The organism is Galbibacter kalidii (genome assembly GCF_026241135.1).
Classification (GTDB): domain Bacteria; phylum Bacteroidota; class Bacteroidia; order Flavobacteriales; family Flavobacteriaceae; genus Galbibacter.
On the sequence record NZ_JAPFGA010000022.1, the window covers coordinates 1 to 57,671 of the forward strand.

49 protein-coding genes (1 of these 49 running past the window's edge) are annotated in these 57,671 nt (G+C 38.9%); 9 read left to right on the forward strand and 40 right to left on the reverse strand.

The window, feature by feature from the left end:
• Positions 1–898 precede the first annotated feature (898 nt).
• Both OOZ15_RS17615 and OOZ15_RS17620 read left to right on the forward strand, forming a co-directional pair.
• A complete protein-coding gene (locus tag OOZ15_RS17615) occupies positions 899–1,564 on the forward strand; it encodes a hypothetical protein (RefSeq protein WP_265957764.1) in 666 nt (221 codons plus the stop codon).
• Between the two features lie 139 nt (positions 1,565–1,703).
• Complete coding sequence (locus OOZ15_RS17620; protein ID WP_265957765.1) at positions 1,704–2,417, forward strand: pirin family protein; 714 nt, start codon at positions 1,704–1,706, stop codon at positions 2,415–2,417.
• Positions 2,418–2,555: 138 nt separating this feature from the next.
• Here the strand turns inward: OOZ15_RS17620 and OOZ15_RS17625 are convergent, their stop codons facing one another.
• Entirely contained in the window at positions 2,556–3,095 is a 540-nt protein-coding gene (locus OOZ15_RS17625) for a gamma carbonic anhydrase family protein (RefSeq protein ID WP_265957766.1), read from the reverse strand.
• A 221-nt stretch (positions 3,096–3,316) separates the two neighbouring features.
• The gene (locus OOZ15_RS17630) at positions 3,317–4,324 is read right to left on the reverse strand and encodes a type IX secretion system membrane protein PorP/SprF (protein WP_323053940.1); all 1,008 of its coding nucleotides are present in this window, start codon (positions 4,322–4,324) and stop codon (positions 3,317–3,319) included.
• 268 nt (positions 4,325–4,592) lie between these two features.
• Between OOZ15_RS17630 and OOZ15_RS17635 the strand changes: the two genes are divergently transcribed.
• The gene (locus tag OOZ15_RS17635) at positions 4,593–5,507 is read left to right on the forward strand and encodes a NifU family protein (protein ID WP_265957767.1); all 915 of its coding nucleotides are present in this window, start codon (positions 4,593–4,595) and stop codon (positions 5,505–5,507) included.
• A 114-nt stretch (positions 5,508–5,621) separates the two neighbouring features.
• On the opposite strand, the gene OOZ15_RS17640 is transcribed toward OOZ15_RS17635, so the two are convergent.
• The gene (locus OOZ15_RS17640) at positions 5,622–7,889 is read right to left on the reverse strand and encodes an inorganic phosphate transporter (RefSeq protein ID WP_265957768.1); all 2,268 of its coding nucleotides are present in this window, start codon (positions 7,887–7,889) and stop codon (positions 5,622–5,624) included.
• Between the two features lie 192 nt (positions 7,890–8,081).
• On the opposite strand from OOZ15_RS17640, the gene OOZ15_RS17645 reads away from it, so the two are divergent.
• Positions 8,082–8,282 (forward strand): dodecin family protein, encoded by a 201-nt coding sequence (locus OOZ15_RS17645; protein ID WP_265957769.1) that lies wholly within the window; start codon positions 8,082–8,084, stop codon positions 8,280–8,282.
• Positions 8,283–8,467: 185 nt separating this feature from the next.
• The gene (locus OOZ15_RS17650) at positions 8,468–9,280 is read left to right on the forward strand and encodes a mechanosensitive ion channel family protein (RefSeq protein WP_265957770.1); all 813 of its coding nucleotides are present in this window, start codon (positions 8,468–8,470) and stop codon (positions 9,278–9,280) included.
• Here the strand turns inward: OOZ15_RS17650 and tsaB are convergent.
• From tsaB to ruvB, 24 genes are all read right to left on the reverse strand, one after another.
• Complete coding sequence (gene tsaB, locus OOZ15_RS17655; protein WP_265957771.1) at positions 9,277–9,957, reverse strand: tRNA (adenosine(37)-N6)-threonylcarbamoyltransferase complex dimerization subunit type 1 TsaB; 681 nt, start codon at positions 9,955–9,957, stop codon at positions 9,277–9,279. The genes OOZ15_RS17650 and tsaB overlap by 4 nt on opposite strands.
• 174 nt (positions 9,958–10,131) lie before the next feature.
• The gene (locus tag OOZ15_RS17660) at positions 10,132–11,448 is read right to left on the reverse strand and encodes a TolC family protein (RefSeq protein WP_265957772.1); all 1,317 of its coding nucleotides are present in this window, start codon (positions 11,446–11,448) and stop codon (positions 10,132–10,134) included.
• 15 nt (positions 11,449–11,463) lie between these two features.
• Entirely contained in the window at positions 11,464–12,585 is a 1,122-nt protein-coding gene (locus tag OOZ15_RS17665) for an efflux RND transporter periplasmic adaptor subunit (RefSeq protein WP_265957773.1), read from the reverse strand.
• 11 nt (positions 12,586–12,596) lie between these two features.
• Positions 12,597–13,841 (reverse strand): ABC transporter permease, encoded by a 1,245-nt coding sequence (locus OOZ15_RS17670; RefSeq protein WP_265957774.1) that lies wholly within the window; start codon positions 13,839–13,841, stop codon positions 12,597–12,599.
• 2 nt (positions 13,842–13,843) lie between these two features.
• Positions 13,844–15,073, reverse strand: coding sequence for an ABC transporter permease (locus OOZ15_RS17675; RefSeq protein WP_265957775.1), 1,230 nt, complete (start codon positions 15,071–15,073; stop codon positions 13,844–13,846).
• Positions 15,063–15,767 carry an ABC transporter ATP-binding protein gene (locus OOZ15_RS17680; protein WP_265957776.1) on the reverse strand — a complete coding sequence of 235 codons (705 nt, stop codon included), beginning with the start codon at positions 15,765–15,767 and terminating at the stop codon, positions 15,063–15,065. Before OOZ15_RS17680 ends, OOZ15_RS17675 begins: the two co-directional genes overlap by 11 nt.
• Before the next feature lie 207 nt (positions 15,768–15,974).
• Positions 15,975–16,184, reverse strand: a complete 210-nt coding sequence (locus OOZ15_RS17685) for a hypothetical protein (protein WP_265957777.1) — start codon at positions 16,182–16,184, stop codon at positions 15,975–15,977.
• A gap of 3 nt (positions 16,185–16,187) precedes the next feature.
• Complete coding sequence (locus OOZ15_RS17690; RefSeq protein ID WP_265957778.1) at positions 16,188–16,718, reverse strand: DUF420 domain-containing protein; 531 nt, start codon at positions 16,716–16,718, stop codon at positions 16,188–16,190.
• Complete coding sequence (locus tag OOZ15_RS17695) at positions 16,718–17,401, reverse strand: SCO family protein (RefSeq protein WP_265957779.1); 684 nt, start codon at positions 17,399–17,401, stop codon at positions 16,718–16,720. Before OOZ15_RS17695 ends, OOZ15_RS17690 begins: the two co-directional genes overlap by 1 nt.
• Positions 17,398–18,063: a hypothetical protein gene (locus OOZ15_RS17700; protein ID WP_265957780.1), complete on the reverse strand. Its 666-nt coding sequence runs from the start codon at positions 18,061–18,063 to the stop codon at positions 17,398–17,400. Before OOZ15_RS17700 ends, OOZ15_RS17695 begins: the two co-directional genes overlap by 4 nt.
• A gap of 73 nt (positions 18,064–18,136) precedes the next feature.
• Entirely contained in the window at positions 18,137–18,484 is a 348-nt protein-coding gene (locus OOZ15_RS17705; RefSeq protein ID WP_265957781.1) for a cytochrome C oxidase subunit IV family protein, read from the reverse strand.
• An 18-nt stretch (positions 18,485–18,502) separates the two neighbouring features.
• Positions 18,503–19,483, reverse strand: a complete 981-nt coding sequence (locus tag OOZ15_RS17710; RefSeq protein WP_265957782.1) for a cytochrome c oxidase subunit 3 — start codon at positions 19,481–19,483, stop codon at positions 18,503–18,505.
• Between the two features lie 53 nt (positions 19,484–19,536).
• Positions 19,537–20,118: a cytochrome c oxidase subunit 3 gene (locus tag OOZ15_RS17715; protein ID WP_265957783.1), complete on the reverse strand. Its 582-nt coding sequence runs from the start codon at positions 20,116–20,118 to the stop codon at positions 19,537–19,539.
• Positions 20,118–21,023, reverse strand: coding sequence for a heme o synthase (gene cyoE, locus OOZ15_RS17720; RefSeq protein ID WP_265957784.1), 906 nt, complete (start codon positions 21,021–21,023; stop codon positions 20,118–20,120). The genes OOZ15_RS17715 and cyoE overlap by 1 nt, the downstream gene beginning before the upstream one ends.
• A 226-nt stretch (positions 21,024–21,249) precedes the next feature.
• Positions 21,250–22,035, reverse strand: coding sequence for an energy transducer TonB (locus OOZ15_RS17725; protein ID WP_265957785.1), 786 nt, complete (start codon positions 22,033–22,035; stop codon positions 21,250–21,252).
• 117 nt (positions 22,036–22,152) lie between these two features.
• Entirely contained in the window at positions 22,153–22,863 is a 711-nt protein-coding gene (locus OOZ15_RS17730; protein WP_265957786.1) for an energy transducer TonB, read from the reverse strand.
• 66 nt (positions 22,864–22,929) lie between these two features.
• Positions 22,930–23,304, reverse strand: coding sequence for a VanZ family protein (locus OOZ15_RS17735; protein ID WP_265957787.1), 375 nt, complete (start codon positions 23,302–23,304; stop codon positions 22,930–22,932).
• Complete coding sequence (gene gcvH, locus OOZ15_RS17740; protein ID WP_265957788.1) at positions 23,294–23,674, reverse strand: glycine cleavage system protein GcvH; 381 nt, start codon at positions 23,672–23,674, stop codon at positions 23,294–23,296. The genes OOZ15_RS17735 and gcvH overlap by 11 nt, the downstream gene beginning before the upstream one ends.
• A 102-nt stretch (positions 23,675–23,776) precedes the next feature.
• The gene (gene sov / locus OOZ15_RS17745; RefSeq protein WP_265957789.1) at positions 23,777–30,880 is read right to left on the reverse strand and encodes a T9SS outer membrane translocon Sov/SprA; all 7,104 of its coding nucleotides are present in this window, start codon (positions 30,878–30,880) and stop codon (positions 23,777–23,779) included.
• Positions 30,881–30,885: 5 nt separating this feature from the next.
• Entirely contained in the window at positions 30,886–31,467 is a 582-nt protein-coding gene (gene ruvA, locus OOZ15_RS17750) for a Holliday junction branch migration protein RuvA (protein WP_265957790.1), read from the reverse strand.
• 71 nt (positions 31,468–31,538) lie between these two features.
• Positions 31,539–33,824: an NADP-dependent malic enzyme gene (locus tag OOZ15_RS17755; protein ID WP_265957791.1), complete on the reverse strand. Its 2,286-nt coding sequence runs from the start codon at positions 33,822–33,824 to the stop codon at positions 31,539–31,541.
• A 99-nt stretch (positions 33,825–33,923) separates the two neighbouring features.
• On the reverse strand, positions 33,924–34,853 hold the full coding sequence (gene queG, locus OOZ15_RS17760; protein ID WP_265957792.1) for a tRNA epoxyqueuosine(34) reductase QueG: 930 nt from the start codon (positions 34,851–34,853) through the stop codon (positions 33,924–33,926).
• Positions 34,853–36,178: a cytochrome P450 gene (locus OOZ15_RS17765; RefSeq protein ID WP_265957793.1), complete on the reverse strand. Its 1,326-nt coding sequence runs from the start codon at positions 36,176–36,178 to the stop codon at positions 34,853–34,855. Before OOZ15_RS17765 ends, queG begins: the two co-directional genes overlap by 1 nt.
• A 60-nt stretch (positions 36,179–36,238) precedes the next feature.
• The gene (ruvB, locus tag OOZ15_RS17770; RefSeq protein ID WP_265957794.1) at positions 36,239–37,261 is read right to left on the reverse strand and encodes a Holliday junction branch migration DNA helicase RuvB; all 1,023 of its coding nucleotides are present in this window, start codon (positions 37,259–37,261) and stop codon (positions 36,239–36,241) included.
• Between the two features lie 332 nt (positions 37,262–37,593).
• Here ruvB and OOZ15_RS17775 point away from each other — a divergent pair, with 332 nt between their 5' ends.
• Positions 37,594–39,864: an acyl-CoA dehydrogenase family protein gene (locus tag OOZ15_RS17775; protein ID WP_265957795.1), complete on the forward strand. Its 2,271-nt coding sequence runs from the start codon at positions 37,594–37,596 to the stop codon at positions 39,862–39,864.
• Positions 39,865–39,933: 69 nt separating this feature from the next.
• On the opposite strand, the gene OOZ15_RS17780 is transcribed toward OOZ15_RS17775, so the two are convergent.
• From OOZ15_RS17780 to OOZ15_RS17810, 7 genes are all read right to left on the reverse strand, one after another.
• Positions 39,934–40,959, reverse strand: a complete 1,026-nt coding sequence (locus tag OOZ15_RS17780; RefSeq protein WP_265957796.1) for a phytase — start codon at positions 40,957–40,959, stop codon at positions 39,934–39,936.
• A gap of 180 nt (positions 40,960–41,139) precedes the next feature.
• Positions 41,140–43,983 carry a TonB-dependent receptor gene (locus tag OOZ15_RS17785; protein WP_265957797.1) on the reverse strand — a complete coding sequence of 948 codons (2,844 nt, stop codon included), beginning with the start codon at positions 43,981–43,983 and terminating at the stop codon, positions 41,140–41,142.
• Between the two features lie 165 nt (positions 43,984–44,148).
• Positions 44,149–45,750 carry a tetratricopeptide repeat protein gene (locus OOZ15_RS17790; protein WP_265957798.1) on the reverse strand — a complete coding sequence of 534 codons (1,602 nt, stop codon included), beginning with the start codon at positions 45,748–45,750 and terminating at the stop codon, positions 44,149–44,151.
• Between the two features lie 176 nt (positions 45,751–45,926).
• Complete coding sequence (rpmA, locus tag OOZ15_RS17795; protein WP_265957799.1) at positions 45,927–46,187, reverse strand: 50S ribosomal protein L27; 261 nt, start codon at positions 46,185–46,187, stop codon at positions 45,927–45,929.
• A gap of 70 nt (positions 46,188–46,257) precedes the next feature.
• Positions 46,258–47,019, reverse strand: a complete 762-nt coding sequence (gene rplU, locus OOZ15_RS17800) for a 50S ribosomal protein L21 (RefSeq protein WP_265957800.1) — start codon at positions 47,017–47,019, stop codon at positions 46,258–46,260.
• Positions 47,020–47,135: 116 nt separating this feature from the next.
• Positions 47,136–47,597, reverse strand: a complete 462-nt coding sequence (locus OOZ15_RS17805) for a DUF4199 domain-containing protein (protein WP_265957801.1) — start codon at positions 47,595–47,597, stop codon at positions 47,136–47,138.
• A gap of 134 nt (positions 47,598–47,731) precedes the next feature.
• Complete coding sequence (locus OOZ15_RS17810) at positions 47,732–48,616, reverse strand: DMT family transporter (protein WP_265957802.1); 885 nt, start codon at positions 48,614–48,616, stop codon at positions 47,732–47,734.
• Positions 48,617–48,707: 91 nt separating this feature from the next.
• On the opposite strand from OOZ15_RS17810, the gene OOZ15_RS17815 reads away from it, so the two are divergent.
• Positions 48,708–49,130, forward strand: a complete 423-nt coding sequence (locus tag OOZ15_RS17815; RefSeq protein WP_265957803.1) for a hypothetical protein — start codon at positions 48,708–48,710, stop codon at positions 49,128–49,130.
• A gap of 19 nt (positions 49,131–49,149) precedes the next feature.
• Here the strand turns inward: OOZ15_RS17815 and gldD are convergent, their stop codons facing one another.
• From gldD to mutY, 4 genes are all read right to left on the reverse strand, one after another.
• Complete coding sequence (gene gldD / locus OOZ15_RS17820; protein WP_265957804.1) at positions 49,150–49,707, reverse strand: gliding motility lipoprotein GldD; 558 nt, start codon at positions 49,705–49,707, stop codon at positions 49,150–49,152.
• Positions 49,704–51,023, reverse strand: coding sequence for a gliding motility-associated protein GldE (locus tag OOZ15_RS17825; RefSeq protein ID WP_265957805.1), 1,320 nt, complete (start codon positions 51,021–51,023; stop codon positions 49,704–49,706). Before OOZ15_RS17825 ends, gldD begins: the two co-directional genes overlap by 4 nt.
• Before the next feature lie 25 nt (positions 51,024–51,048).
• Positions 51,049–51,516: a single-stranded DNA-binding protein gene (locus tag OOZ15_RS17830; protein WP_265957806.1), complete on the reverse strand. Its 468-nt coding sequence runs from the start codon at positions 51,514–51,516 to the stop codon at positions 51,049–51,051.
• Positions 51,517–51,631: 115 nt separating this feature from the next.
• Positions 51,632–52,669: an A/G-specific adenine glycosylase gene (mutY, locus tag OOZ15_RS17835; protein WP_265957812.1), complete on the reverse strand. Its 1,038-nt coding sequence runs from the start codon at positions 52,667–52,669 to the stop codon at positions 51,632–51,634.
• 103 nt (positions 52,670–52,772) lie between these two features.
• On the opposite strand from mutY, the gene OOZ15_RS17840 reads away from it, so the two are divergent.
• Positions 52,773–53,093 carry an HU family DNA-binding protein gene (locus OOZ15_RS17840; protein WP_265957813.1) on the forward strand — a complete coding sequence of 107 codons (321 nt, stop codon included), beginning with the start codon at positions 52,773–52,775 and terminating at the stop codon, positions 53,091–53,093.
• A 355-nt stretch (positions 53,094–53,448) separates the two neighbouring features.
• Complete coding sequence (locus tag OOZ15_RS17845; RefSeq protein ID WP_265957807.1) at positions 53,449–54,996, forward strand: ribonuclease E/G; 1,548 nt, start codon at positions 53,449–53,451, stop codon at positions 54,994–54,996.
• 83 nt (positions 54,997–55,079) lie between these two features.
• Here OOZ15_RS17845 and OOZ15_RS17850 read toward each other — a convergent pair whose 3' ends face one another.
• Entirely contained in the window at positions 55,080–55,718 is a 639-nt protein-coding gene (locus OOZ15_RS17850) for a tetratricopeptide repeat protein (RefSeq protein WP_265957808.1), read from the reverse strand.
• Between the two features lie 120 nt (positions 55,719–55,838).
• Positions 55,839–57,671, reverse strand: partial view of a TonB-dependent receptor gene (locus OOZ15_RS17855; protein ID WP_265957809.1) — the 3' portion only. Its footprint extends 327 nt past the window's final position; 1,833 of the gene's 2,160 nt are visible here — the last part of the coding sequence; the start codon falls outside the window, past its right edge; the stop codon is at positions 55,839–55,841.

The following is a 57,671-nucleotide window of genomic DNA, read 5'->3' on the forward strand; positions in this document are numbered from 1 at the left end:
TCTTTCTTCATACTGTGTAAAATTTAAAATTAATAAAAAAATATCGGGGGTCATGACCCCCGATATTTTCTATTTACACAGTTTATGAGATGCTACCCTAAAAAGATTGTTTTTGTCAGTTCGAGCATTATCGAGATTCAAAATATATTTTGAATTGAAGATACCAAACGAAGTTTATCGAGAACTAAAGGACTTTTAAGAATCAAGTAGGTTTCGACTGCGCTCAACCTGACATATCAAATTCATCAAGGGCATTTTAGACAGCCTCTATTTTATTCTTCATCACCTCCTTTAACTTTTTTTAACAGCTTAAAACCATCCAATAGCACTTGTTTGAACGTATATATTACAAACAAGTGAAAATACCGCTTTAAGCGTCTATATATATTTCAATCAACCCTCATCAACTCGATGGGGGTTTTTGTTTGGAATAAAAAATTTCTTAAAACTGATTATCCTCTGGGTAGAGGCATAGAGGTATTTCGCCAGCTTCATTTTGACCATAAGCGGTCAAAAACCGAAATTCTTTATTCTACCTCACCCAGAACTGCCGAAAATGACGGTTCTGATCCGCCAAAGGCGGAAGGGGTAAATAAAAGCTCTAATATAAGCATGCGGGAAGTCGAGGATTAATTTTTCATCGGAAAATCAAAAAAATACACTTTTTAAAATATTGATTCTCATTATTTTAAAAATAAAATCAGATTTTTTTCAAAAAAAATTACTTTTTTAAAATCCAAAAGTAATTTCAATGCGTATATAAAGTAATCATTACATAGTAGTAGGTATTAGTTTAGGGAAAAAGCCCTTCGTTTTTATAACGAGGGGCTTTTTATTTGGTCGAATATTTTGCCCGTTTTTTCAAATTATAGTTACATTTATATAAATTTTATTAAAAATGAAACAACTAACCCTACTATGTTTGCTATTTTTTCTAATTGTTGGTTGTAAAAAGAAAGATCAACCAAAGGATTTGAATCCGTTGGAAAAAATCGCTTACGCACACGGCCTTGAACATTGGGATGATGTAGAGACCATCGAGTTTACTTTCAATGTCGATAGGGATACAGAGCATTTTGAAAGAAGTTGGTCATGGAAACCGAAAGAAAATGAGGTTTCGCATATCGATGGCGATAAGGTTTTCACCTACAACCGAAGCAATATTTTAAGCGACAAAGAACTTGCAGCCGATAAGAATTTCATCAACGACATGCATTGGTTGGTTGCTCCCTATAAATTGGTATGGGACAGAGGGATAGAATATGAGGGGCCATTTATGGAAGAAGCGCCCGTTAGTAAGGATTCTCTACAAAGAATTACCATCACTTATGATGATCAAGGCGGTTATACCCCGGGTGATGCCTACGATTTTTATGTAGATGAAAACAACGAGGTTAAAGAGTGGATCTACCGCGAAGACAATACCACTGCCCAATGTATGATCACCACTTGGGAAGACTACAAAGAGATTGAAGGCCTAAAAATAGCGACCATGCACCAAAATGAAAATGGGGTTTTTAAACTCTATTTTACGAATATCAATGTGGTTACTACTGAGAAGTAATTTTCAATTTTCCTCTGCCTGCCTATGCCACCCAGGCAAGCTTACGTACAATCAATGTATCTATTTTGCGCCCTGTCACCCAACTGTAAGAACTCCCCCATATTTCCGTCTAAAGGAGCATTAAATAAAGATTTTACAGATGAAGACAACAATACATAAAGCAAATACCCGTGGACATGCCAATCACGGTTGGTTAAACACCTACCACTCTTTCAGTTTTGCTAATTATTACGATCCACAACGAATGAATTTTGGGATTTTACGTGTTTTAAACGATGATACCATTGCTGCCGGAATGGGTTTTGGCAAACACCCTCATGACAATATGGAGATTGTATCCATTCCCCTTTCGGGAGATTTGGAGCATGAAGACAGCATGGGGAATAAAAAAGTGATCAAAGAAGGGGACGTACAGGCCATGACTGCCGGAACCGGAGTGGTACACAGTGAATACAACAAAAACAAAGATCAGGATGTAAAACTCCTACAGATATGGGTCTTGCCCAAAAAGAGAAATGTAACACCAAGTTATAGTCAGATCAGCATGAAATTGGAGGATCGGAAGAACAAATTGCAACAAATTGTTTCTCCAAATGACGATGAAGGGGTGACCATCAATCAAGATGCCTGGTTTAATATCACTGAAATGGACTCCGGAAAAGAGTTGACCTACAAACTCCACAACAATCAAAACGGGGTGTATGCCTTTGTTTTGGAAGGCAATGTCACCATCAATGATGAAAAACTGAACCAACGTGACGGCATCGGAATCTCTGAGGTAAACGCATTAAACATCAAAGCAGATTCAGCTACTAAAGTGCTTTTAATGGAAGTGCCTATGAGTTTGAATTAGGGAAATAGGTTATAGACAGGGAGTTGTTTAAAAAGATTGAATACTGTCAATTCGAGCGCAGTCGAGAACTAAAGAGTTTATAGGAATCAATAGGTTTCGACTGCGCTCAACCTGACAAAGCCTAACTCTCATTACTTTTTAAACATCATTTTTTATTTCACCCCCTCCTTCCCTAAACCACGAAGCATAAGTAATGTAATTGTTCGCAATACGTTCTATTTCATTTTTACTGAGGTCTTCACTGATGTTTTTGATCTTTTTTGCGGGCACTCCGGCATAGATGCTTCCGGATTCAACCCTTGTGTTCTGGGGAACCACTGCCCCAGCGGCAATAATGGAATTACTTTCCACTACACAATTGTCCATCACTATGCTTCCCATACCTATCAACACATTATCGTGGATCGTACATCCGTGTACAATGGCATTATGCCCTATAGAAACATTGTTTCCAATATTGGTGGGATGCTTTTTATAGGTGCAATGAATAACCGCTCCATCTTGTATATTAACCTTATCCCCCATCTTTATGTAGTGAACATCACCTCGCACCACTGTGTTGAACCAAATACTGCAATCATCCCCCATTTGCACATCGCCCACTACGGTAGCGTTTTCAGCAATAAAAACACGCTCGCCAAAAACCGGTTTCTTGCCATTTACCTCTTTTATGATCATTTGTTGTTTAACTTTTATTAGTAATGCAAATTAAGGGTTAAAAATAAGCCTTACGAATAGTAAGGTGAGGATGTCTAAAAAGACTGTTTCTACACAAATTGTCAGTCTGAGCCTGTCGAAGACAATTTTATTTCCATCACATTACACTTCGACAGGCTCAGTGTGACAAAGGTTTCTAAGTCTTTTTAGACATCCTCTACGCATTTGTTATTGTATTTTCTTTAGTAATTCACCGCCGGACATTTACAGTCATAACCTTGGTCTCGCTGTAAGAAATCGAAACCAATGGTAATTTGATGGAACCCGCCGTTGTCAAAACGAACATCTCCCCTTTGGTAGGAATAGTTATATGAAAACATAAATTTATTGAGGTTCACGCCTACAATCGGGGTAATCAGTTGTAATTTTTGTTCTCTTGTTCCGCTTGTTGTGTCATATTCAGCTCCATCAAAACTTCTTCTGTAGGATAAGCCTCCCCAGATAGTGCCAAAATCCATTTCCCTGTACACTTTTGCATTTACGTCGATAGACGACTCTTGGCTATATTCGGCATACTGAAACAGAAATGAAGGTTCGAGCTGCCACTCCGATTTTCCAAAAACATAACCGGCAGAGAACAAATAACGTCTTAAATTATCAATTTCTTCAACAGAATACAAATCCCGACCACTTCCTATCAAGTTCTTGATGGTGAAATGTGTATAAAACTCCAAAAAATTGTAGGACATCCCCAGATCCACATTAAAGTAGCTTGAGTTGGTTGCAGTGCCTGAAACTACCGGATCGGGTATGGTAGAAGCAAATTCTGATTCGTCCAGGCTGCTTTGAAGAAACCCTGCACTAAGTCCGAAGGACAATTGATTGGGTCCGTCACGAAATTCAGACAAGGTTAGATGATGGGCATAGGTGAGTTTCATTCCGGTTTGTGAGTGGTAACCGTTCTCATCATTAAAAACAATGGCTCCTATACCGCTCTTCCCTCCCACTCTTACATGGGCATTCAAAGTTTGCAAGGCCGGTGCTTTTTCAACATCAAACCATTGTTTACGGGCTGTAAGCCTGACTTTTCCTCCTTGACCTACACCTGCCATCGCAGGGTGGATGAGATAATAATTATCTGATAAATAATCAAAATAAACAGGTATTCCTTCCTGACCGGAACCTTTAAAAACAAGAAAAAACACAAACATGGTTAAGGCTTTCTTCAAAACAGCCGCAATTTCATTCATAGTAATGACAGGTTTCATGCCAAATATATTAAAGATCGCTTAGGTTTTTGTAATTTTGCACTAAATTCGATGAAATGTCGAGTATATAATTTATTTGCATTTCAATCAAATGCCTCGGGGAAAGCCTGTCTACCAACAAAGGCAGGTCCACAAGGCGTTAAAAACGAATAAATCTTAATTCATTTCTATGCCTGCCTACCGGATGGACAGGCAGAGTCCCGACGGTTCGGGAGGGAATAAAACCCACTTAGTGGGATAAAAAAAATATATGGAACCTTTCAAAATAAAAATACAGCCTACAAACAGGCCTTCAATCATAAAATTTGAAGCCAACAAGTTCTTGACCCGCAAGCAGAATTACGAATTCAAAAATGTGGATGAAGCCAAGGACTCTCCCCTAGCCAAACAATTGTTTTATCTACCGTTTACCAAAACGGTATATATCTCTGGCAATTTTGTAGCTGTAGAACGCTATGATATTGTGGAGTGGGCCGATGTACAGGACGAAGTAGCCGAACAAATAGAGAATTATTTGAATTCGGGCGAGCCTGTGATTCTTGATAGCGAAACAACGCCGTCTAAAATACCGGTAACTGTTTATGCTGAAAGTACGCCCAACCCGGCTGCCATGAAATTCGTTTCCAACAAGAAATTGGTCTTATCGGCATATGAATTTAAAAATATTGAAGATGCCAAAGATTCTCCAATAGCAACTGGTCTTTTCCATTTTCCGTTTGTAAAAGAAGTTTTTATTGACGAGAATTACATTTCCATTTTAAAATATGATGTGGCCGAATGGGACGATATCGTGCTTGAACTCAGGGAATACATTAGAAAACATATCGAGGAAGGGAAAGAAATTGTTTCCGACGCGGCAAAATCCATTCAGGAAACCGCTGCAAGCAATTCAGCAGACAACACAGTTGATATGGAGAACTTGGATGATATTTCCAAGGAAATCATCAATATCCTCGAAGAATATGTAAAACCGGCTGTGGCCAGTGATGGTGGGAATATCATGTTCCAGTCGTATGACGAAAGCAACAAAATCGTAAACGTTATCCTTCAAGGAGCTTGTAGTGGTTGTCCGTCATCGACCTTTACCTTGAAAAACGGTATTGAAAACATGCTGAAAAGTATGCTACACGATAAGGTAAATGAGGTTGTGGCTATTAATGGTTGATGGAAATAAAACAATTTATAGTTAAAAAAGTTGTTGTTAGTGTCAGTTCGAGCGCAATCGAGAACTAAATAGGTTTCGACTGCGCTCAACCTGACAGTATTCACGATATCAAGCTTACTTTTTAATCTTTTTAAAATCGTCGTGAAACTCTTTAAAGAGTGTCAGCAAGTTGATGGTTGCAGTGATCAGGTCTTTGGTTTCCAATAGCAAACTGAAGTATAGTTTTGTATTCTTCGGACTCGTCTCTGAACTTCTGATCCTGTCAATTTGCTTTTGGATAAGTCCGGAAACATAATCCAACAGTTCTTTTTTCTCTTCAATGATCCCCGCTATATGTTCGAAGGAGTCATTGTCAAAATCAACTTTGATCTTATCAAAAAGTGTTTGCAGTTTTTCGTCAATTCGCTTTAGATCACGGATCTGGTTAAATTTCAGGTTCTTATGGTTGTTGTTGACATGAGCGTAACTGTTCTTACTGATATAACCGATGGATTGTACCATATCCTGCAAATAATCCAAGATCAGAATATAAAACTTACTGGCCTCTACGGAATTTTCATCCAGCGATTTTATAAAATAGAAGATATCACTTTTCAGGGTGTCAACTTCATTTTCAAGCTTTTTGAGCTGTTTTTTGGATTTCTTAAGCTTATTGAGATCTTGCAGTCCGAGGTTGTCAATAACATCAGAATAAATACGGTTGATACGATTAATTACCTGTGATATATTGTCTGAACTCTCACTGATAATCTCATTGATCGTAATTAGGGAAGTCCGATCGATTTTTTTAATGGCACTTCGCTCTTTTTCAGCTTTTCTATAAGCTACAAAGCTTCTTGTCAAAAGTAAAACGGCAACGATAAGCAAGACCACCAAGGCTGCCCCTCTTCCAAAGTAAATAACCGTAGCAAATAATGAAGCGGCTATAAAGGCCACAATAGCTGTAACAAACCATCCACCAATAACATTAAAAACACCTGCTACCCTGTACACAGCACTTTCCCTGCCCCAGGCTTTATCAGACAATGATGTTCCCATAGCCACCATAAAGGAAACATAGGTGGTAGAAAGTGGTAACTTTAAAGAAGTCGCGATGGAAATCAGTATACTGGCAACCATCAGGTTTACTGAGGCCCTGACCATATCGAAGGCCGGCTCCTCATCAATGTTTTTTACCTTTTTTTCTATCGGTTGTGTGAACCGTTTGTCTATTTCGCTTTTTACTTTTTTCGGTAGGATGATATCCAATGCAGAATTCATATTCACTGAAGCCCTGACAATCAATCGCGATAAGAAATTCGGTTCAAATTTTTCAGACCCTTCCCCACTTCGTGCTAAATTGATCTCTGTGTACATCACCGAGCGTGCTTTTTTAGACAACCACAGGGTAATAACCATTACCAAACCTGCTGCGACAAGCATATAAGTTGGGGTTTGCACCTTACCGGAAAGACTCTCCATGGTAAATTCAGTAGGTAATACCCCACTGGCTTCGTATGCCCCTTGCCATAATTCGAATGATTGATAGGCTGCAATAGGTACTCCGATGAAGTTGACAAGGTCGTTTCCGGCAAAAGCAAGGGCTAAAGCGAATGTACCAATCAGAATAATAACTTTAAGAAGGTTGACCTTGGTAAAACTGATAATCGCTTGTGAAACTGCGGTAAAAAAGACCAAACACGCCACTACGATCAATATTCTGTTCTGATCTACAAATTGTAAAAAAGATTCCGGAATAAAACCGACTCCTTTTATTCCTTTGATCAATATAAAATAGATAATTGATGTGATGGCTATCCCTCCAAATATCCCTCCGACATATTGAATACGCTTTTGATAATGAAAAGAAAAAACAAAGCGGGAGATCCACTGCACGATAGCACCCACCGTAAAAGAAATCACTACGGACAGTAATATGCCCGAAATGATCATCATTGCTTTATCTCCGTTGATATAGGTTGAAAGTTCACCAAGAGGACTATCGGTATTGAAGATTTTTATCAAAGAGATGGCGACAGAAGCCCCCAACAATTCAAAAACAATGGAAACAGTGGTCGAGGTGGGCAAGGCCAAAGAGTTGAACAGATCCAGTAATAAAATATCAGTGATCATGACGGCCATAAAGATGATCATGATCTCGTCGAAATAGAATTGTCCCGGATTAAAAATCCCCTTTCTGGCAACCTCCATTAGCCCGGAGGAAAACACTGCCCCAACAGCCACTCCAATACTCGCAACAATAAGTATGGTTTTTAAAGAAGCTGCTTTAGAACCTACAGCAGAATTTAGGAAATTTACCGCATCATTACTTACACCAACCGTTAAATCTGTTATAGCCAACGCAAAAAGGGCTATCAACATAAAAATATAAAACTGCTCCATTTGTGAATTTAACTGACAGCAAAAATCCTTCAAGTAATTAAAACCTGAGTTAATTTAAGGTTACCAAAATATTACATTGAAATTAATAACCCTTTCTTAACCTTACTGTTATGCGTTCAAAATTTTCAATTATGAAAAAAATAAACTATCTTGTATGTATCAATATTATACTAATCATTTAAATTTAATTTTATGGCAGTTTTAAAAGTCGTTGAAATTCTTGCCGACTCAGATAAGAGTTGGGAAGATGCCACTAGAAAAGCGGTAAAAAAAGCTTCGGAGTCGGTGAAAAACATAAAATCAGCATTTGTAAATTCTCAAAGTGTAACCGTTAAAGACGGTGGTGTTTCCACTTTTAGGGTCAATGTTAAGATTACCTTTGAGGTTGATTAAACCCACTTAGTGGAATTAAAAAGAAACTCCTGTTTGATGATTCTCCACGGAATTATCAAACAGTTTTTTATATCATTTTTTTCTATTCCCTGTAAGATCATTCCATCAAAATAAACTCTCTTCAAACTTTTTAATTTCAATACTTAAATTCTAATTTTGGAAAAATTTAAAACTGAATAATTGATATGGAAACAGAGAAATGGATTGAAAAAGGATTCGAACTGATTTTGGACTATGCGCCCAAGGTTCTTCTCGCGATTTTAATATGGATTGTTGGTTCATGGATATTTGGCCGTCTGGTAAAATATGCCAAAAAAATAATGGTCAAGCGGGAATATGATGTCAGCTTGCAAGGTTTTCTTTCAGCTTTGCTTTATTGGGGACTGAAAGTACTTTTGATCGTTATCATTTTAGGCACCCTTGGAATCGAAACCACTTCTTTTGCTGCTATTATTGCTTCGGCAGGTTTGGCTATAGGCTTTGCCCTTCAAGGGTCATTGTCCAATTTTGCCGGTGGAGTTCTTATCCTCATCTTCAAACCATTCAAAGTTGGTGATTTTATTGAAGCACAAGGCGTTTCCGGTACGGTAAAAGAAATAGGTATTATCAATACCACCATGAATACTTTTGGAAATCAACTAGCGATTCTCCCCAACGGAAAACTTTCTAACGAAAACATTGTAAACTACAGCGCAGAAAGTATTCGAAGAGAAAACATCATATCGGGAATCAGTTATGATTCTGATATTAAAAAGGCTAAAAGCATCCTTCTTGATATCGTAACTTCAAACGAGAAAGTTCTTAAACACCCTGCACCGCAGGTTATGGTCGCTGAATTGGCCGACAGTTCCATCAACCTTTCTTTAAGGTATTGGGCTACAAACGAGAATTTCTGGGATTGCCGTTGGTATGTATTAGAAGAAATAAAGTATCGATTTGATGCTGAAGGCATTGAGATCCCTTTCCCACATCAAGTGGAAATCCAAAAACAAGGCTAATGCTTGCTTTTAGGTTTTGTAGTCACAAAATCTTTTAAATAATACGGTTCAAAATAAGCGACATCTTCAAAGTCGCTTATTTTGTATTTGGTCTCTGCCAAAGACACCATTTCCCTAGCCGAAGGAAAACTTGTCTCTTCCTGAAAAACAGTATTGGTATGCATTATAACATCCTTGCATTTATTGGCACCATTACCTATAAAATAGACTTTGCCTCGTTTTAAAAATTCTGAAAAGGATTCCGGTGTTATGATTTCAGCCTGCGTATCCCGAATTTGTATATGCTCATGGTCAAAGACTGCTGAATAAACCTCCATTCGTCTGGCGTCCAACAACGAAACAACAGTACCGTTTTCAATCTCCAGCTGTAAGGCCAAAGAAGAAAGTGTAGGGATAGAGATCAAAGGCTTTTCCAAAGAAAAACACAGTCCTTTTACTGTTGACACCCCTATCCGAAGCCCTGTATAAGAACCCGGTCCTTTACTAACGGCAATGGCATCAATATCGTTGAAAGACAAAGAAGCATCTTTCAATGCTTCTTTTATAAATACGTGAAGATTTTCCGCATGTGAGTACCCTCCATCGTTGATCTCCTTCAATGCGATTAATTTTCCGTCCTTGCCTATACTTACCGAACAATTGGTTGTTGCGGTCTCAATATTTAGAATAATTGCCATAGTGTGAACTCGTCTAAACTTTTTTCAATTGGCTAAATCCCGAAGCGTCAGGAGTTCTTTTTTTGTCCATGCGCCTTCTAGCTTTCTTGTTATAAGCCGATGGTTTCATTTGCCCGCACGCCTGCTGGCTCTATCGCTAAAAACATCCACCGGATGTTTTTTTAACGCTCGGTCCTACCATTGTTCCAAAGGAATTCCATAATAAAATTGAAGTACCTTCAAACGGAAAATATAATTGTATTTGGTTTGTATCAATGTGGCCTCGGCATCGTCTAATCTTGCTTGCGCCTGACTGAAATCAAAACCGTTCATCAAGCCTACGTTATAACGCTCTTTAGCATAATCGAAAGCCAAGCGCCTCGCCTCTATAGCTTTTCCTGCAGCTTCATAAGATTTGAAGGCTCCTTTAACATCGGCAAATGCCTGGTTCACGTCTGTTTCCAAGTTCAATTTATCTTGTTGAAGTTGCAGTTCTGCCCTGTTTACGCCAATCTTACTTCTTTTTATATTATTTTTTACACTGAAGTTATTCAGAATAGGAATATTTAATTGAACCCCGTATGAAAATCCGTCGAAAAACCATAACTGATCTGTAAATGATGCTGTATTCCCATCAGAATATCGGGTGTTATAATTGAAAAAAGCTCCCAATGAAGGATATCTGGCTCCTTTAGCGATATCCAAATCCTTTTCGGCCAATTCGACATTCATTTCTGAAGCTTTAATATCGTTTCTGAAGGACACCGCTTTTTCATAAATCTCTTTTGGAGCAACTTCCAATACACTATCATCCGGAATAACGTAACCTTCATCAACTACATCAAAATTTTCATAATCGGTAATCTGTAACAACTGTGCAAGTCCGATTCTGGAAATAATCACACTATTTTCAGCATTGACAATCTGTTGTTCCTGATTGGCGGCAGTCGCTTCTATCTCCAACAAATCCCCTCTTGGAAGCACCCCATTATCTACCAATTCCCGGGTTCGCTCCAAATCCTGTTGAGTCGCTTTGTATTGCGCTTTTAAAACATTGAGTGTTTCCCTATTGGACAGTATTTGAAGGTATGCATTGGCAACAGCCAGCCTTATATCGTCCTTTATATCTTCTACCTGATATTGTGTTGCCACAGCACTCAGGTTTGCCCTATTGAGTCTGTGAAAATTCCGCAAACCATCAAACAAAGTAACACTGGATGATATCGATGGAGACATAGAAAACACAGTTTGATTAATCAGACTGTTGGTCAACGGATCGATATTGGCTCCTGTACTCGAAGTCGCAGATACCTGCCCATTAATGGTCGGGATAAAATTCCCAATGGCATCCGATTTATCGATTTTTGCATTCTCTAAGTCCAGTTCGGCTTGTTGAATGGTCAAGTTGTTTTCTTCGGCATATCTTACACACTCTTCCAAGGTCCAATACTGCGTCTGTGCAGAAAGAAAAACTGAACAAAGCAATGTAACAACTAATAGTATTAACTTCATAAAACTCATTTTTTATTAGTTATTTCCTGATCCTTCTTCAACAACAGGTTCAATCTTGTTCCAAACCTTGATCTTATCTTCTTTCGTAATACCGGACAACACCTCTACATTGATTCCATCTGAAACACCCAATTCAAGGTCGTGACGTTCATATTCATTTTCGCCGGTGAGTACTTCAACATAAGGTTCTTCGGTTTTCTTATCAAATTGAAGCAATGCTTCCTTAACGGCTAGCACACTATCTTTTTTCTCCAAAATAATAGAAGCATTGGCACTGTAACCCGCTCTAATAAACACGTCTTCTTCTACCACCACATCGGCTTCAATGGTAAACTGAACAGCACCTTGATCTTCAACTCCTTTTGGAGCTACAAACTTTAGTTTTGCATCAAACTCCTTGTCTTGTACCGCCCCCAAATTGATCGTAAGCGGCATTCCTATTTTCAATTTATCTACTTCGGCTTCGTCCACTTTTCCTTCAAAAATCATTTTAGACATATCTGCAATGGTAGCAATAGAAGTTCCGTCATTGAAATTGTTGGCTTCAATCACCTGATCTCCTTCTTTTACGGGGATTTCCAAAACAGTTCCATTAACTGTAGCTCGGATATTGGTATTGGCCGTAGCCGAACCTCCCGCTGAACCCACTCGGATGATCTGATAATCATTTCGGGCGTTTTCAAGTTCCTGCTCGGCTTGGTTGTATTGTAGTTCTATGGAAAGAAAATCCTGATTCGAAACGACTCCTTTTTCAAAAAGTGTTTTGTTCCTTTCGTATTCTGTTTGTGCATTGCTGAGTGCCATCTGTGCATTTTTAACTCGTCCTCTTGCGCTTACCAGTGATTGCTCATTTGGAACTACTTTGATCTTTGCGATCAAGTCGCCGGATTTCAACTCGTCTCCTTCTTCGACAAAAATACCATCAATGATCCCTGAAATTTGTGGTTTTATGAGCACTTCGTCTTCCGGTATTACTTTTCCGGTTGCAACCACCTTGTTGATAATCGTTTCTTCGGTAGCTGTAGTAGTATCATAGGATACTGCCGGCTTACTGTTTGTTTTTAAAATCCTGGCAACCGCATACAGGAGCAACAACACTCCAACTGCAATTAAAACATACTTTAAAATTTTCTTCATAGTTATTTAGTTTATTCTTCTCTTAATGCTTCTATTGGTTTTATTTTTACTGCTCTGTTTGCAGGGATCAAGCCTATCAACACACTTAAGGTGACCATAAGGATGAAGGAGATCGTGATCTGCAATAAACTTACCGTCGGGTTTACAAAAGGAAAGTCTTCTGATGCTCCAAACTTATAATCCAAAAAGTGTAAAACAGCCACTGATATAACAAAGCCTATAAGTCCAGCAAAGGTGGTAAGCACAATAGATTCTAATATAATTTGGCGTTTAATGATCTTCGGCGTTGCTCCCAATGCACGTCTCACCCCTATTTCGTTAGTTCGTTCTTTTACTGTGATGAGTAGAATATTACTTACCGCAATCACCCCAGCTAACAAGGTGAAAATCCCGACAAAAAAGGAAAACCCTTGTAGCACCATCACAAAAGCACTTATTCCTGTAAAGACTTCCGACATGTCAAAAGAACCAAAGGCCCTCACATCGTTGGGGTGTACATTGTATTTTTCTTTCATCAAGGTCTTGATCTTGTTTTCTGCTACTTTAACCTGTTTACCGGGATGGATCAAAATAGCCATCCAGCCAATTTTATTTCCTGTATTGAATACTTTCTGAAAGGTGGTAAAAGGCACAAAAACTGCATTTTCTCCTTCAAAATTGATGTTGTCGTTTCTTTTGTACACACCAACCACCATAAAATAAATACCATTGACCTGAATAAACTTCCCGATGGCATTTTCTCCTTTGTCAAACAACAGTTTGTAGGCATCAAGACCTATAACACATACTTTTTTAGATTCGTCGATATCACTTTGATTGAGGAACCTCCCTTCAACAATTCGCTTTTTTGAAACGAGACTGATGCTTGGATAATCTCCATAAACACCAGATCCACTGGTCTTTCCTTCTCTAATAACCGTAGCAGAACCTGATTGAATACGCGGAGCAATAATGTCTACTTCACTTACCTGTCTTTTGATCAAGTCCACATCTTCCAACGTAAAATCGATACGCCTACCGCGTTCAAATCCGCCATAAGGCATAGAGGTGGTTTGCGTCCACATAAACATACTATTGCTTGCCGTTCCAGCAAAAATCTTATTAAATCCGTTGGACATTCCGGTGGTAGCTCCTAAAAGCAGGATAAGGATGATTATGGCAAAGATAACCCCCAAAGTCGTCAAGACCGTCCTTAACATATTTTTGCTAAGGGTGCTGAACACTTCATTCCATAGATCTCTGTCGAATATTCCCATAGTTAGTCGGCTCTTAATGCTACAATTGGTTTAACTCTTGCTGCTTTTATGGCTGGGATAAGTCCTGCCAACACTCCTGCTACGATCAACACTATTGTCGATGTGATTACGGTAACCCCATCTACCGACGGGTTGGCGAAAGCGGGTGTATCAAGAATCGGAGAAATCAACGCGACTATCGAGGTGGCAAAAATCATCCCTATAAATCCGGAAATGGATGTAATAAAAACAGATTCTAAAAGCACCAGTTTTATCACATCAAAAGGTTTGGCTCCCAAAGCCTTTCTTACCCCTATCTCTTTGGTTCTTTCTTTGATGATAAACACCAAAATATTTCCGATACCTACAATCCCTGCGATAAGAATTAGCATCCCCACACCAATACTAATCATAGAAAGTACCAGAGTGAAATTGTTCAGATCGGAAAAACCTTCAGCATAATTATTAATATAGATAGCCCCTTGATCATCCGGAGCGATGACCAATCGCCGTTTCAATGCCTTTTCTAAACTGTTTGAAAAGTTGATTGCTTCAGCAAAATTGAAATCTGGATTGTATGTTAGCGTAATTTGATCGATATGATCAGTATTTCCATACAAACGTTGAAAGGTGGAAATCGGTGCATACATATTGCGCTCTTCCCTTTCATTCCCATCATCAGAGAAAATCCCGATGACCTTGAACGACAATCCATTTAGAATAATGTCTTTCCCTATAGGGTCTTCATCTTTAAAAAGTTCTTCGGCAGCCACTTTACCCATCACAACCACTTTAAGGGTATTCTTTATATCATTTTGGTTGATATACCGCCCTTTGTCTATCTGAGTACGCTCGATAAACCAATGATCCGGGCTTATCGACCTAACCGAATAGGTTCCGGTTTCGTTTTTATAACTGATGGGAACACTTTTGCCATAACGCGGACTTATATACTCATAATACCCATCAAAACTCTTTTTAATAAAATCGAGATCGCTGTTGTCCAGTTGGATTCTCCTTCCTTTTTCAAAACCACCATAGGCTTTTGTGGTTTCCCAAGCACTAATAAAAATGGAATTACTCGCATCGTCACCAAACTGTTTGGTAAAGCCATTTTTCATCCCATCGACAGAAGCCAAAAGAAGGACAAGAATAAAGATACCCCATGCCACAGAAAATCCGGTCAAGAATGTTCTTAACTTATTGCTCTTTATACTGTGGAATATTTCAGACCAAAGATCCCTACTGAACATATTCTGAAGCTCTTACTTGATTCACATAGCTATCTTCTACAATAACACCGTCTTTTAAATGTACAATACGCTTGCACATATGTGCGATATCATCTTCGTGTGTTACTACCAAAATGGTTTTTCCTTGGTCATTGATTTTTTGAACAAGGTCCATGACCTCACGAGAAGTAGTACTGTCTAAAGCTCCTGTCGGCTCATCGGCCAACATTACTTTGGGTTCTGCCGCCAAAGCCCTGGCTATGGCCACCCTTTGTTTTTGCCCACCGGAAAGTTCGCTCGGCAAATGTTCAATCCACGGGCCTAAACCTACAGATTCCAAATGTTTTATAGCTCTTTCTTTTCGTTCTTTTCTGGGGACTCCTTGATAATACAAGGGTAAAGCAACATTTTCCCAGGCCGTTTTGTAGTTGATCAAGTTGAATGACTGAAAAATAAAACCGAGGAATTTATTCCTGTAGTTGGCTGCTTTGGTTTCGTTGAGGTTTTTGATCGGCACTTCATCCAAAATATATTCGCCTTCATCCAAATTGTCTAACATTCCCAAAATGTTCAAAAAAGTTGATTTTCCCGATCCGGATGACCCCATAATCGCCACCAACTCCCCTTCTTTAATAGATAAATTGATTCCTTTAAGAACGTGAAGGGAGTTACTCCCCATGTGATACGACTTATGAAGGTTTTTTATTTCAATCATGATGGCTAGTTTTATTAGGTATTGTTTTCAGTCAAAATGAAAACACAAAAAATACTATGCCAAAAGGCATGCATTCTATAAGACTTCTAAAGAATTAATTTGTTACCAAAAAAATGCAAATTAATTGTTAAAGTTTTGTTTTCTTCTGAAAATCAATCAGTAAAAGATCATCAAATAGACTTCACCCCACAAGAACTGATGTATAACTTATTTCATTTTTTTGAAGATATAATATCCTAAAACACCTATCAAAATGTAGGGTACGGCCATTAGGTAGATAATTCCGTTATTGATCCCTTGGGCCACTTCTTGTCCTTCACCACTTTCGAGCACAGCTCTACACATGGCACACTGTGCCTGTATCAGCCCGGGAAGGATGATTAAACAAAGGGATATGAATAATTTATTGTGCTGCATAAATCAACTGTAATATGGAGAAATCATAAAATATACGACCACCCCTGTTACTGCTACATATAACCACAACGGAAAAGTGATCTTCGCTATTTTTTTATGTTTGTCGAACCGTTCTGCCAAGGCTCTCACATAAGTGATCAACACCAAAGGGATAATCCCGATAGACAAGATGATGTGTGTGATCAAAATGAAATAATACACATATTTTATAACACCTTCACCGCCAAAAGGGGTAGAATTTGATGTCATGTGATAAGCCACATACATCACCAAGAAAGCAGCAGAAAGCAAAATACATGTTTTCATCAATTTTTCATGGAGCTCTCTTTTACCATTTTTAATCGCAATAACCGCAAAAACCAATAAGACAGCTGTTAGCCCATTAGTAGACGAATAAATAGCCGGAAGGAAAGTCAATGGTTTAGCATTTGGTATTTTCACTCCAAACAAAACAGCCACTGCCAAAGGGATCGCAATAGACAATACTATGATCCACTTATTATATTTTTTTTCTACTGAAGTTGTTTCCGCCATTATTTATCCTTTAAAAGTGTTTTTATATCCTGTGCTATCATTTGTACGCCCTTGTCTTCCGTTCCGTCGTAATACACGATTGGATTCCCAAAATCATCGTTTCTGGACCTTATATATCCGTCGCGGTCGATCAAAGCAAAGAATCCTGAATGTTCAAAACCTCCGTCTACATTTTCATTCACTCCGGCATAAAGGTTAAATCCGGTGTTTGACAAGGCGTATATATGCTGCATATCGCCTGTCATCATATGCCAATTTGGATTGGTCACTCCATATTTATCGGCATATTCTTTTAGCACCTCCGGAGTATCGTGTTCAGGATTGATCGTAAAAGATGCCACAGCAAAATCTTCTTCATCCTTAAACTGATTTTGAAGTTTTACCATATTCGTGTTCATGATCGGGCAGATAGACGGACAGGTAGTAAAGAAAAATTCAACTACATAAACCTTTCCTTCATAATCGGCATTGCTGATGGTATCCCCATGCTGATTGACGAACTCAAAGTCCGGTACTTTTCCCATTTTCGCCAGATCTTCGATCGTCACTTTTTTTGTCCCTACAGCGTGCCTATCGGAATCTACCACCTCATTGTTCTTGAACCTTTCGACAATTTTGGGCACAAAAATGATCCCAAAGACCAATACCACAAAGCCGATCAATATGTATGACTTATTCTTCATTTCTTATTTTTTTGAGGTTCAGCATCCGTTTTATTATTGCTTTTCTTTGCCAAACGATATTCTGCCAAAAGTACTTTGATATCGTCTATCATTTTATTGTTGATCACCGCTACCGAGGTAGCATCATAACCGTATAATTCCTTTTTCGTGTCATCATCCTTCTTTCTACCCCTCAAGTTTACTTCTCTGTCGATAATAAAAGTATAAGGGGTATAAAGTTCGTCACTTAACGAGTGAGACGTCTTCAAACTCTCGAAAACAGACTTTATCTTTTCTTCAGAAGCAAATACAAAATGCCAATTACTTACATCAGTCAACGGATTCAATTCATTTTTTATCTCGGTCGCTTGTTCTTCTGTACCTTCCGGTAAGAGCGAGACAAACTGAAAATCTTCAAAACCGTTAAAACGCTTGTATATTTTTTGATTGAGGTTGAAGGCGTTCAGTTTTTTAGAGCTGAGCTCACTTCCCAGAAATACCAGAATCGTAATTTTTTCTTTTAGATCGACATCCTTATTATCCAATTCGTGCAATCCCTCTATATTTTCCACCCCTTTTGTAAGAATGGGAAGTTTCCCAAAATTATTGACTCCGGAGGCAAAAAAAAGGTACACAACGATAGGGAGGACAAAAAGTACTCCTAGAACAATATATTTCCTCATTTAGATCGTGATTAAAACCAGTACAAAAATAAAAAAGACGGTTTAAAACCGTCTTATGAGTACTGTTAAAGTATTAAAAATCCCAGCTTATATAGCCTTCGCTATAGATGTCGTGGATATAATTCCCTTCAACCAAGAGAATAAATGCCAGATACGGAATTAATATCAGCAAGGGTAAAACTATAGACCATCTAAAACTTCCCTTTTCACCTTCAAGGTGCATAAAAGCCCAAGCAATGTAATATGCTTTTACCAAGGTTAGGATAATAAATATCCAGTTGAGGAGTTTCATCCCTAAAACAGATACCATTAAAGATTCCGGTTTGATAATACCCAATATAACTTCAACGATGGTAATTACTGAAAGTATTCCAAAAACTACCCAAATTCTTTTTATGTTTGATTCGTGTGCGTGTGCCATTTTCTACGGTAAATAAAATTATACAAGATAAAAGAAGGTAAATACAAATACCCAAACAAGGTCTACAAAGTGCCAGTACAGCCCTACCTTTTCAACCATTTCATAACTTTTTCTCCTCTCGTAGGTTCCAAGAACTATATTTATAAAAATAATAATATTGATAACAACCCCGGAGAACACGTGGAAACCGTGGAAACCTGTAATAAAGAAGAAAAAATCTGCAAACAAACGGCTTCCATATTCGTTACGAACAAGATTGGCTCCTTCTACCACCGTGGTTGCTTGCCCCAGACGCTCAGCAGATTCTGCTCTTGAAAGTACAGTTTTTTCTCCGTGTTCGTTCAGCATTTCTGTTCTAACTACAATATTTTCATGGCTTTCAAAACCGGTTTTTATCTCTTCCAAAGAATAAGAAGGCAATGAAGTTTCCGACATGTACCAAACTCCTTGATTGGACTGTTGTGTAGTACGGTCTTCTTCAATCTCTTTAGCAAAATCGGCCAAAGCTACACGTTCACCTGTGGAAGCATCTACAAACTGAAGTATTCTACCGGATTTCAATTCAACAGCACCGTATTCACCACTGATGAAATTTTTCCATTCCCAAGCCTGAGAGCCTACGAATATCAAACCTCCGATAATGGTCAACAACATATACCAAATCACTTTATTCTTTTTTAACTGATGCCCCGCATCTACTGCCAACACCATAGTTACCGAAGAAAAGATCAGTATAAATGTCATCAAGGCCACATAATACATAGGTGCATCAACACCGTGTAGGAAAGGAAAGTGAGTAAACACTTCATCGGCTATAGGCCAAGTTTCGATAAATTTATATCGAGAAAAACCGTAGGCCACCAAAAAACCTGAAAAAGTCAAAGCATCAGATACGATAAAAAACCACATCATCATTTTACCATAACTGGCTCCTAAAGGCTTCACTCCGCCTCCACTCCAAACTTTTTCTTTAGAATCTGTAGTAACAGTAGCTTCCATAAATGTTAAAAGTATTCTTAGTTTTTAAAATTTTTCAAATTTACGTTTTTTATTTATCTAAAGAAATAGAAAAATAAAATCAAATACACCCATAAAAAGTCGAGAAAGTGCCAAAACATCGCACCCAGTTCTAAACCAAGGGTTTGCCCCACTTGGTACTTTTCTTTAAAATGATTATAAATTACCACCAAAAGCACCAATAAACCTGCGAAAACGTGTACTAAATGGGAAAAAACGATCGCATAGAGAAAAGAGGTGGTGATGGTACTTTCACTTCCTGTAAAATAATAGCCCGAAGCGATAATTTCTGAAAAGCCTTGAAACTGAAAATACACAAACAACAATCCCAACAGCAAGGTAACCAACAACAAGCTTGTTGCTGTACTTCTTTTTCCTTGTTGAACCCCTTTTTTGACAAGGAAAAAAGTAAGACTACTTAGCACAATAGCAATGGTGCTATATATGAATGCAGATGGAATTTCAATTTCAGAAACCCAATCCGGTCTCGATTTACTTACCACATAGGCACTGGTAAGTCCGGCGAACATCATCACAATACTAATCATTCCAAACCAAAGCATCATTTTTTTAGCTCTGGCTCTCTTTTCTTGATTACTCCCTTGGGTTAAATCCATCAACTTATAAATTTATCTATTACGTACACGATCTGCATTAACGATATATAGCTCACACTGGCCAACATCAATGCCCTGGCCGATTTATTATCTCTTTTTTGATATAGTCTAAACGCAAAAGCCAACATTCCAATTCCCATCAGAAATACAATCACAGCTGCCGGAACCGACAAGATAAGTTTACCTGTAAGTCCGGTAACCGGGAAAACCGAAGCTACGATCATCCATATGGTATACATGATAATTTGAAATACTGTAGCTTTATCTTTCTTTCCTGTGGGCAGCATTTTAAACCCTGCTTTTTTATAATCATCGTCCAACATCCAACCGATGGCCCAAAAATGTGGGAATTGCCAAAAGAATTGTATCATAAACAAGGTACCCGGTTCGATCCCAAAATCATTGGTCGCGGCCACCCACCCCAACATAAAAGGAATGGCCCCCGGAAACGCCCCTACAAAGACCGCCAATGGGGTTTTTGTTTTTAAAGGCGTATAAACGCAGGTATATAAAAAGATTGAAATAGCGCCAAACATGGCTGTTTTGGGATTCACAATATAAAGTGTAATAACCCCCAGAATTGTAAAGGTAATGGCTATGGAAAAGGCCATGGATACAGACATTCTTCCGGAAGGGATGGGTCTGTTTTGTGTGCGCTTCATCAAAGCGTCAAGGTCTTTTTCTATCAACTGATTGAACGCATTGGAAGCCCCCACCATAAAATAGCCACCGAAGACAAGAAGTAAAAGTACTTTCAGGTCGAAACTATCGGCTCCCAACAAATAGCCGGCAACAGAAGAGAAAACCACACTAAACGCAAGACCCGCTTTGGTAATTTGTTTAAAATCATCAAAAATAAGGGAAAGCGAATTTGTCTTTGTTGCAGTATTCAATGCGGTTTTCACACGTTTAAATTTTATTAATCACTTTATTATAAAATAATTAAAAAATTAAGAACGTGTGCAACCACTCCGCCGCACTCCGTTCCAAAATCGGCTGCAAAGATAACTCACAAAAGCTTTTTATGCAATCATTTAACGTTTAATCACCAAGGCCTGTTAACACTACACACTCAAAGTGGTTTTTTATCAGTGTTAACAGGCCTTAAGTGGGATCTTATCCCAAATTGTTTTACTGGACTTTAAAAATAATAGGCTTCAGGAATACTACTTCAACGTTTTGGTTTCCTTGCTTTCCGGGCTGCATTTGAGGGATCAAACGCGTTACCCTTTCTGCCTCTTTTTCCAAAATTTTATGAGGTGCCCTAACTTTAACATCAGAAACTTTGCCTTGTTTGTCTATTTTGAACTGCACATCAATTCGAAGCAAGCCCGTAAGACCATATTCAGAAGCAATAGAAGCATCAAAATTCTTCTTAACGATCCTGTTGATCTTATCACTCATACACTCCCGTCTCTCATCGTTAGAATCCAAAGTTTCACATCCGGGAAAAACAGGCACAAATTCAACTTCCGCCACATTTATAGGACCAACGTCCACAACAGGCTCGACATTAATAATATCATCTACACCTACAATTTCCGTATCTTCAGATTTATTGATAAACTCTTTTTTAGCATCCAATTTAGCATCGTCTTCAATCACTTTTAGTTCATCTTCATTTGTAGTTGTTTTTTGCTTTGGCTTTTCGATTTCCTTTTTTGGATCTTCTTCAATCTCAAAGTTTGGCATCACATAGGTTTTCTCTTCTTTTATTGTGGGAAATTCTATTTCACTAGAAGAATCTGATACCGCAAAGACAGATTCCATCAAAAAATAAGAAGCTACAAGTCCGACCAACAAGCCAATTTGAAATCTGAATATCCCGCCGCCTTTTATATTGGTGTCCCTTTTGGAGGGTTTTTCATTTTGAGGGGATTGTGTTTTTGTAATCTTGAAGTGTTTTAACATTTTCATAAGTATTATGTTTAAAAAGTTAATGAATAGTTTAAGAGTCAACTTCAAGAAACATACCAAAAACAAAAAAGCCGAAACAAATGTTTCGGCTTTCTATCTATTTTATGCGATGTGAATTTAATTCAATCTAAATACAATTGGGTAAGCAAAAGTTACAGGTGTTGGTCTTCCCCTCTGTTTTCCGGGGATCAACCTAGGTAACTTATTGATGATTCTTCTCGCTTCTTTATCCAAACTCTTGTCCGGAGCCCTTGTATTAAGAATAGTAATCGTACCATCTTTATTGATACGGAAGTTTACATATACTCTACCCTGAATTCCCATTTCCTGAGCCATTTCCGGATAGCTAAATGTTTTTTTTACGTGTTTATCCAAGTTTTCTTTAAAACAGGCAAATTGTTGTGCTTTTGGAACCCCTTTACATTTTTCAAACATTGGTTTGTCTTCAATAACGGCAAAAGGCACATCTACATCAACCGGTTCTTCTACTTCTACAATCTCTTCTACTTCTACAATTTCCTCTTCTTGGTCTGTTTCGGTAGATTCGATGACAGTTTCCTCCACTTCCTCTTCATCTTCAACCACTTCGATCACTTCCGGAGCTGCCGGTGGTGGCGGTGGTGGCGGAGTTTTTAGCTGTTCTGTCATCGGCACTTCTTCGTCCAGCTGATCATCTACATCCATTGTATAGTTAAAGGCTTCTGACTTATCATAGGTCTTCCAATCGATCGCTACCCAAGTTAGGCCTAAGATCAAAGCCAGGCCTATCACGAAATACAATCCTATATTTCGAGTTAAATCAGCTTTTGGATTCTTTTTAGGTTCCATAATCTATTAATTTATGTTTGCTAATTTAATTATTTATTTGCATTAATTCCAATTAAATTTCCCTTTTTAACGCTTCTTTACTGCTAACATTAGCTTTATCAAAAAGATAGCTGTTAAAATTCCGACTGTATTAGCCGCTATATCTGTAATTTCAAAGGCTCTGTTGTATGGCATTATATACTGTAATACCTCAATAATTATACCATACACTAAAGAAAATAGAGAAACTTTTAAAAGTGGATACTTAACCGTTGTGTTTTTGAAATGAAGGTAGAGCAATAAGGTGTTCACAAAATAAAAAATGGCGTGAACAAACTTGTCTGAAACTTCAAATCCTGTATCTACATCCTCTACAAACACTGTGGAAGCAAGGCTCGCAAAAGTGATAGCACACAGCCAACAAACGGCTAAAACTAAATATTTTTTTTCCTTAAACCCCAACAAGTTCTTTATATGCCGAATCACTCATCAGTTCTTCAACTTCAGACGGATTGGAAAATTTAATCTTAACCATCCAGCCTTCGCCATATGGATCTGTATTTACCTTTTCGGGATCGTCTTCTAAAGCTTCGTTGAATTCAATTATTTCTCCCGATAGCGGCAAGAAAAGGTCTGAAACTGTTTTTACGGCTTCAACCGTACCAAAAACCTCTTCCTTGTCCAGGGTTTCATCAACGGTTTCTACCTCCACATAAACAATATCTCCCAATTCTTTTTGGGCAAAATCTGTAATTCCCACTACAGCTACATCCCCTTCTATCTTAACCCACTCGTGGTCTTTTGTGTATTTTAATTCTGAAGGAATATTCATAAAAATATAAAGATTAGTTATTTGCTCGACAAATGTAATTCTTTATAGGTGTGATTTCAAACAGAACTCGTCGAAACTTTTTCCAATTGGCTAAAAAATCGGTTAATTTCCAAAATTATACCTCAAAGTAAAGCCTGTTCTGATCGTAGTTTGTGGAAAAGCGGTCGAAACTTTGAATTTTGAGAAGGTGTGATCATAGAAAAACAAGGTCGACAAATTTTTGGTTAGCGCATAATCGGCAGTGAATTTCAAAGCCCAAATATTTTGTCCGGCAGTCACCTGATTGGTATTAATATCCAGATTTCGGATAACGGTAATATTGTCCCTGAGCGACAAGTCCGCTTTCAGGTTCAGATCGCCTTTGAGTACGGTTCGGTTCCCACCGAGATAACTCACAAACCTTATATCCGGAATCCTGTATCCCAAACCTACTATATATTCGTTCCCGGACATCTCGGTGAGCAAATTATTGTCAAAACTCAAAGACAAAGCACGATCTTTGCGCAACTCTGCCAACATGCTGAACGAATTGTTCATTTCAAAATCGACACGGATCAACGGATTGAACTGCTCCACCAAGGTTGCATTGGTGAACAGTATTTGGTTTTTAAAATTCCCCGCCTGATCAAATTCAGTTCCGTTGCCATATTCCAAATTCGATCTAAAATTATTGATACTATAACTGGAACGATAGCCATGTGCCAGTGAAAAACGCCTGAAATGATCCTTAAACCATTGAAGTCGCATCAAACCGGTATATTTCATCGTCCAATTCGGAATAGGCACATCCCTAAAGGCATCTAAGGAGACTGAGCTGGCACTCTGACCGGTGTAGGCCGCCACAAAGGCCGGTAGCAACACTGCCTGATTGGTCGCACCATATCCTTCAGGGTATTCTGTGGCATTTGGGTTTTCCGGCTGACCGGCCAAACGCTGCGCAATAATAATCCTGTTTTTACTGAACTCATCAAAGGTTTCTGAAGTAGCTTCTTCCGAACGGTCGAAAGCCGTTTTCAACATCATGGAAGAGATAGAGAAATCGCCGTATTTGTTTTGGATCAACGGATTGTAATCCATAATACCATCGGCATTCAAATCTTCGATTCTGTAATTCTCTGCGTAGGATTCGGAATACTGTCTATCGGCTACCAAATCGATTGTAAGATCCCTGAAAGGTTCAATATTGGCGGAAATATTCAGTTGTGTCGCCTTTCTGGACATATACTGCTGGTTGAATTCCGGGAAGGTCGTTAACCATCCTTTTTGGGCTGCTTCAAAACGTACATCAGACTGACTCCCGAAAACAAATCCCCAAGTAGGACGAAGTGTCCCGATAAAACCAATCGACTCTGTATAACCAGGTAACACTTTTCCGCTGTTATCGCTATAGCTTACATTGATACGTTTTACCATCGTTGCCAAACCGATCAACGTATTGTAGGCACCATAGTTTTTCTCCGGCTGTTCTTCAACAGGAGCTTGCTGATCAGGATCGGCAATGGGCAGTGTTCCTCTGGAAGCTTGCCCACTTTCACCTGTTTTCCGTTTTAACCCTAAGTAACCGTACAACTTATCCATACTCAAGGCTCCATTCAAATTATGAGTACTCGCATTTTGTATGGTATTCAACTCCTCTCCGGCGATATCATTCAGCACATCACTTCCGCGTTGCCAGTCATAATCACCGGTAAAGGCGTAGGTAGCATCCAGAAAACTCAGGAAGGGAATTTTATTCAGCGGAATATCATAATTAAGCTGTAATTGTTGTGTATGCCTATTCGCATCGCCTACATCCCAAAATCCATCCCAAAGTACTAAATCACGATTTACAATCCGATCGCCATTTTCGTCTTCCGTAAAATAATTCTTTACAATATTGTTGTTTGATGCCGTAAAATTAATTTGAAGCGACTTGGTAAGATTATAATTGATTGCATATTGCCAATCGAACAAATAATTGCGTTGTTGCATTTCGGGCAGTCCGATAAGGTCGGTAGCACCACCACTTCCAATAACCTGCCTGAACTGTTGCCTGTTAAGCGTCCTCGTAATATTTGAGTTTAAGGAAATGCTTGTCGGAAGCAGGTTAAAATTAAACTCCTTTAGCCAATCCCAATATTTGCTGGTAAGCACAGAATCGGCATTTTTAAGAGGAATAACCTCTGCAGGTTGAAAATTGTGATTGTATAAAAATCCGGTTTTGACATTCTGATCCTTTAAATTTTCAATTTCAAAATCCCGGTGTTCCGTTTGATTGTATGCATAATTGAAAGTGAAATTTTCAATATCGTACACTCTCGGTTTTTGTTCTTCTGATCTGTTTTTTCGAACCCCTATAAAATTGATGCTCTTTCTTTTGGTGTAATCTTCGGCCTGTTTTCTTATTTGATCTTCTTCCGCTTGCGAACTTGCCGCATCCAACCGGTCATCCAATTTTATATCCTGGTACAAGGGATCGAATTCAGGAGTGATCAACTCTTCTGATATACTGTAATTCATCGGCACCTGAATACCCCAATTTTCAGGAAGTAATTGTCCTAAATTCACATTACTGTTCAAAGCATAGCGAATTACATCTTCCCTGCTTCTTTCATTAGGGGTTTGGTCGATAGCGCCAAATCCTGAAGTGCTCATATTACCGGTTGCTGAAATATTGGCAAAATCGGCTAGGTTCAAATCCATTGCAGCAATTGCAGCCCAACCGCCCTGATTATCCAATTCTGACAATCGGAGTTCGTTAAACCACACCTCCCCGCAAGCATTATCACCTATTTCAGAACTCGGGTTTTTCACCCCTACCATAACCGATCTGATATTCCCCAAACTCGGGTTTCCTTTTACGGCCACTCTCATTTCTCCCAATTCACGAGGGGCAAACTCATCGATCGGATTTCCTTCAGCGTTGTAAAACGTAGCTTCTTGTAAAGAGCCATCGGCAATTCCCCTAGCTTTTATTTTAGATAATAATGACAACGGAAGGTCTATATTATTTATCGAAGGCCATATTGTTGCCGGATCTGTTGTTCCGGGTGGTGTCACCTGAAGCGGCATTTCTACCTGATAATAGTTCTCGGTAAAATCGGTTCCTATCCTCAAAAAAGCTACCAGATCACCATCAGCTATTGGCACATTGTTGTACTGCTCGGCATGAATAAACATCTTTAAACGTTTGTACTGTCTCACATCAATATTTAAATTCTTAAACACCCCTCGTGAATCTTCCGGTTCCAAATCACAAACGGCAAACGACAGGGATTGCTCATTTTGTCGAACAATGGTGTTGTTGTTATTCAGTTGTTCCCTTACCACTCCCGGAGGTAATCGATATGGAATCGGCTCTCGCTGTTCGTTTTCCTGGATATTGACAGTGTTTACATCCACAAAAGTGTCATCATCATTTGGATCAGGATCGTCTTCAGGTTGCAGGCTTCGGCTATAGTTTCTCCAATCGCCCCGCACCAAGTCTAAAGTCCCGAAACGAAGAACTGTAGGTTCGCTAAAACCGGTCATGAACATTCGCATAAAACTTATGGAACGAATATCGGTTATCCCTCCTATGGCTTCATCAAATTCACTTACGGGCACCTTGAACTGTATCCATCGCACCCTGTAATTATCATTATTCGGTGTTCGAACATCAACTTCCTTTATATCAGAAACATAAGGATCTGTTCGCTGGATATTAGGACCTATCGGGATTCTATACTGGAAATAACTATCGATCGTGTTCATGGTCAAATCCCTGTTTACATCTTCCACATCGGGCAGGGTTGTAGAACCCCGATTGTTGTTTCCTACTTGCACAGGGGAGTTTCCTTCCGGATTGTTATAATTGAAATACCGCTCGAGTATGCTTCCGGTCGCGTCCAAATAAAATTGATAATTATCCAATGCAGGGTCAGGTCCCGGATTGTTATAAAAAGTAGCTTCTTCCTCGTCCAATAACCCATCATAACCCGCATCCTGAATATTTCTATTGGATGTGTCGGCATTAAAGGCATAAACCAATGACTGTGTGGAAGGTACTTTACCAAAATTGGTTGTGTTCACCAAAGCTTCATCATTTCCTGCCGGCAAACCGTTTTCATATTGTTTTCTCCCATCTTTTAGGATATCCTCACTAATATTCCCAAGGTTGAAAATCAATTCTCCCTCGTCACCTCCTGTCGGACCATCTTCATAATACGGATCCAGAAGCCAAAATTGAATATACTCCACATTTGCCTGTTCAAAGTTGGTGCTGCTCACAGATCTCATGATTCCAGCCCATCGGTCTTGTGTGGTCAAATCTTCAAAATTGGTGTTATCGTTGTACGGACCTTTTTCATTTGGATAATAAACCACATCCAGGGTAGGTTGTACCAAAGTTTGTCCTTGTGCCACATCCTGTTGCGGGAATATCTCATCGATAAAAATCCGCCGCGTCTGATTGCTGGACACATCATTATCTGATATTGCCGACGGACGCTGATTGGTGTAAAAAATTGGGTCAATAGTATACCACGCCATTTTTGCACGGCGATGTCTCGAAATTACATTATCGTTTTCAGTTTCTCCGCCATAGCCAATAGGCGCACTCGCCAATGACCATGCTAAAGAAGAACGAATGTCGATAAAAGCCTGTGCTCCTTCAAAATCGTCTAAATAGGAAGTGGTCTCTCCTTCAAAATCGGCATTTTTTGGTGATCCCGGCATGAGATAAGCAAAATCCCCGCGAACAGACAGATTAGACGGAGCGTCAGTATCGATGTTTGGAAGCTTGTTGACCATTCTGGTTAAAAAAGGAATTTCGGTGGAATAGCTTCCGTTAATTCCAAAAATACTGTTGTTTACCGGTTCGATTCCAAAGTTGGATTTTTGTGTCAGCGGACGCTCATTCATATTTAAAAATGTGGCCCCGAGCATAAAATTTTCATTGAATTGATGTTCCACATGCACTCCGGAAAATCTTCTGGTTTGTTGTCCGAATACTGAATTGTTCTCTACAGAAACTTCAATAGGCGTGTTGGACGCCCTTAAACCTTCATCTAATATCTGCACCGTTCCGGCTTGGTAATTCACTGTATAATCTACCCCCTCCTGAAGCATTCTGCCTCCGGCAGTAACGCGCACCGAACCTCTGGGCACATTAAATGCCCCCAACGGAATCCCTCCGGAACTTTCAGCTTTGTAACGCCCTTTCAGCACAAACTTGTTCTTCTCTGCATTTTCCAATGAAGCTGTTTTTGTGAGCTTATACATATTCCGATACACATATTGTTCTTGGTTATCATTACCGGGCGTATAATTAGGATCGTCATAATTCCCTCCACCGCCAAGGAGATCGTATAGATATCCCCCAAAAGGTTCTACCTTAGTAAATTTGATCAATCCGTTTTGGGCATCTACGGTAATTCCGGGTAAGAAATCAAAGAAACCATCCCCTCCGTTTTGCGGGTCGTTATACACATTCAGCCTGTCAAAATTGAACACATCCAACAAAATGCGCTCCTCCAAACCTTGTGGCCATGTTGCCTCGTCGATCGGACTTATATAATTTACCGGTGAAGGATCGGTATAGAGGATGTTCATCCTAAAATCTTCCTGGGACAACTGAAAAGCTCCCGTTGAATAAATGTTTTTCATCATCAAATCCCAAACAGGATCTTCTACATTGGTGATATTACTTTTCAGCATTTTTAAAACCAATGCCTGTGGGTTTACTTGTGTGATCCTGCCATTGGTTTCCTCAAACTCGGTAGCGTTCACCCCATCATTGGCAAACTCTCCTACTTGATAGACTTCTCCTTGATAAGTATATTGAAAGGCTACAGCCAAGACTTCATCATTACTCAAACGTTGATTTAACGAAATATATCCCAACTGAGGGTCTATTTGATATTCCCTGCCCTGCTCCAACTTCCTCGCATTCTCTAAAATGGAATAATCAAAACCTTGACCCGGTGTATAGGCTCCGGTATTAAAACCTTGGCGTACCGTTGCAATATCCCGAATTGCTTCTGTTAAAGCTGAATTGGCTCCGCCAATATTAAACGGATCATAGCCGTTGGCTGCATTTCGAGGTAAATTGTTGAGTGTTGTAAAAAAACCTGCAGGTGCATTTTGGTTAATCCTTGTGTTTTCAGGAACCGACTCCCCCAAATCCTGCAAAGCCACCACATTTCTTACATTTTCTGTTCGCTGTGCCCTGTTGGTCACCCATACTTCAATACGGGTTATTTGAACATTACTCCGGATAAATGGATAGGTCTCCAAAGCACTGTCATATTCATCCCTGAAAAATTGAGACAGGAAGAAGTGTCTGTCTTCATCATAATCTAATGCCAGAATTTCAAATTCGTTGACTGTACCTCCTCCTTGAGCAGTAACGCTTCTACTTTGTGACCGCTGTTCTGAAAATACTCCTGTTACTGTTGTTCGACCGAATTGCAATTCAGTTTTAACCCCAAAAAGACTTTGTGCTCCACTAATAAGTGAACTGTTGAGCGGCATACTCACATTTCCCACCTCTATTTTCTGAATGATATCGTCTTCATCAGGGGTGTATTCCAACTTGATAAGGTTCTGAAAATCGAAGGTAGCCTCTGTGTCATAGTTAGCATTGACAGAAAGCCGTGTTCCCACTTTTCCTAATAAACTCAAGGAGATACGCTGATCGAAGTCAAAAGAAATATTGCTTCGGTTTCTCGGGGACAAGGCCGGATTATCGTTCTTTTGATAACGGACACCCAGATCCATCGCTACCGATCCTTGTGGAATCACCTCTATGGTATTTCCGCCGAAAATACTTTCAAAAAAGTTGGAATTCACGTAAAATCCGGGTAAAAGGTTCTTTTGAGCTTCTTCTGATCCTTCTTTTCCTGAAAAAGCATCTATTTTTTCCTTGAAGTAACCCTTCATTTGTTCGTGAAGGATTAGTTTTTCATATTCTTCCGGCGTTAAAATAATGGGATAGGAAATATCGTAATCTCCTACTTTCTCTGTAAAAATATAACTGTCGGTAAGTGGATCGTAACTGTATTTTGAAGAAATACTTTCGGGATTCTTCAGCTCAATTTTACCCAAAGCAGCACCTCTCTGGGTAGAATCCTGAACTTGTTCAGGTTCTTCCTGAGAAAACACAATAGTGCTTAGCAATAAGCAGGTTAAAAACAAAGATGTTCTTAACAGCTTATCTATTAGTTTAGAGCCGTTTGTAGTTTTCAAGCTAGTTATAAATTTTTAAGCGCATCTTTAATTATCTCCTCAACACTTAAATCAGGGTTTGTTCGAACGATTTTGGTCACCACCTTCTCAGCTTGCTTTCGAGTAAAACCTAAAACCTCTAATGCTGATAACGCTTCATCCTTATTTGTATTGTCTGTCACCGCCAAAACTTCATCTACATTATAGATCTTGAGCACCTTGTCTTTCAGATCTATAATCACCCGTTGAGCGGTTTTTGCACCTATTCCTTTTATCGACTGAATGGCTGCCACATCATTGGAAGCGATGGCATCCCTTACTTGCACCGGATCCATCGAACTCAACATCGTCCTCGCAATACTTGCTCCAATACCGGAAACCGAAATCAACAACCGAAACATCTCACGTTCCATTTTATCGGCAAAACCGTAAAGGGCGTGAGCATCTTCCCTTACCTGCAAATGCGTGTAAAGTTTAAGATTTTCATCAGAAGTTATTTTTGAATATGTGTTTAAAGAAATATGGATCTCGTAGCCTACTCCATTACATTCAATAACCACATCGGTCGGATTTTTTTCAACGAGTTTTCCTTTTATATGTGTAATCATTCTTTATGAAACGTTAATACTCCAAATGTAATAAAATTTATCACAAAAGGAGTATTCATTCATTTTTCTGATTAAACAGCTTTTTCGTGCTTTTCCTTTTCTTGTGCATCCACAACTGCAACTGCTGTCATATTTACAATTTCTTCTACACCGGCACCCAATTGCAAAATGTGAACAGGTTTTTTCATCCCCAAAAGAATTGGTCCAATGGAATCGGCATTGTTCACTTCTTTCATCAATTTATAAGTGATATTTGCTGAATCCAAATTCGGGAAGACCAAGGTATTTACCTTTTTGCCCGCCAATTTTGAGAACGGGAATTTACTTTGAAGCATTTCCCTATTCAGCGCAAAGTCTGATTGCAATTCCCCATCAACCAAAATATCGGGATAATGACGATGAAGATAAGACACCGCTTGACCAACCTTGGTTGCTCTTTCATCTTTCGAAGAGCCAAAGTTTGCATAAGACAGCATCGCAATAACCGGCTCTACTCCAAACATTCTGGCCGTAATAGCTGTCATTTGTGCAATTTTAGCCAATTCTTTGGCCGTTGGATCTATATTGATGGACGTATCTGCCAAAAACATAGGTCCACGTTCGGTGATCATCAGGTTCATCGCTGCCACTTTGGTTACTCCACTGGCTTTACCGACAAGCTCTAACATAGGTCTAACTACTGTTGGGTAAGCCCTTGAATAGCCTGAGATCAAACAATCGGCATCACCCTCGTTAACCATCATGGCTGCAAAATAATTGCGTTCGCGCATTTTATTCTGTGCGTCATATAAGGTCACTCCGTGACGCCTTCGGGATTCCCAGTATTTTTTAGCGTAAAAATTCTTTTTATCGTTGTATTCGTCTGTTTTTGTATCGATAATCAAAACATCAGCTTCAAAATCGATCTCCTGCATCAACTCTTTGATAATTTCCTTTCTTCCCAACAAAATAGGCTCTGCAATACCTTCATCAAGCACAATCTGTGCTGCTTTCAAAATATCGAGATGATCTCCTTCAGCAAAAACCACTTTTTTAGGATCTGTCTTTGCCCTGTTATGCAACAGCTTCACAATTTTATTATCGCTTCCCAAACGCTGTAAAAGTCCTTCTTCATACTTCGCCCAATCTTCAATAGGCTCTTTGGCCACACCGGTTTCCATGGCTGCTTTGGCCACAGCCGGCGGTACAGTGGCAATCAATCTCGGGTCGAAAGGCTTCGGAATAATATAGTCTTTTCCAAAATTGAGTTTTGTTTCCCCATAAGCGATATTCACTTGTTCAGGAACAGCTTCTTTCGCCAATTCGGCTAAGGCTTTTACCGCTGCCATCTTCATTTCTTCATTGATTGCCGTCGCACGCACATCCAATGCCCCTCTAAAGATAAAAGGGAATCCAAGTACATTGTTCACCTGATTGGGATGATCGGAACGTCCTGTCGCCATAATAATATCTTCCCTTGTGTCCATAGCCAGGTCGTAATTTATTTCCGGATCCGGATTCGCCATGGCAAACACAATCGGATTTTCAGCCATTGATTTCAACATCCCGGGCGAAACAATATCAGCGATTGAAAGTCCGATAAAAACATCAGCATCTTTCATTGCTTCTTCCAGCGTTTCTATTTTTCTATCTGAAGCAAATTCAAGTTTTTCTTTGGATAGGCTCTCACGATCTTTTCTGATTACCCCTTTACTGTCGAGCATCACGATATTTTCAGCCTTCGCTCCAAAGGCTTTGTAAAGCCGCGTACACGAAACTGCAGCTGCACCGGCACCACTAACAACGATCTTTACCTCCTCTATTTTCTTTTCAGCAAGTTCCAAAGCGTTCAGTAAAGCGGCGGCAGAAATAATTGCCGTTCCATGTTGGTCGTCGTGCATCACAGGAATATCGAGTTCTTCCTTTAATCGGCGTTCGATTTCAAAAGCTTCCGGGGCTTTGATATCTTCCAAATTGATTCCCCCAAAAGTAGGAGCAATCGTTTTTACGGTTTCTATGAATTTATCGACATCTTTGGTATCCAACTCGATATCCATTCCGTCTATATCTGCAAAAATCTTAAACAGTAGGGCTTTTCCTTCCATCACCGGTTTTGAGGCTTCCGGACCTATGTCTCCCAAGCCCAAAACAGCAGTTCCGTTGGTAATAATGGCGACCAAATTTCCCTTGGTCGTATATTTATAAGCATTGTTTGGATCTTTCTCTATTTCCAGGCAAGGCTCGGCAACTCCCGGTGAATAGGCCAATGCCAGATCTCTTTGTGTTGCATATTTTTTAGTGGGAACGATTTTTATTTTCCCCGGTTGAGGTTTCGCATGGTATACTAAAGCTTCGCGTCTTCTGCTTTCTTTACTCATAGTTACTGTTTTGATAAAGTACAAAGGTATAAGAATAATGGTGTTATAATTGACATTAAAAATGAAAAAAATTATTCTTTTTTAACTGAAGAAAACTTGTCATTTTCCCTTCAAAAACTCAATATTCCGCTTTAAACCTTCATATTTTGTTCGTTTTACGGCCGATTTTCTAAAAAGTTCCCGAAAAATATCTTCCGTGATCTCTTCCCAATCTTTTCTACTCATAGACAACAGGTCGGGATGCGGATTAAAAAGTGGTTCGCTATGCGCTTTAGAAAAGCGGTTCCACGGACACACATCCTGACAAATATCACAGCCAAACATCCAATCGTCAAACTTTCCTGAAAATTCAGTAGGGATGCTGTCTTTTAATTCAATAGTGAAATAGGAAATGCACTTACTGCCATCGACCACATAAGGTTCAGTAATAGCTTCTGTAGGACAGGCATCGATACAGGCTGTGCAACTGCCACAATGATCGGTTACTGGAGTATCGTATTCCAAATCCAGATCCACGATCAATTCGGCTATAAAATAAAACGAACCAACCTGTTGGGTGAGTAAATTGCTGTTTTTGCCAATCCACCCCAGACCACTTCTTGCTGCCCAGGCTTTGTCCAATACCGGAGCCGAATCGACAAAGGCACGACCACTAACCTCCCCTATTTCTTCCTGAATAAAATGAAGCAAATGCTTGAGCTTGTCTTTTATGACAAAGTGATAATCCCTCCCGTAGGCATATTTACTGATTTTAGGTGCGTTTTTATCCTGTTGTGTTTCCGAGGGAAAATAATTCAGCAATAAGGAAATCACACTTTTGGAACCCTCGACCAATTTTGTAGGATCCAGGCGCTTGTCAAAGTGATTTTCCATATAACGCATCTCTCCGTTCATGTTTTTGTTGAGCCATTTTTCCAATCGGGGCGCTTCTTCTTCCAAAAATTCAGCCTTGCTGATGCCACAAGACATAAAACCAAGGCGTTCGGCTTCGGATTTAATGAGTTGTGTATATGTGCTCTTGAAATTCACTACGCGCGTTTTGAAAATTTTATCTCAACATCAACAGGTTTTAAGGTAATCAAAGGGTTGAGTTGTACACTATCTTTATTGGTTTCAATAGCAAAGGTATTCACAATCGCATTGATGGCCAATAACATTTCGTACATCGCAAAATTATTACCAATACACAATCGCGGTCCTGCTCCAAACGGCATATAGGCTTTGTATTTTTTCCCTTCTGAAAAACGTTCGGGTATGAAATCTTCCGGGTTTTCCCAATATTTTGGGTTACGGTGCATCTCGTATATGGAAATCCCAAACAGAGTGCCTTTTTTTATGTGAAAACCTGAAACAGTATCATCTTCCAAGGCCACGCGATCGGTTATCCACGCCGAAGGATACAATCGCATGCTTTCTTCAACACACATTTTTATATGTTGTAATTGAGGAAGTACTTCCAAAGCATTATTACTATCTCTTAAATCGACACTTTCCATACATACCTTTTCTAATTCTAATGGGTGGCTGGCCAACAAAAATAAGGTAAACGTCAACGCATTGGCAGTGGTTTCATGTCCGGCAACGAACAGGATCAATATTTCATCAATCAGTTGATCATTGGTCATTTTGCCACCATCTTCATATTCAGCCTTAAGTAACATATCCAACAGATCATCATGTCTTGCAGTTGACGCTCTCCGTTGCTCTATGATCTTATTGATAATCTCACGGCTTTCCACAACCAACCTCATATGTCTGGCAGTCTGACCTTTGAGCTGATACCAAATTCGGTTGTGCGGCTGCCGCATTTCCTTAACGGCAAATCGTTGGAGCCGTTCAATAATAAACTGAAGTCTTTTTAACACTTCCGGATCTGCTGAAAAATTAAACAGGGATTTTGCAACCACCTCAAATGCCAAAGTGTTCATCAACAGAAACAGATCTATAAACGAACCTGTCTTAAAATTATGAATCTGTTCATAAATGGTTTCATTAATAATGGCAACCAGGTTTTTGATCTTGTCCTTGTGAAATCCGGGCTGAATAAGCCTGCGCTGCTGTAGCCAATATCCTCCTGTAGCTGTTAACAATCCGCGACCAATATATTTTGACACGTATTTTGTTTGAAGTTTGGATTTTTCGTATTTCTTATGATGCTTTTGAAGGATATGCTTCGAAATATCTGCGTCTTTGGTAAGTATGACTTTTGGACCGAAAATCGACTTTATGCTAAAAGATTCACCTGTGTTTTTAAACATTTCACTGTGAAACGGGATAGGGTTTTTGGCAATGGCAGAAGAATGTCTTATAAACTTTAAAAAAGACACTTTATTTGGATAATTATATTGCTTCATATGCTTCTGTTCATGTAATTCTGAAGCTCCCGATCTCAAAAGGAACAGAATGAGGAAACTTTAAAACAACCCGCCCTGGGTACCGTCTTTTATCTTGCCTAAATGTTTATAGGCTAATTCCGTTACCTCCCTTCCACGGGGTGTTCTCATAATAAATCCCTGTTGGATCAAGAAAGGTTCGTAGACTTCTTCAATAGTTTCTGCACTTTCAGAAACCGCTGTTGCCAAGGTAGTGATCCCTACTGGACCTCCTTTAAATTTATCGATGATGGTGTTTAGGATCTTATTGTCCATTTCATCCAGACCAAAAGCATCCACATTCAAGGCTTTTAATCCAAATTTTGATATTTCCATATCTATATTACCATTTCCTTTTATCTGGGCGAAATCACGAATCCGACGTAAAAGTGCATTGGCGATCCTTGGTGTACCCCTGCTTCTTCCGGCGATTTCTATCGCGGCTTCCATCGAAATAGGCACTTTTAAAATCTGTGCACTACGCTGAACGATATCGGCCAACAACTCTGTAGAATAATATTGAAGTCTGCTACTGATCCCAAAACGTGCCCGCATGGGCGCTGTTAATAAACCGGAACGGGTCGTCGCACCAATAAGGGTAAACGGATTTAAATTGATCTGAACTGTACGGGCATTGGGGCCCGATTCTATCATGATGTCGATCTTGTAATCTTCCATGGCTGAATAAAGGTATTCTTCCACAATGGGACTCAGGCGATGGATCTCATCGATAAAAAGTACGTCGCGCTCTTCCAAATTGGTAAGTAATCCCGCCAAATCCCCCGGTTTGTCGAGTACCGGACCTGAAGTTACTTTTATACCCACCTCCAGTTCATGAGCCAAAATATGAGCCAAAGTAGTTTTTCCAAGTCCCGGAGGACCATGAAACAAGGTATGATCCAAAGCTTCGGTACGCAAATTGGCAGCCTGAACAAACACCTTCAAGTTTTCCAACACCTGTTCTTGTCCGGCAAAATCGTCGAAACTTAAAGGACGCAGTGCCTTTTCAATATCAACTTCTTCCTCTGAAAAATGTTCGCCTGTTGGATCTAAATACTCATTCATATCAACAAAGATAAAACAAAAGCTTCTACAAACTATAACCAATGATTGAAGCAATTATATATGACACCCCTAAAGGGGTTCAAGCACCTCAACGTATATCCTCTGTCTATTAATATTTCACCCTTGGCGGGGCTAAAATGGAGTATCCATAATAAAGAATTTTAAATGAATTCTTTTTATACTCCTCTATAAAAATTCGTAATTTGTTTGCATGAACCCTCATAGAGGGGATTTAATATGACCAAGGCGCTGCACTGAGCCAAGTCGAAGTGTAGTTGGCTCTACAATAAGAAGGTGAATAAATCAAAAGTTTTTAATATAAATTTAAACATGTGAATACACCAAGGCACAATGCAGCTGTTATAAAATACATTCCGTTTTTATATGTCATCTGGTCGGATGACCTGATTTCCCCTTCGGAAGTTTCCATTTTTAAAAAAGCACTGGAAAACGACACGCTTTCCAAAGAGGACAAGAAGTTATTGCAGGCTTGGGTCGATCCTAAAAACACTCCCGCCGATGAAACTATGATTGGTTGGAAAGAATTTATCGACGGAGGCGGAATCAAATTAACTGAAAGTGATCCCTATCCGCTTGCGCAATTCAGTCAGCGATTGGCGGCAAAACATACTGAATCAGATAAAGAGCAAGATCTTGATGAAAATCTGAAGTTCATCGAGATCAATTTGGGGATTCAACCCAATCATTACCATCATTTATTTGATGTCAATGTTAAAGCTTCGGCCACCACTACTTTTTATTCCGCAGAAAAAATTGATGCGCTATTAAAAGGAGAAAACGCCAGCCATATTGATGAATTCAGAAAAAAACTGAACGATCCCCTTTTTAACTGGGAGATTATCCGGGACAAAGATGAATTCAGAAAAAAGACATTAGAGCAAGTAAAACATTTGGCAAAAGACGGTTATGGCGCTATGGCATACGACAAAGCTTATGGCGGTATTGGCAATATGCCGGCCTATGCATCGATTTTTGAAAACCTTATGTATGTCGACGGCAGCCTGACGATAAAGTTTGGGGTTCAATTCGGACTTTTTGGGGGGAGTATCCAGAATTTAGGAACTAAAAAGCACCACGACAAATATTTGAAAAGTACGGGGGAAGCGAAGCTTCTGGGATGTTTTGCCATGACCGAAACCCGTCACGGCTCGAACGTAAGAGGCGTAAAAACAACGGCTACTTATGTAAAAAAGACGGATTCTATAGTTATCGAAACCCCGGGAGAGAATGACAATAAAGAATATATCGGCAACTCACTTCACTCAAGTATGGCTACTGTGTTTGCCCAGCTTATTGTAGATGGTATAAATCATGGAGTTCATGCCATTTTGGTGAAAGTTAGGGATGAAAACGGCGATTTAAGCCCTGGTGTTCGCATTGAAGATAATGGTTATAAATTGGGATTGAACGGCGTCGACAACGGAAAAATCTGGTTTGACAATGTTGCCGTCCCGAGGGAAAACTTACTGAACCGATTTGGGGATATCGATGAAAATGGGGTATACTCCTCTCCCATCGACAACCCCAACAAACGGTTCTTCACCATGCTGGGCACTTTGGTAGGCGGAAGGATTTGTGTAGCCAAAGGCGCATTGAGCGGTGCAAAAATGGCTTTGGCGATTGCGGTGAAATATGCTTTGAACAGGCGTCAATTCAACAGTAGTGAAAAAATCCAAGAGGATCTTATCATGGATTATCCCACGCATCAATTACGGTTGATAACACCCATTGCCAAATCGTATGTGTATCACGTGGTGCTCGATAAAATGATCGTTTTGTACAACGATTCTACTGAGAAAAGCCGAAGGGAAATAGAAACACAGGCCGCAGCCCTAAAAGCTTGTATCACACAATTCTCCAATCAAAGTATACAAGAAAGCAGGGAAGCTTGTGGCGGAAAAGGTTATTTGCTAGAAAACAGGATCGCAGACCTCAAAAACGATGTGGATATTTTTACCACTTTCGAAGGTGACAATACGGTGTTGATTCAGCTAGCAGCCAAGGGAATCCTGACCAATTTCAAAACGGAGTTCAACAGTGATAGTTTTATGGATATTTTGAAATATCTGGGGACGCAGTTATCAGACAGGCTTATCGCTTTTAATCCGATCTTTACCAACAAAACCGACAAGGAGCACCTTTTTGATCCGGAATTTCATCAACACGCATTTGAATACCGCAGACGAAGGCTCACCTTTTCGGCGGCGTCAAGAATTCAGAATTACATCAAGAAAGGTATGCCCTCTTATCAGGCATTTTTAAAAGTACAAACACATCTTGTAGCCCTTGGAGAGGCCTATGCCGACGAATTGTGCTATACCCATTTTAAAAACTTTATCGATACCATCAAAGATGAAAAGCTTCGATTCCTGTTTGAAAAAATAGGGACTTTGTATGCATTGAGTGAGATAAGCAACAATGCGGATTGGTATTTGGAGCACGGTTATATCAGTAGCAGCAAATCCAAAGCCATAAAGAGAAGGGTGGAACGCCTGTGTACAGAGCTTCGTCCGCATGTAAACAGTCTGGTTGATGGGTTTGGCATTCCCGATCATCTTATGACTGCACCGATTGTTAAATAAAAAACCTGACAGGTTCTAGAACTTGTCAGGTTTAAAAAATCAAAAGCTCTTCCTCTAAGTTAAAGGAAGTTATTTTAACTGCAACGAATCCAAAGCGTGATAAAAGAAGTCTTTTTCATCATTCATGGACACGAATAAACCGTTGGGAAACTTGCTTCCCAGAGATTCGGTTACCACTTCGCAGCCATCGGTTTCCAAGGTACCGAGGTTTAGTTTTTTTATAAACGTATTTGTTTTTCGGTCAAAGAAATTAAAGGTATGGTCTTGTTGATCGCTCACTATAACATAACCTTCACCGTCTTCGTAAGTGGCGATAGCTATCCCTTCAATATCATCTTTGAAATACTCCCCCCCAAACATGGAAATCTCTTCATTTCCTTTTTCGGGATCGGCATAGTATTTATGGATCCCCACACCTTCATCACAATAATAGACATAACCCAAAGCATCATCTACCGCTATGGCTTCAATTTCTTTTTGTCCGCTGAACTTACCAAATTTTCTAACCAAATTGGCATGGACTCCCGTAGCATCAGATAACAATTCATACTGATATAAATAGCCTTCCGTCGGACCATTTTTTCGACCTACAATAGCGTAGACCTTCCCACTTTCCGGATTTCTGTATACCGAAACGCCCATGGGTTGGGTAAATTCAGAATCAGCATCAGTTTCATCTTCAAATACTTTAAACCCACCATTGTCTAAGGGTTTCATATCGGGCACAGAAAACACGCGAATTTGCTTTCTACCGCGTTCAGTAAACACCAAGATATCGGCTTTGGTAGAATCGTTCAATTTAAAATCGTATTCCACATCGACATTATTGGGACGGATAAGTTTGGTAATGCTTTTTTCTTCGATTAGTTTTCCGTCCAAATCAAAAGCATACACTCCACTGTTCGCTATTTTTTTGTCCCCTTTATCGGTTCCAAAAACTATACTTTCTTCAGGGTTTGCCTTGTTTACCCAAATAGCAGGATCGTCGCTATCATTAGGCAATTTTTCGGTTTTTAAGGTCGGTGCTATTTCAGGCAGCTGTTCCCTGCAAGAAAACAGTGCCAAAATGCAGGATAGTATGAGTAGTTTCTTCATTATCTTTAATTTATTGGCATAAGGCATAAGACTGTAAGACTTAAGACGTAGGACAACAATCTTATGTCTATCTTTAGTTTTTTCATTTTCGTTATTTTTTTTAATGTCCTTACGAAATTATAACCGCAAAGGGCTCAATGTACGCAAAGGTTGTAAACCCTTGAAGGGTTGGGTTTTCAATTAAAACAAATCGTATTTCAGTCCGATGTTCAATCTTCTTCCGTAATATTCCACCTGCATAGTACGGCTTTTTACGCCTTGGTAATAACGCAACGGACGATTCGTAATATTTGTCAGGTTGGTGTACAAGCTCAAGTTTTTGCTTAAAGCTACATTGGCATTGAAATCTACAAAAAGTTGCTCGTCATAATAACGGTCTTCAAAGGCATTTCCACCAATCTCATCAATATAAGCATCGGAATAGTTAGCCGAAACACGCACACTAAACTTATTACTTGAATAACCCAAAGATGCGTTAAACATTTGAGGTGCCGTATTCGGCAAGTCCAAATCGGTACGCTCCTCTCCGTCTTCATTAAAAATACCGTCAGTATCTGATTTCAAATAGGTGTAATTCAGATAAACACTAAAGTTTTTAGCAAAACCGGGTAAGAAATCTAAACGACGTTGCAAAGATGCTTCAGCACCATAGACATTGGCTCCTTTTCCATTAAGTGGCTGGTAAACTTCATATCCATCCGCATTTTCTGTCTGTCGTATATAAATAAAGTCTTTAATATCCTTATAAAATGCTCCTGCAGAAATAATCCCAACAGATCTAAAGTAGTGTTCTGCCATCAAATCAAAGTTCATCGAAATCGTTGGATCCAAATCGGAATTCCCGATAAATATCTCCTCATCTTCATTGTTCACTTCCATATAAGGTACTAAATCTACATAATTTGGACGCGCCAAAGTATTGGTCCACGCCAAACGCAATACTGTATTTTCAGCCACATTGTATTTAAAGTGAACTCCGGGCATCACATTAGTATAGTTTGTCTCCCCTTTAATCTTACTTGTTCCGGCATAATCACCTTCTTCATCATAAATAAGTTCATTTCCTTCCCCTTCGGTTATGGTGTGTTCCAGTCTCAAACCGAGTAATACGCTAAACTTATTAGAAAAATCCTGATTTATCATTCCATAACCGGCATAAACACTTTCTTTCACATCAAAATTGGCTGTCAAATATTCATCAGGAACGTCTTCAGCTTCAAAGATACTGCTGTTTTGAAAATCCAATCCTCCAAGAAATTCATTGGTTGCAAAAGTTCCCACGGCATATTGACTTCCGGCGAGAAAATCTGAATCGGAGTAATCTTTGGTCGGTAGCATTCCCAATTCATCAAATTCATCACCCAACGGACTGTATTCTGTAAAATCGTTATCCCTTTTCTTACTTTTTATACGAGTCTTTGCCCCAAATTTCAAGAATCCTTCTTCTCCCTCTACAAAACTCATCGGCAGTTGGGCATTTACATAAAGATTCACATCTTCTTCGTCTGTATATTGATTTTCCTCGGAAAATTCGTCCAATTCAAAACTTGCAAAATCGGCATCAACTGTATTGGTCGGCGTGTACAATGGCTCTCTTTCATTTCCATTGAAATTGATTCTGTATTCGCTTTCATACTCCGCATAACGTTCGTTCAGGCGTTCTTCTGAAGCTTTTGCATAAGACGCCAACCAATCCAATTGCACTTTTCCAAACAAATGTTCACCTCCCAGACTGAAATTCAGCATACGTTGATCTTCCAATCGTCTGTTTTTGTTTCTATTGTTATCAATCCCCCCTTTGGTTTGGCGCTTTGCCTCCACAGGAAAACTGGTTAAATTTCCATCACTATTTATACTGAAATCATTTGGTCCAATATCTTCTCCGTCCAATATTTCGTGTTCCAGTCTAAATCTGTTCTCGCGATCGTCCCTCCAGTTGTAAATAGATTTAAAATAAAGCGTGTTGTCGTTATCTATCTTATAATCCAAATTAGCTGAAAAACTTCTTCGAACACGTTGTACTTTATATTCCCTGATCTCGAACACATTGGCATAAGGATTAACTTCAATTTCTTCCAAATTATCTTCATCGTCAAAGGCGTTGTATTCAAACTCATCGGTCCATTCGGCTTCATAATTATCACTTCCGAAGTCATTATCGTTGAAAGATGCTGAAACCATCCAGCCCAATTTATCGTTTTTAGTGCGATCTCCCAAAATAAACGAGCCGTTCAAAATGCGCTTTCCGTTAATCGTATTTATTCCCGAACCGGCAGTAGCCGACAAGCGGAACCTTTTGGGTGAAGTTCTGGTCACCAAGTTTACCGAACCTCCAAGGGCATCACCATCCATATCCGGGGTTACGGCTTTGTTAACCTCTATGGTCTGGATCATATCCGAAGGAATCAAATCCATCTGCACATTTCTATTATCCCCTTCTGCGGAAGGAATACGACTTCCGTTAAGGGTTACTGAGTTCAGCTGCGGAGCCATACCACGCACAATAATATTCCTCGCTTCCCCTTGATCGACCTGCATAGTAATCCCGGGAATACGCTTTACAGCATCTCCTATATTGGCATCAGGAAATTTGCCAACCTGCTCCGAAGAAACCACATTAGTTATATTTTGTTTGTTTTTCTGAACGTTTAAAGCTCTTGCCTGTGCGCCCAAGCCTGTTCCAAACACTTCAACTCCGTCCAATTCCACACTTTCTGAGGACAAAAGGATGGAAACCGTTGTTGTTCTCCCGGCTATTACATTAATTTCTTTTTGAATATCTGCATAACCCAGATATTTGATCAGTAGTTGATGTGTTCCTTCCGGTACCGATACCATAGTAAAGTTACCGTCATTGTCTGAAACAACTCCTTGACTCAAGTTTTCGATAAGTACGGTAGCTCCCGGCACATAAATTCCGTTTTCATCTGTAATTGCCCCCTGAATATTTCCGTTTTGGGCATGAACACTGCCCATAAATACAGCAACAAAAAGCGTTGCAAAAATTAGTTTTATTAGTTCCATTGATTTAGTTTATTTTCAAGGCAAAACTATGTTTTACAAGGCTTTCGAAAGTCAAATTGATGAAAACAAAATGTAATGAAACTGCTTATACAAGTATTACTTTAAGGCAACATTCACCTTGGGTTAACACTGAATTAATATTGACTTTAAAAACAAGTTTTTTGGCTAAAGCTTTTGTAAAAAACGGGTTAATTTTTCACCACGCTCTATGGATAATTTTTTTCTGAGCCTATATCTTGCTATTCTGATACTATCCGGAGTAATGTGTAGGATAGAGGCAATCTCTTTTGAAGAAAGGTTGATTTTTAAAAGCATGCATAAACGCAATTCGGATGCAGACAATTCATCATGGGTCGCTTTTCCAAGGTTTTTAAAAAAACTCGGATGAATCTGTTCAAAATAATTCATAAACTGCTCCCATTCCTGTTTTTCAGATAGGTTTTGGTTAATTTCCCCTACAACTTCATTCAGCTTACTTTTCATATCCATCAGATTTCTGTCCTTTAAGTTGGTCAGCACATGAGCCACATTGGACAATATCTTGTTTTTATGTGCCAGATGAAGGCTGTATTTTGACAAAGAAGATGTCTTCAACTGGATTTCCCTTTTCATATTTTCTTCTTTGAGGGTTTTCTTCTCCAGATCAGTCTGCAAAATCTGTTGTTTGTATTGCTGAAGTTTTATCTCGTGTGCTTTGCGCTTTTTGAAATATATCCAGCCAATTATCCCAAGGAGCAAGAGCATAACAATGATGATGATCATCAATCGTTCTTCGGCTTTATTGATTTCATTTTCTTTGGTCAGCAGATCGATTTTGGCCTCTTTGTCCTTGGCTTCATATAGTGCTTGAAGTGAATTCACCTGACGCATGTTCTCCAGCAAAAGCATCTCTTCGTTTATGGTATCAGAAGCCAAAAGATTCAAATATGCTTTTTCATAATCCCCCATAAGGTTGAAGGTTCTTGACAAGTCTTTGTAAGCACTCTCCAATTGATGTTTATTGTTACTCTCTTCTGCCAAACGCTTCGCTTCCTCGGTATAGAAGAACGCTTTTTCATAGTTTCCACTTTTTCGGTTGGCATCTCCCAGATTGTTCAGGATATTTATTTTTCTATCGGAATGAAGCTGTGTTTTTTCATACAGAAATGCTTTTTCAAAATATTGATATGCCAAATCAAATTGCATTTGATCCTCATAAACACTCCCTATATTTTCATTGGCTAAGGCCAGACCTAAACTATCGTTGATCTTTTGAAACAATTGCAAACCTGCTTTTTGATGTCGCAATGCATTTTTATAATCAAAAGTTTTTTCAAAACAGCTTCCTATATTGCTATTTGCCATAGCCTCCCCCTTCGTAAAGCCAATTTCTTTTGACACCCCCAAGGCTTTATAGAAATATTCTTTCGCCGTTTCCATGTGTTTAAGGGAAAAATGGATCTCTCCCATCCGCATTTGGATATACACCACAGTAGTATCCTTGCTATCAGGAAGTAATTCGATTGCTTTTCTGTAATTGGCAAGAGCCTCGTTTACCGCTCCATTTTTTTTGTAGAAATCGGCAAAAACTGTGTAATGCAGTGCTATTATATCATTATTTTCCTGCTTTAAAGCATCTTCAAGATTGTGCTTTAGCTTTAAAAACTCATTATCGATCTCTTGTGATAGAGAATCCTGCTGTTCAATCTGCTGAGAAAAGGACTGCCATGACAGGAAAATGACAGTGAGGAAAAGAAAGGTATGTTTTAAAGAGAAGACCTCTTGCATTATAAAGCACTTTTAAAATTTTTCAAAGTACCTATTAATCGGGTCTTAGGAATTAAGGAATAGTTAAGAAAAGCTTATTAAAGCGACGGGGGAAGTTTAAATTAAATGAGTTCAATAAAAAAACCCTTCCCGGTTTGAGGATCGGGAAGGGTTTGTATCATAAGAGAATAAGCTCATTAGGCCTCGAAAGGCTCTATTGAAACGTATGATTTATTACCTCTTTTCTTTTCAAATTTAACGATACCGTCAACCTTGGCATGTAATGTATGGTCTTTCCCCATATATACATTTTCACCCGGATTATGAGCAGTACCTCTTTGTCTTACGATGATATTTCCTGCAATAGCGGCTTGTCCACCATAAATCTTAACACCTAAGCGTTTCGATTCTGATTCCCTACCGTTCTTGGAACTACCAACACCTTTTTTGTGTGCCATTTTCTTTCGGTTTTAAATGCTCTTGACAAAGATCAAGATTATTATACTTTATTTTAAAAATCTGTGGTGATTATTTACCACCGTCTAGTTTATCTTGTAATTCTTTAAGCTCATCCCACTTGTCGTTGGCGGCAAGATCGGCTTGCTGAGCCCAAGTTCCGGGATCTAAGTGAGCTAAAGTAGAACTGGCTTCAGATAAAATTTCTTTTACCTCATCTGCAGATTTTTTGGCCAATTTTGCAAAAGTGTCAACTCCTGCATTGGTCAATGCTTCAGCGGTTTTAGGTCCAATTCCTTCGATTTTCTTTAGATCGTCTCCTTTTTTAGAAGTAGATTTTTTAGCAGCGGCTTTTTTAGGCTTAACTTCTTTTTTGGGAGCGGCCTCTTTTTTAGGAGCAGCCTTCTTAGCTACCGGTTCTGCTTTTTTCTCCTCTTTTTTCTTAGGAGCAGCTTTCTTAGCTACCGGCTCTGCTTTCTTCTCTTCTTTTTTCTTGGGAGCTGCTTTCTTCTTTGTAGCTCCTTTAGCTACGATGCTTTCAATTAAGATTTCAGTCAAAGATTGCCTATGTCCATTTTTAACACGGTAACCTTTACGTCTTTTCTTTTTGAAAACAATAACTTTATCACCTTTAAGGTGCTTAACGACTTTCGCCTCAACAGCGGCTCCGTCTATAGCCGGGGCGCCAACAGTTACTTTGCCATCATTGTCTAATAAAAGTACATTATCAAAAGATACTTTTTCTCCTTCTTCAGAAGCTAAACGATGCACAAAAACTTTTTGGTCTTTCGCAACTTTAAATTGCTGCCCTGCTATCTCTACAATTGCGTACATAGCGTAATAATTAATAAATTAACCAATATAATACTCGCTTAATCTCAATTTAAGCGGGCCTGCCTGCCGGTAGGCGGGTGCAAATATACTGCTAAATCATTAAAGAACAAATGTTTTTATGCGTTTTGAACGTTTTTTTTCAGGTTCCAGCTGGGTTTAAATTTTTGCATAAATGCCAAGGTAAGAATAACACTCGACGCAAACCCCTCGATAATAAGTATAAAGATTAAAATTCCAGGGCCTTGATTGTAATCTTTTATCCAGGATCCCATAATGGTTTCAGGGAAACTTGGATCAATATGATACATATAGATAGCCATAAAGCCGACAAATATAAGTGTTGCTAAAAACCCGGCAAACAGACCCGATTTAAATCCGTTGTAGTAACTGAATTTATCCCCTTCCAAGACTCTTCTTAGTCTAATTACGGCATATAATCCATAAGCAACTATAAGTCCGTTGAACAAACGCAGCCATATAAATTCATGCCAGCCTATTAATTTCAATATTAAAAAATATGCAATCAACGCGATTGCTATAAACAGGCCATATCGAAAGTGTATCTTATGTGGATCCATGTTCTATATGTTTGATATTTATGGAATTAAGATACGAAAAATATCAACATAAAACATCAAAAAAATGGTTAACCTCACCCTGATTAAGCGTAAGTTTTATCACATCGCGATAGTTTTAAAGGGCATTTTGAAACTTATTTTTTCCTTCTATCCCTATTCACGATATAAACCCCTAACAATATAATACCCGAGGCCAGAAGGTGGATAACCGTAAATTTTTCTCCATCCAATACCCCCCAAAAAATACCTACTACCGGAATTAAATAAGTAACCGAAGTAGAAAACACTGCATTGGATATTTGTATCAGTTTATTGAAAAGAATTTTTGCTAAACCTGTTCCAAATACAGCCAATATTGCTACATACATCAAAGATGTCTGCAAACTATCATTGTCTGTGATATTTTCATTAAAAATTCCTGAAAACAACATGACCAACAGTGCCGGAATTATCATGACAGCAAAATTCCCAACCGTTATCGCCATAGGCGAAACATTTTGTAACTTAGATTTGACAATGTTGGCATTCATAGCATAACACAAGGCAGCCACCACGACCAAAAGTGCAAAAAAGTAGTTTTGTCTTGGATTTACATGAGCACCTTGAAGAATAAGAACACAAGCACCTATCAACCCAACAACAACTCCAACGACTTGATTCTTGGTGAAATTCATATTGAACACCAAAAACCCGGTAAAAATCGTAAACAACGGAACCAAGGAGTTGAGAATGGAAGCAATACTGCTGTCGATCTCGGTTTCGGCATAGGCAAACAAAAAAACAGGGATAAATGTTCCACACAATGCAGAGGCAGCTACCCATTTCCATTCCGTTTTCTTTATTTTCTGAAGGGATTTAAAGCCAATCAGAAACAAAAAAATAGTGGAGAACACAATACGAACAGCACCTAACTGTATCGGCGTTAAGCCCACCAAGCCTTTCTTTATCAAGATATAAGAACTCCCCCAAACCAAAGAGAGCACAACGAGATAAATCCATTTCTTTTGATTATTGCCCATCTGTAGATTTTTAAAGCTGCAAAATTGAGTTTTTTATAACAGAAAAAGCGGCTTTTTTGCATATTTTTACTACTTGAACAAAAAAACAAAGATGAAACGGATACTGATCATTTTAATAGCAATTGCTGTCAGCACCATAGCATGCAAACAAAATAAAAAAGAAGCAAGCTCCTCAAAAATGGAAACCGTCATGGCTGTTCACGACAGTTTGATGCCAAAAATGAACACTTTGACCCAATTGGTTGGGGAATTAAACACCAAAATAGACACCACAGAAACAGGATTAAAGTATAAAAAGGCTCAAGAAGATCTACAAGCAGCCCACAAATCGATGATGGAGTGGATGAAAGGTTTTGGTGATAGATTTGACCATGAGGAAATCCTAAAAGGCAAAGCACTTTCAGAAGAAAAGAAAAAATGGCTGGATGAAGAAGAGGTCAAGGTCAACAAACTAAAAGAGCAAATAAACAGCAGTATTAAAAATGCGCAAGAGCTTTTAAGCAAGAAAGAATGATGTAATAGCACAACCCATACTATTTCCAACGTATGGTTTCCATCATCTTCCTGATATCTTCTTCCAGATATTTTACAGCAGGAAGTACCGAATCATAATTAGGTTTTGAGTTAAAATACAACGATCCGGTTAAAAAATGTCGGGTGCTGTCGGTTACATAAAACTGTGAAGCCGAAGCTGCATTTCCGGTGACCAAATAAAACATCCCGTAAACTTTATCATCTTCATTGACAAAGGGTTGTTCCTGGATATTATCAGCTTTGGCCACATGTTCATATGTCAGTTTTTGAGCATCGCGAAGCAACGCTCCCAAATCGTTATTAACTTTTTTGTAGGTAATAAACATGCTGGCATTCATCTGTGGATAATCCACATTCATAGAGCAATCACTTTTTATATGAACATCCGCATTATCGTTTTTATGAAAGTAAAACGGACACGAACCTTCAAACTTCTTATAAACTGCTTCAGGATATTCCAAACGAAGCATTCCTTTGGGTTTAGGAATGGGATCGTTACCACAAAAGGAGCACAATATTGCTGTTATTACTGAAAAAACAAGGGTTAATCGCTTCAAAGGAGTGTTATTTTTATTTGTTTAATTCGTTTTTTGTCCAAGGCTTCTACTACAAACGCAATATTATTAAAAATTATTTCCTCCCCTTTTTTTGGGAAAACCCTAGCCACTTCCAATACAAATCCAGCGATGGTTTCAGACTCGCCTTTTTTTTCTTCAAATGGGGTTTCGTCCTCAAGGTCGATAACCCGGTAAAAGTCTTTCAAAGCTGTTTTGCCTTCAAAAACATAATTTTTTTCATCCAGTTTGGAGTAGACAAGATCCTCATCGTCAAATTCGTCGCTAATATCCCCTACAATTTCCTCAATGATATCTTCAAGGGCAACAAGCCCCGATGTTCCTCCGTATTCATCGACCACAATAGCCAAATGGTTTTTCATTTCCTGAAACTCTTTCAGCAAATCGTCCAATTTTTTATTCTCAGGAACAAAGTAAGCCGATCGCTTCAAGGATACCCAATCCAAGGTTTTTCTGTCTAAGTACGGAAGTAGGTCTTTGACATAAAGTACCCCGGTCACGTTATCCATATTATCTTTATAAACAGGGATACGTGAATATCCGTTTTTGACGATTTCTTTGACCACTGCTTGATATTTCATCTCTTCGCTCAAGGCAAAAATATCTATACGCGGACGCATCACTTGACGGGTGTCTGTATTTCCAAAGGAAACGATGCCCTGCAAGATTTTTTGCTCTTCTACAGTAGTGTCTTCTTCTGAAGTAAGTTCTAAAGCATGTGATAATTGATCGACTGAAATATTAGCCTTCTGTTTCCCCAGTTTATTATGTAAAAACAAGGTAATGGATCGCATTGGCATACTCAACGGATAAAATATGGTATCCAATACACTTAGCGGATAGGCCATAAAGTGTGCAAATTTCATTCGGTTTCTACTGGCATAGATCTTTGGTAGAATCTCTCCGAACAGCAAGATCAGAAACGTAGCTACGATCACTTCAACAATAAACCGGATCTCAATGATCCCAAATATCTCACCTTTTAGTGAACCAAAAAAGAGCGTTCCCAAAGAACTAAAAAGCAAAACGATGGCAATATTGATAAAATTATTGGCTACCAAGATAGTTGCCAGTAATTTCTTCGGTTTATTCAAAAGATTCACAATGATATTTCCCACCGGTGTTTTAGCCTCTTCAATCTCATTGACATCGGTTTGTGAAAGCGAAAAAAAGGCCACTTCTGCCCCTGATATAAGTGCAGAACAGATAAATAAGGCACCCAAAACTCCCAGTTTTATAACTGAAGTGGTCTCTATGAACAATGGTATTAAAAATAAACTCGAGGGCTCAGGGTCCAAATGCTTGAATTTTGATTATACTTGGTTAAAAAGGCAAATCGTCGTCCTCTTCCTCCTTCGAAGGCGAATCCTGTTGGGGTTGACTCTGATTTGACTGTGATATATTCTGACTGCTATTCCCCTGAGAGGGAGCAGGAGAATTCCCTTGAGATTCCCCTTTGTTGGTCAAGAATGTAAAATCGGTTACATGTATCTCTGTGGTGTAGCGCATATTGCCGTCGTCTCCCTGCCATTGGCGGGTTTTTATACGACCTTCGACATATACTTTATCTCCTTTATTCAAATATTTTTCGCAAACTTCAGCGGCTTTGTTTCTCACCACGATATTGTGCCATTCTGTATTGGACACACGTTCTCCCGTCTGCCTGTTGGTATACGTTTCGTTGGTAGCGAGTGGGAAACGCCCAATACTATTTCCCCCTTCAAAATAATTCATTTTGACATTATCGCCCAAATGGCCTATCAGCATTACTTTATTTAACGTTCCACTCATTTTGTTTCTTTTCTATAATTAAATTGTATAGTATATAAATGTATTAAAAATAACCAAACATGGGGCAAAAAGGACATTTTTTTAGCCAATTGGAAAAAATTTAAACAAGTCCTTGTTAAAACCCAAAATCTTCAACAAAGTTAGCGATCAACACGGGCACAGGATAATCCGGCACATCTTTTCTCTCAATTCCGGTTTTCATTTTCTTATGCAAAGTTACAATCCAAAATCGAGTATGTATGTGTTGGTGTGATAATTTATGCACTTTTGCTTCTTCGTTATACAAGGTCAAGTCATAAGAAGCCCCTTCTGTAAGATCTAAAAACACGCGATGTTCCTTTAATTTTTCAATATTGATCTCTTCTGAAGATTCTACCAACGGGAATTCATACAGGTTTTGCCATATATCTTTCTTAGTTCGCTGTTGAAGAAGGGTTTTTTGATTATCGGTCACTATCAAATAATTAAAATAGCGCTGTTTTACCTTCCCTTTTTTGAGTTTTACGGGCAATTCGACAATTCTATTTTCCGAATAGGCCACACAACTGTGCTGAAGTGGGCACACATCACAATTGGGCGATTTGGGTTTGCATTGTCTCGCTCCAAACTCCATCACCGCTTGATTATATTCTCCCGGGTTTTCAACATCGATGAGTTGTTCCGCTAGTTTTTTAAAATATTGTATCCCTTTGGTACTATTAATTGGAATATCTATCCCAAAATAGCGCGAAAAGACCCGGTATACATTTCCATCGACCACAGGAGTAGGGCGATCAAAACAGATGGAAGCAATAGCGCTTGCCGTATAATCCCCGATCCCTTTTAATTCTTTCAGTTCTTTGTAATTATCTGGAAAAATTCCGTTAAGGTCAAAAGCAACTTTCTTTGCTGTAGTGTGAAGGTTCCTTGCCCTGGAATAATAGCCCAAGCCTTGCCAGAGTTTTAAAATTTCTTCTTCACTCGCATTGGCTAGATCGAAAACCGTAGGGAATCTTTCAGTAAATTTTAAATAATAAGGCAAACCTTGCTCTACCCTGGTTTGTTGAAGCATGATTTCCGATAACCAAATTTGATACGGATCTTTAGTAGAACGCCACGGCAAATCCCTCTTATTTATATCGTACCAGACCCTTACTACCCTGCTGAAATCCATATCTTTTTTTATCATATTCAGAAAAAAAGGCTTTATATAGTTAAATTTTAATTATTTACACTTTATTTATTGTGTAATTAATTTATATATTTGCAACCCCTAAATTTATAACACTGTAAACAAATATAAAAAAATGACTAAAGCAGACATTGTAGCTAAGATTTCAGAAAAACTTGGCATGGAAAAAGGAGATGTACAAGCAACTGTGGAATCCTTTATGGAAGAGGTAAAAAACTCATTAGAAGGTGGTGATAACGTTTACCTAAGAGGTTTTGGTAGTTTTATCATTAAAACCAGAGCAGAAAAAACAGGAAGAAATATTTCCAAAAACACTACAATCAAGATTCCTGCTCACAACATTCCAGCATTTAAACCCGCGAAAGTATTTGTAGAGGGTGTTAAAACAAGTGTAGAGGTAAAATAAGTATTAATATAAAAACATTCGTCAATGCCAAGTGGTAAAAAAAGAAAAAGACATAAGGTAGCTACGCATAAGCGTAAGAAAAGAAGGAGAGCTAACCGTCATAAGAAAAAGTAGTTCAAATCTACTTTTCCTTTTTTTAAAATATTGTATCTCTATACAAAACGTTCATTGAAAAAGAGATTTTCTCTGTAAAAAGAAAAAATTTCGTCGGGTTTATTCAAAAAAACCTGTAGTAAAAATTTATTTCGCCGTGATCAAAATCTGCTTATGGCGAAATAAATTTATTGTTTAATCCATCGGTTTCGTAACATTTTTGGATCATATCCAAAACGAAACAGATAAAAATTCATTCAGAGTGAATAAAGAATTAATCGTAAGATCTAGTTCCTCTGACGTTGATTTTGCCATATTAAAGGATGGAAAACTTTCTGAATTACACAAAGAAGAAGAGAGTAGCAATTTCTCTGTAGGCGACATTATGCTTGCCAAAGTGAGAAAACCTGTTACCGGACTCAATGCCGCATTCGTGAATGTGGGTTATGAAAAAGATGCGTTTTTGCATTATCATGATTTGGGGCCGCAACTCAGTTCTTTGCTGAAATTCATTAAACGTGTAAGCACAGGTAAATTAAAAGATTTCTCTTTAAAGAACTTCCCATTTGAAAAAGATATTGACAAGAATGGCACTATAAACAACGTTTTAAAAGCCAATCAGTCTATCTTGGTACAAATTGTAAAAGAGCCAATTTCAACCAAAGGACCCAGAATAAGTTCTGAGCTTTCCATAGCCGGAAGATATTTGGTCCTGGTTCCTTTTTCTGATCGTGTTTCTGTTTCTCAAAAAATAGAAAGTAGAGAAGAAAAAGACCGTTTAAAAAGGCTTGTACAGAGCATTCGCCCAAAAGGGTTTGGTGTAATTGTACGTACAGTGGCAGAAGGCAAAAAAGTCGCCGAACTAGACAAAGATCTAAACAACCTGTTGAAGAAATGGACAGCGTTGTGCAAAAAAATTTATAGAGCGCATTATCCTTCAAAAATTTTAAGTGAAATGAACAGGGCCGCCTCCATTTTAAGAGACGTGTTCAACGATGATTTCACAGGAATTTATGTAGATGATGAAACGCTTTATTTTCAAATTAAAGATTACTTGCATGAAATTGCACCTGAAAAGGAATCTATTGTGAAATTGTATGAGTCTAACGTTCCTATTTTTGAAAAATACGGGATAGAAAGACAAATCAAAACTTCTTTTGGACAAACCGTATCTTCCAGCAAGGGAGCCTATTTGGTCATAGAACACACCGAAGCTTTACATGTTATTGATGTAAACAGCGGTAACCGTTCAAACAAAGCCAAATCGCAAGAGGATACCGCACTAGAGGTCAACCTTATTGCAGCTTCAGAAGTAGCTAGACAGCTTAGGCTGAGGGATATGGGGGGCATTATTGTTGTCGATTTTATCGATATGTCCAACTCGGATAACCGAAGAAAATTATACAACCATCTGAGAGAAGAAATGAAAGATGATCGAGCCAAACACAAGATCCTCCCTCCTAGCAAGTTTGGCCTCATACAAATTACAAGACAGCGCGTAAGACCGGAAATGAATATTAAAACCCGTGAGGAAAATCCAAACGGCCATGGTGGCGAAATTGAAGCCCCCATTGTTTTAATAAATAAGATCACAGCCGATCTTGAACGCATTATTCAAAACAAAGGCGGTAAAAACGGGATTGTACTAAATACACATCCGTTTATTGCAGCATATTTAACAAAAGGATTTCCATCCGTACGTTCTAAATGGTTTTTAGAACACAAAAAATGGGTCAAGATTTTACCAAGAGATGCTTACACATATCTAGAATACCGTTTTAAAGACAAAAACGGTAAAGTCTTAAAATAAAAGAAAACCACGCTCAAAAAGCGTGGTTTTTTTGTTTGTATTCAAATTTTATCTTATTCTGATTATTTAAACTTTTTTATTGTTCACTCTGTTTTGTTGCATTCCGCCAGTAATATTTCGGCCCTGTCTTTTCCCCAACTGGGATAAAAGGGAGTGTCGTTTTTAAAGGTGTCAAATAGAGTTAAGGCTTTTTCAAAGTCTTTACAAAACGGACTTGTATCCTCTCCAAAATATTTAGCTGATCCCATTTCCCACTCGGCTTTACAATATACAACCCGGGGATTGTCAGGGGCTATCTCAGAGGCCTTTTTGTAGATTTGAGAAGTTGGAGCTGATAGCGTCATACCATAGGTGGCACCATCATAAGCGATCCAAGCGGTGTTGTGTAAAGCCTCTAGTACCATTATTTCAGGATTGTCAGGTGAAATCTGTTTTGCTTTTTCCAATTGCTGTTTTGCTTTTTCCAATTGAAGTGACAGTTTTTCTTTATCTCTTTCGCCAAAACTGTACACGATGTTAATATGGGCTACATAATAATGAGGCAACCAATTTTCGTTTTCGGCCTTAGCGATGCGCTCAAACATATTGGCGGCTTCAAAGGGTTTATCCTGACCCCACAATTCAAATGCCTTTTGCATTGCAGTTTCATAATTGTTCTGTTGGGCATGAGCGACATTCAGGCTCATTACAATTGTCATTAGGTAAATAAGTGTTGTTTTCATCTGTATAAAAGTTTTTATGTTTTTTTGATACTTCAAATATCAGGGTTAGGCTATCGGTTTTTAAAAATGAATGACCCAACTGTCGTTTTTTATGGATGGATTGAAATTTTCTTTGGTTCATCATAAATTATCCAACTGATTACTGCTCTTATCATCACTGATGGTCCAGAAAAACCCTATAAAGAAAAATTGGTCAGCGTTGGGTCTTATAGCCTGCCTGTTATACGTCCCGTTGCTGTTGAGTGTATTTGCATAATCGTAGCCAAAAATGTTTTTGGTGCCTAAAACATTATTTACAGAGAAGTAAAGTATTTTTTGAGGACTGATTAAATAGGCCCAATTCAAGCTAAGACTGTTATACGATTTGGTTTTATCGTTTAAAAAACCATCGGAATTTGGGTTGGTAAACGTTCTTCCCGAAGCAAAGGTGTAGCTTATACCGATCTGGCTTTTCCAATCATCCACCCAGTATTTGCCTACAACGGATAGATTGTGTTTTGCTGAAAAATTTGGAGTTGCTTTCTCCAAATAATTTTTATAATCCCTTTGTGTATCCAAGTAAGAGTAGCTTACCCAATAATCAGTGTTTTTTATGGATTCACTATCTCTCCAAAAAACATCCAATCCGCTTGCATAACCACTACCACTATTGCTGTAATCAGAATCAAACTGTGGCATTTCTGTATTGTATTTAAGGAGGTTGTCATAATTTTTATAGTATGCTTCAGCCCTGAATGTTTGACCGTCTTTATTGTATTGGTAATTGAGGATGTAATGCGATGCCTTTTCCGATTCAATGGCTGAATTGTACTTGAAAATATCCTTATTAGGATGCTGATAGAAATCACCATACGCCAATGAAACCTGACCTTTTTCACTGGTTTTATAGGCTATTGAGAGTCTTGGAGATAAGGTAAATTCATCTAACAGATTTGAAAATTCACCCCTTATTCCAACCTTGGCAGCAAAATTATTCGAGAAAAATATATCCGTTTCGGTATAAGCGGCAGCCAAATTATTTTTAAATCCGGAACGGGCTGTAAATCCATCTTCGGCATTAAAGTCTTCATCAAAATCTGTAAGGAAATATTCTGTTCCGAAGTTAAGCTTAAAACGATTGCTGAAGCTTTTCTTGGCTTTGACTTTTATGTGGGCGGAGTTTTCAACGTTATCAATAGCGTCTTCAACGATTTTCATATCATTGTTCGCCCGGGTATAACTCGCCCCTGTGTGTAATGACCATCCGTTATTGTAGAATCCTTTGTACGAACCGTTAAAATATAAGTTGTTGTTGTTTTGTTTAACACGTACAGGGTCTTCAAAATTGATATTGTTTTGTTCAATATCAAAAGAAGAAATATCAAAAGCTGAATAGAGTTTTATCATCCCGTTGTTCAGTTTATATCGATAAATGGCCTCTCCTGACGCCCCTTGGGGTGCTTTGTTCCAAGTATCTTTGGTTTTGAAGAGGGAAAAATAAGGGCCTAAATTGATATAGGAAGCGTTGATGCTCAACGAATTTTCTCCCCACATTTGCGTATTTCCAACTCCTCCGCCAAGGGTCATAATGCTGATATCGGTTTTTTCCTGATCGGGCTGGTCTACGGAATTCAGTAAGAGCACGCTTGACAAGGCTTGCCCATATTCGGCAGAATACCCTCCGGTGGAGAATGTAATTCCTTTGAATAAAAACGGAGAATACCGCCCTCTGGTGGGAACATTGTTTGGTGTAGGTGTAAAGGGCGTAAACACCCGGATACCATCGATAAAAATCTGGGTTTCCTCTGCTTCGCCTCCTCTTACAAAAAGACGCCCATCTTCGGCAACTGTACTGGTACCGGGTAGCGTTTGAAGGGCACCGACAAAATCGCCTAGTGCACTTGCAGTGGTAACAACATCGAGTGGTTTTAAGACCGATACTTTGCTGTTATCCCCGGCTTCAAAAGTTCCCGC

Coding starts and splice junctions, on each gene's coding strand:
- OOZ15_RS17810 (WP_265957802.1), bottom strand. CDS start 48,616: ATGGGCAATAATCAAAAGAAATGGATTTATCTCGTTGTGCTCTCTTTG.
- OOZ15_RS17780 (WP_265957796.1), bottom strand. CDS start 40,959: ATGAAGAAACTACTCATACTATCCTGCATTTTGGCACTGTTTTCTTGC.
- OOZ15_RS17850 (WP_265957808.1), bottom strand. CDS start 55,718: ATGAAAACAACACTTATTTACCTAATGACAATTGTAATGAGCCTGAAT.
- OOZ15_RS17620 (WP_265957765.1), top strand. CDS start 1,704: ATGAAGACAACAATACATAAAGCAAATACCCGTGGACATGCCAATCAC.
- OOZ15_RS17660 (WP_265957772.1), bottom strand. CDS start 11,448: ATGAAGTTAATACTATTAGTTGTTACATTGCTTTGTTCAGTTTTTCTT.
- OOZ15_RS17805 (WP_265957801.1), bottom strand. CDS start 47,597: ATGGATCCACATAAGATACACTTTCGATATGGCCTGTTTATAGCAATC.
- tsaB (WP_265957771.1), bottom strand. CDS start 9,957: ATGGCAATTATTCTAAATATTGAGACCGCAACAACCAATTGTTCGGTA.
- OOZ15_RS17690 (WP_265957778.1), bottom strand. CDS start 16,718: ATGGCGGAAACAACTTCAGTAGAAAAAAAATATAATAAGTGGATCATA.
- gcvH (WP_265957788.1), bottom strand. CDS start 23,674: ATGAATATTCCTTCAGAATTAAAATACACAAAAGACCACGAGTGGGTT.
- OOZ15_RS17700 (WP_265957780.1), bottom strand. CDS start 18,063: ATGAGGAAATATATTGTTCTAGGAGTACTTTTTGTCCTCCCTATCGTT.
- OOZ15_RS17615 (WP_265957764.1), top strand. CDS start 899: ATGAAACAACTAACCCTACTATGTTTGCTATTTTTTCTAATTGTTGGT.
- OOZ15_RS17630 (WP_323053940.1), bottom strand. CDS start 4,324: ATGAATGAAATTGCGGCTGTTTTGAAGAAAGCCTTAACCATGTTTGTG.
- OOZ15_RS17635 (WP_265957767.1), top strand. CDS start 4,593: ATGGAACCTTTCAAAATAAAAATACAGCCTACAAACAGGCCTTCAATC.
- OOZ15_RS17675 (WP_265957775.1), bottom strand. CDS start 15,073: ATGTTCAGTAGGGATCTTTGGTCTGAAATATTCCACAGTATAAAGAGC.
- OOZ15_RS17830 (WP_265957806.1), bottom strand. CDS start 51,516: ATGAGTGGAACGTTAAATAAAGTAATGCTGATAGGCCATTTGGGCGAT.
- OOZ15_RS17715 (WP_265957783.1), bottom strand. CDS start 20,118: ATGGATTTAACCCAAGGGAGTAATCAAGAAAAGAGAGCCAGAGCTAAA.
- OOZ15_RS17785 (WP_265957797.1), bottom strand. CDS start 43,983: ATGGAACTAATAAAACTAATTTTTGCAACGCTTTTTGTTGCTGTATTT.
- OOZ15_RS17665 (WP_265957773.1), bottom strand. CDS start 12,585: ATGAAGAAAATTTTAAAGTATGTTTTAATTGCAGTTGGAGTGTTGTTG.
- OOZ15_RS17645 (WP_265957769.1), top strand. CDS start 8,082: ATGGCAGTTTTAAAAGTCGTTGAAATTCTTGCCGACTCAGATAAGAGT.
- OOZ15_RS17755 (WP_265957791.1), bottom strand. CDS start 33,824: ATGAGTAAAGAAAGCAGAAGACGCGAAGCTTTAGTATACCATGCGAAA.
- OOZ15_RS17725 (WP_265957785.1), bottom strand. CDS start 22,035: ATGAAAATGTTAAAACACTTCAAGATTACAAAAACACAATCCCCTCAA.
- OOZ15_RS17730 (WP_265957786.1), bottom strand. CDS start 22,863: ATGGAACCTAAAAAGAATCCAAAAGCTGATTTAACTCGAAATATAGGA.
- OOZ15_RS17640 (WP_265957768.1), bottom strand. CDS start 7,889: ATGGAGCAGTTTTATATTTTTATGTTGATAGCCCTTTTTGCGTTGGCT.
- OOZ15_RS17695 (WP_265957779.1), bottom strand. CDS start 17,401: ATGAAGAATAAGTCATACATATTGATCGGCTTTGTGGTATTGGTCTTT.
- OOZ15_RS17680 (WP_265957776.1), bottom strand. CDS start 15,767: ATGATTGAAATAAAAAACCTTCATAAGTCGTATCACATGGGGAGTAAC.
- OOZ15_RS17705 (WP_265957781.1), bottom strand. CDS start 18,484: ATGGCACACGCACACGAATCAAACATAAAAAGAATTTGGGTAGTTTTT.
- mutY (WP_265957812.1), bottom strand. CDS start 52,669: ATGGATTTCAGCAGGGTAGTAAGGGTCTGGTACGATATAAATAAGAGG.
- ruvA (WP_265957790.1), bottom strand. CDS start 31,467: ATGATTACACATATAAAAGGAAAACTCGTTGAAAAAAATCCGACCGAT.
- ruvB (WP_265957794.1), bottom strand. CDS start 37,261: ATGAATGAGTATTTAGATCCAACAGGCGAACATTTTTCAGAGGAAGAA.
- OOZ15_RS17670 (WP_265957774.1), bottom strand. CDS start 13,841: ATGGGAATATTCGACAGAGATCTATGGAATGAAGTGTTCAGCACCCTT.
- OOZ15_RS17815 (WP_265957803.1), top strand. CDS start 48,708: ATGAAACGGATACTGATCATTTTAATAGCAATTGCTGTCAGCACCATA.
- rplU (WP_265957800.1), bottom strand. CDS start 47,019: ATGTACGCAATTGTAGAGATAGCAGGGCAGCAATTTAAAGTTGCGAAA.
- OOZ15_RS17765 (WP_265957793.1), bottom strand. CDS start 36,178: ATGAAGCAATATAATTATCCAAATAAAGTGTCTTTTTTAAAGTTTATA.
- OOZ15_RS17625 (WP_265957766.1), bottom strand. CDS start 3,095: ATGATCATAAAAGAGGTAAATGGCAAGAAACCGGTTTTTGGCGAGCGT.
- OOZ15_RS17790 (WP_265957798.1), bottom strand. CDS start 45,750: ATGCAAGAGGTCTTCTCTTTAAAACATACCTTTCTTTTCCTCACTGTC.
- OOZ15_RS17710 (WP_265957782.1), bottom strand. CDS start 19,483: ATGGAAGCTACTGTTACTACAGATTCTAAAGAAAAAGTTTGGAGTGGA.
- OOZ15_RS17685 (WP_265957777.1), bottom strand. CDS start 16,184: ATGCAGCACAATAAATTATTCATATCCCTTTGTTTAATCATCCTTCCC.
- rpmA (WP_265957799.1), bottom strand. CDS start 46,187: ATGGCACACAAAAAAGGTGTTGGTAGTTCCAAGAACGGTAGGGAATCA.
- OOZ15_RS17650 (WP_265957770.1), top strand. CDS start 8,468: ATGGAAACAGAGAAATGGATTGAAAAAGGATTCGAACTGATTTTGGAC.